Origin of the sequence: Streptomyces sp. NPDC051105 (genome assembly GCF_040682795.1) — a bacterium.
GTDB lineage: Bacteria > Actinomycetota > Actinomycetes > Streptomycetales > Streptomycetaceae > Streptomyces.
In genome coordinates, this window is the sequence record NZ_JBFBBR010000006.1 from 411,822 (window position 1) to 467,383 (window position 55,562).

At 71.1% G+C, this 55,562-nt stretch carries 54 protein-coding genes, 1 tRNA gene and 1 pseudogene (1 of these 56 only partly in view); 25 read left to right on the plus strand and 31 right to left on the minus strand.

Annotation, left to right across the window (positions count from 1 at the left end; genetic code table 11):
- The 9 genes from AB0N16_RS18160 to AB0N16_RS18200 form a co-directional block, all read left to right on the plus strand.
- Positions 1–589, plus strand: a 589-nt coding sequence (locus tag AB0N16_RS18160) for a hypothetical protein (protein WP_365797735.1), incomplete at its 5' end; no start/stop codon positions are given.
- Positions 590–628: 39 nt separating this feature from the next.
- On the plus strand, positions 629–1,051 hold the full coding sequence (locus AB0N16_RS18165) for a phage tail protein (protein ID WP_093500599.1): 423 nt from the start codon (positions 629–631) through the stop codon (positions 1,049–1,051).
- Positions 1,052–1,196: 145 nt separating this feature from the next.
- The gene (locus AB0N16_RS18170; RefSeq protein ID WP_351696172.1) at positions 1,197–1,919 is read left to right on the plus strand and encodes a LysM peptidoglycan-binding domain-containing protein; all 723 of its coding nucleotides are present in this window, start codon (positions 1,197–1,199) and stop codon (positions 1,917–1,919) included.
- Complete coding sequence (locus AB0N16_RS18175; protein WP_365797737.1) at positions 1,919–3,829, plus strand: VgrG-related protein; 1,911 nt, start codon at positions 1,919–1,921, stop codon at positions 3,827–3,829. The genes AB0N16_RS18170 and AB0N16_RS18175 overlap by 1 nt, the downstream gene beginning before the upstream one ends.
- A gap of 40 nt (positions 3,830–3,869) precedes the next feature.
- On the plus strand, positions 3,870–4,313 hold the full coding sequence (locus tag AB0N16_RS18180; RefSeq protein ID WP_365797739.1) for a GPW/gp25 family protein: 444 nt from the start codon (positions 3,870–3,872) through the stop codon (positions 4,311–4,313).
- A 5-nt stretch (positions 4,314–4,318) separates the two neighbouring features.
- Complete coding sequence (locus AB0N16_RS18185) at positions 4,319–6,280, plus strand: putative baseplate assembly protein (RefSeq protein ID WP_365797741.1); 1,962 nt, start codon at positions 4,319–4,321, stop codon at positions 6,278–6,280.
- Positions 6,281–6,308: 28 nt separating this feature from the next.
- Positions 6,309–6,878 carry a phage tail protein gene (locus AB0N16_RS18190; protein WP_365797743.1) on the plus strand — a complete coding sequence of 190 codons (570 nt, stop codon included), beginning with the start codon at positions 6,309–6,311 and terminating at the stop codon, positions 6,876–6,878.
- A complete protein-coding gene (locus tag AB0N16_RS18195) occupies positions 6,875–8,311 on the plus strand; it encodes a zinc ribbon domain-containing protein (protein ID WP_365797745.1) in 1,437 nt (478 codons plus the stop codon). The genes AB0N16_RS18190 and AB0N16_RS18195 overlap by 4 nt, the downstream gene beginning before the upstream one ends.
- A 26-nt stretch (positions 8,312–8,337) precedes the next feature.
- Positions 8,338–8,619, plus strand: a complete 282-nt coding sequence (locus AB0N16_RS18200) for a hypothetical protein (protein ID WP_365797747.1) — start codon at positions 8,338–8,340, stop codon at positions 8,617–8,619.
- A gap of 6 nt (positions 8,620–8,625) precedes the next feature.
- Here the strand turns inward: AB0N16_RS18200 and AB0N16_RS18205 are convergent, their stop codons facing one another.
- Together AB0N16_RS18205 and AB0N16_RS18210 are read right to left on the minus strand one after the other, a co-directional pair.
- Entirely contained in the window at positions 8,626–9,576 is a 951-nt protein-coding gene (locus AB0N16_RS18205) for a glycosyl hydrolase (RefSeq protein ID WP_365797749.1), read from the minus strand.
- 180 nt (positions 9,577–9,756) lie between these two features.
- Complete coding sequence (locus AB0N16_RS18210) at positions 9,757–10,071, minus strand: MarR family winged helix-turn-helix transcriptional regulator (RefSeq protein WP_365797751.1); 315 nt, start codon at positions 10,069–10,071, stop codon at positions 9,757–9,759.
- A 152-nt stretch (positions 10,072–10,223) separates the two neighbouring features.
- Here AB0N16_RS18210 and gndA point away from each other — a divergent pair, with 152 nt between their 5' ends.
- On the plus strand, positions 10,224–11,663 hold the full coding sequence (gndA, locus tag AB0N16_RS18215; protein WP_365797753.1) for an NADP-dependent phosphogluconate dehydrogenase: 1,440 nt from the start codon (positions 10,224–10,226) through the stop codon (positions 11,661–11,663).
- A gap of 191 nt (positions 11,664–11,854) precedes the next feature.
- On the opposite strand, the gene AB0N16_RS18220 is transcribed toward gndA, so the two are convergent.
- On the minus strand, positions 11,855–12,895 hold the full coding sequence (locus AB0N16_RS18220; RefSeq protein WP_365797755.1) for an NlpC/P60 family protein: 1,041 nt from the start codon (positions 12,893–12,895) through the stop codon (positions 11,855–11,857).
- 245 nt (positions 12,896–13,140) lie between these two features.
- On the opposite strand from AB0N16_RS18220, the gene AB0N16_RS18225 reads away from it, so the two are divergent.
- Entirely contained in the window at positions 13,141–14,202 is a 1,062-nt protein-coding gene (locus tag AB0N16_RS18225; protein WP_365797756.1) for a chitinase, read from the plus strand.
- 99 nt (positions 14,203–14,301) lie between these two features.
- On the opposite strand, the gene AB0N16_RS18230 is transcribed toward AB0N16_RS18225, so the two are convergent.
- Positions 14,302–15,474 carry a right-handed parallel beta-helix repeat-containing protein gene (locus AB0N16_RS18230; protein ID WP_365797758.1) on the minus strand — a complete coding sequence of 391 codons (1,173 nt, stop codon included), beginning with the start codon at positions 15,472–15,474 and terminating at the stop codon, positions 14,302–14,304.
- Positions 15,475–15,709: 235 nt separating this feature from the next.
- Here AB0N16_RS18230 and AB0N16_RS18235 point away from each other — a divergent pair, with 235 nt between their 5' ends.
- On the plus strand, positions 15,710–16,576 hold the full coding sequence (locus AB0N16_RS18235) for an LLM class F420-dependent oxidoreductase (RefSeq protein ID WP_365797760.1): 867 nt from the start codon (positions 15,710–15,712) through the stop codon (positions 16,574–16,576).
- Between the two features lie 359 nt (positions 16,577–16,935).
- On the opposite strand, the gene AB0N16_RS18240 is transcribed toward AB0N16_RS18235, so the two are convergent.
- The 3 genes from AB0N16_RS18240 to AB0N16_RS18250 all read right to left on the minus strand — a co-directional run bounded on the left by AB0N16_RS18240 (position 16,936) and on the right by AB0N16_RS18250 (position 19,788).
- Entirely contained in the window at positions 16,936–17,706 is a 771-nt protein-coding gene (locus tag AB0N16_RS18240; protein WP_365797762.1) for an SDR family oxidoreductase, read from the minus strand.
- A 92-nt stretch (positions 17,707–17,798) separates the two neighbouring features.
- A complete protein-coding gene (locus AB0N16_RS18245; protein WP_365797764.1) occupies positions 17,799–19,202 on the minus strand; it encodes an RNA polymerase subunit sigma-70 in 1,404 nt (467 codons plus the stop codon).
- A gap of 10 nt (positions 19,203–19,212) precedes the next feature.
- Entirely contained in the window at positions 19,213–19,788 is a 576-nt protein-coding gene (locus AB0N16_RS18250; RefSeq protein ID WP_365797766.1) for a TetR/AcrR family transcriptional regulator, read from the minus strand.
- A 147-nt stretch (positions 19,789–19,935) separates the two neighbouring features.
- Between AB0N16_RS18250 and AB0N16_RS18255 the strand changes: the two genes are divergently transcribed.
- The gene (locus AB0N16_RS18255; protein ID WP_365797768.1) at positions 19,936–20,955 is read left to right on the plus strand and encodes an aldo/keto reductase; all 1,020 of its coding nucleotides are present in this window, start codon (positions 19,936–19,938) and stop codon (positions 20,953–20,955) included.
- A 19-nt stretch (positions 20,956–20,974) separates the two neighbouring features.
- Entirely contained in the window at positions 20,975–21,844 is an 870-nt protein-coding gene (locus AB0N16_RS18260; RefSeq protein WP_365797770.1) for an LLM class flavin-dependent oxidoreductase, read from the plus strand.
- A gap of 30 nt (positions 21,845–21,874) precedes the next feature.
- Here the strand turns inward: AB0N16_RS18260 and pip are convergent, their stop codons facing one another.
- The 6 genes from pip to AB0N16_RS18290 all read right to left on the minus strand — a co-directional run bounded on the left by pip (position 21,875) and on the right by AB0N16_RS18290 (position 27,680).
- A complete protein-coding gene (gene pip, locus AB0N16_RS18265; protein WP_365797772.1) occupies positions 21,875–22,840 on the minus strand; it encodes a prolyl aminopeptidase in 966 nt (321 codons plus the stop codon).
- Between the two features lie 341 nt (positions 22,841–23,181).
- Positions 23,182–23,469: an SCO5918 family protein gene (locus tag AB0N16_RS18270; RefSeq protein WP_362577292.1), complete on the minus strand. Its 288-nt coding sequence runs from the start codon at positions 23,467–23,469 to the stop codon at positions 23,182–23,184.
- Positions 23,470–23,690: 221 nt separating this feature from the next.
- Positions 23,691–25,220, minus strand: coding sequence for a DEAD/DEAH box helicase (locus tag AB0N16_RS18275; protein ID WP_365797774.1), 1,530 nt, complete (start codon positions 25,218–25,220; stop codon positions 23,691–23,693).
- A gap of 180 nt (positions 25,221–25,400) precedes the next feature.
- Positions 25,401–25,604, minus strand: coding sequence for a cold-shock protein (locus tag AB0N16_RS18280; RefSeq protein ID WP_031482971.1), 204 nt, complete (start codon positions 25,602–25,604; stop codon positions 25,401–25,403).
- Between the two features lie 232 nt (positions 25,605–25,836).
- The gene (locus tag AB0N16_RS18285; RefSeq protein WP_365797776.1) at positions 25,837–26,175 is read right to left on the minus strand and encodes a helix-turn-helix domain-containing protein; all 339 of its coding nucleotides are present in this window, start codon (positions 26,173–26,175) and stop codon (positions 25,837–25,839) included.
- 452 nt (positions 26,176–26,627) lie between these two features.
- Positions 26,628–27,680 carry a 2-dehydropantoate 2-reductase gene (locus AB0N16_RS18290; RefSeq protein WP_365797778.1) on the minus strand — a complete coding sequence of 351 codons (1,053 nt, stop codon included), beginning with the start codon at positions 27,678–27,680 and terminating at the stop codon, positions 26,628–26,630.
- A 162-nt stretch (positions 27,681–27,842) separates the two neighbouring features.
- Here AB0N16_RS18290 and AB0N16_RS18295 point away from each other — a divergent pair, with 162 nt between their 5' ends.
- Entirely contained in the window at positions 27,843–28,241 is a 399-nt protein-coding gene (locus AB0N16_RS18295) for a hypothetical protein (protein WP_365797780.1), read from the plus strand.
- A gap of 81 nt (positions 28,242–28,322) precedes the next feature.
- On the opposite strand, the gene AB0N16_RS18300 is transcribed toward AB0N16_RS18295, so the two are convergent.
- From AB0N16_RS18300 to AB0N16_RS18315, 4 genes are all read right to left on the minus strand, one after another.
- Positions 28,323–30,737, minus strand: coding sequence for a SpoIIE family protein phosphatase (locus AB0N16_RS18300; protein WP_365797782.1), 2,415 nt, complete (start codon positions 30,735–30,737; stop codon positions 28,323–28,325).
- Between the two features lie 179 nt (positions 30,738–30,916).
- Complete coding sequence (locus tag AB0N16_RS18305; RefSeq protein WP_365797784.1) at positions 30,917–32,119, minus strand: sugar ABC transporter permease; 1,203 nt, start codon at positions 32,117–32,119, stop codon at positions 30,917–30,919.
- Positions 32,116–32,895 (minus strand): ATP-binding cassette domain-containing protein, encoded by a 780-nt coding sequence (locus AB0N16_RS18310; RefSeq protein WP_365797786.1) that lies wholly within the window; start codon positions 32,893–32,895, stop codon positions 32,116–32,118. The genes AB0N16_RS18305 and AB0N16_RS18310 overlap by 4 nt, the downstream gene beginning before the upstream one ends.
- A gap of 36 nt (positions 32,896–32,931) precedes the next feature.
- Positions 32,932–33,972, minus strand: coding sequence for a substrate-binding domain-containing protein (locus AB0N16_RS18315; protein WP_365797788.1), 1,041 nt, complete (start codon positions 33,970–33,972; stop codon positions 32,932–32,934).
- A 284-nt stretch (positions 33,973–34,256) separates the two neighbouring features.
- On the opposite strand from AB0N16_RS18315, the gene AB0N16_RS18320 reads away from it, so the two are divergent.
- Positions 34,257–36,635: a tetratricopeptide repeat protein gene (locus AB0N16_RS18320; RefSeq protein ID WP_365797790.1), complete on the plus strand. Its 2,379-nt coding sequence runs from the start codon at positions 34,257–34,259 to the stop codon at positions 36,633–36,635.
- Here AB0N16_RS18320 and AB0N16_RS18325 read toward each other — a convergent pair.
- Both AB0N16_RS18325 and AB0N16_RS18330 read right to left on the minus strand, forming a co-directional pair.
- Positions 36,610–38,802, minus strand: coding sequence for a SpoIIE family protein phosphatase (locus AB0N16_RS18325; protein WP_365797792.1), 2,193 nt, complete (start codon positions 38,800–38,802; stop codon positions 36,610–36,612). The genes AB0N16_RS18320 and AB0N16_RS18325 overlap by 26 nt on opposite strands.
- A 267-nt stretch (positions 38,803–39,069) precedes the next feature.
- Positions 39,070–39,393: an antibiotic biosynthesis monooxygenase gene (locus tag AB0N16_RS18330; RefSeq protein WP_362577268.1), complete on the minus strand. Its 324-nt coding sequence runs from the start codon at positions 39,391–39,393 to the stop codon at positions 39,070–39,072.
- Between the two features lie 157 nt (positions 39,394–39,550).
- Here AB0N16_RS18330 and AB0N16_RS18335 point away from each other — a divergent pair, with 157 nt between their 5' ends.
- The 6 genes from AB0N16_RS18335 (at position 39,551) to AB0N16_RS18360 (ending at position 42,478) form a co-directional block, all read left to right on the plus strand.
- Positions 39,551–40,129, plus strand: coding sequence for a TIGR03086 family metal-binding protein (locus tag AB0N16_RS18335; RefSeq protein ID WP_365797794.1), 579 nt, complete (start codon positions 39,551–39,553; stop codon positions 40,127–40,129).
- 21 nt (positions 40,130–40,150) lie between these two features.
- Complete coding sequence (locus AB0N16_RS18340) at positions 40,151–40,462, plus strand: FG-GAP repeat protein (protein ID WP_365797796.1); 312 nt, start codon at positions 40,151–40,153, stop codon at positions 40,460–40,462.
- Positions 40,463–40,464: 2 nt separating this feature from the next.
- A complete protein-coding gene (locus AB0N16_RS18345) occupies positions 40,465–40,875 on the plus strand; it encodes an FG-GAP repeat protein (RefSeq protein WP_365797798.1) in 411 nt (136 codons plus the stop codon).
- Positions 40,876–40,928: 53 nt separating this feature from the next.
- A complete protein-coding gene (locus tag AB0N16_RS18350; protein ID WP_365797800.1) occupies positions 40,929–41,153 on the plus strand; it encodes a hypothetical protein in 225 nt (74 codons plus the stop codon).
- A 35-nt stretch (positions 41,154–41,188) separates the two neighbouring features.
- Positions 41,189–41,296 carry an FG-GAP repeat protein gene (locus tag AB0N16_RS18355; protein WP_365797907.1) on the plus strand — a complete coding sequence of 36 codons (108 nt, stop codon included), beginning with the start codon at positions 41,189–41,191 and terminating at the stop codon, positions 41,294–41,296.
- Between the two features lie 147 nt (positions 41,297–41,443).
- Positions 41,444–42,478 (plus strand): Yip1 family protein, encoded by a 1,035-nt coding sequence (locus AB0N16_RS18360; protein ID WP_365797802.1) that lies wholly within the window; start codon positions 41,444–41,446, stop codon positions 42,476–42,478.
- Between the two features lie 244 nt (positions 42,479–42,722).
- Here AB0N16_RS18360 and AB0N16_RS18365 read toward each other — a convergent pair whose 3' ends face one another.
- From AB0N16_RS18365 to AB0N16_RS18380, 4 genes are all read right to left on the minus strand, one after another.
- Positions 42,723–43,355 (minus strand): GNAT family N-acetyltransferase, encoded by a 633-nt coding sequence (locus tag AB0N16_RS18365; protein ID WP_365797804.1) that lies wholly within the window; start codon positions 43,353–43,355, stop codon positions 42,723–42,725.
- A gap of 299 nt (positions 43,356–43,654) precedes the next feature.
- Positions 43,655–44,167, minus strand: coding sequence for a phosphoribosyltransferase (locus tag AB0N16_RS18370; RefSeq protein WP_365797806.1), 513 nt, complete (start codon positions 44,165–44,167; stop codon positions 43,655–43,657).
- Positions 44,168–44,177: 10 nt separating this feature from the next.
- Entirely contained in the window at positions 44,178–44,753 is a 576-nt protein-coding gene (dcd, locus tag AB0N16_RS18375; RefSeq protein WP_362577245.1) for a dCTP deaminase, read from the minus strand.
- A gap of 91 nt (positions 44,754–44,844) precedes the next feature.
- Entirely contained in the window at positions 44,845–45,003 is a 159-nt protein-coding gene (locus AB0N16_RS18380; RefSeq protein ID WP_362577243.1) for a hypothetical protein, read from the minus strand.
- Positions 45,004–45,275: 272 nt separating this feature from the next.
- Here AB0N16_RS18380 and AB0N16_RS18385 point away from each other — a divergent pair.
- A tRNA-Gly gene (locus tag AB0N16_RS18385) sits at positions 45,276–45,349 on the plus strand.
- 276 nt (positions 45,350–45,625) lie between these two features.
- Here AB0N16_RS18385 and AB0N16_RS18390 read toward each other — a convergent pair.
- The 6 genes and pseudogenes from AB0N16_RS18390 to AB0N16_RS18415 form a co-directional block, all read right to left on the minus strand.
- Positions 45,626–45,976 carry a helix-turn-helix transcriptional regulator gene (locus tag AB0N16_RS18390; RefSeq protein WP_365797809.1) on the minus strand — a complete coding sequence of 117 codons (351 nt, stop codon included), beginning with the start codon at positions 45,974–45,976 and terminating at the stop codon, positions 45,626–45,628.
- Positions 45,977–45,985: 9 nt separating this feature from the next.
- Entirely contained in the window at positions 45,986–46,375 is a 390-nt protein-coding gene (locus AB0N16_RS18395; protein WP_365797811.1) for a type II toxin-antitoxin system RelE/ParE family toxin, read from the minus strand.
- 66 nt (positions 46,376–46,441) lie between these two features.
- The gene (locus tag AB0N16_RS18400) at positions 46,442–46,615 is read right to left on the minus strand and encodes a hypothetical protein (RefSeq protein WP_365797813.1); all 174 of its coding nucleotides are present in this window, start codon (positions 46,613–46,615) and stop codon (positions 46,442–46,444) included.
- A gap of 600 nt (positions 46,616–47,215) precedes the next feature.
- Complete coding sequence (locus AB0N16_RS18405; RefSeq protein WP_365797815.1) at positions 47,216–47,923, minus strand: hypothetical protein; 708 nt, start codon at positions 47,921–47,923, stop codon at positions 47,216–47,218.
- Between the two features lie 11 nt (positions 47,924–47,934).
- Positions 47,935–48,558, minus strand: coding sequence for a hypothetical protein (locus AB0N16_RS18410; protein WP_365797817.1), 624 nt, complete (start codon positions 48,556–48,558; stop codon positions 47,935–47,937).
- A 674-nt stretch (positions 48,559–49,232) separates the two neighbouring features.
- Positions 49,233–49,513: pseudogene (locus tag AB0N16_RS18415) on the minus strand (site-specific integrase); the annotation flags it as partial.
- Positions 49,514–49,714: 201 nt separating this feature from the next.
- On the opposite strand from AB0N16_RS18415, the gene AB0N16_RS18420 reads away from it, so the two are divergent.
- Together AB0N16_RS18420 and AB0N16_RS18425 are read left to right on the plus strand one after the other, a co-directional pair.
- The gene (locus AB0N16_RS18420; RefSeq protein WP_365797819.1) at positions 49,715–52,366 is read left to right on the plus strand and encodes an RICIN domain-containing protein; all 2,652 of its coding nucleotides are present in this window, start codon (positions 49,715–49,717) and stop codon (positions 52,364–52,366) included.
- 477 nt (positions 52,367–52,843) lie between these two features.
- Entirely contained in the window at positions 52,844–54,541 is a 1,698-nt protein-coding gene (locus tag AB0N16_RS18425; RefSeq protein WP_365797909.1) for an RICIN domain-containing protein, read from the plus strand.
- Positions 54,542–54,747: 206 nt separating this feature from the next.
- Here AB0N16_RS18425 and AB0N16_RS18430 read toward each other — a convergent pair whose 3' ends face one another.
- Both AB0N16_RS18430 and AB0N16_RS18435 read right to left on the minus strand, forming a co-directional pair.
- A complete protein-coding gene (locus AB0N16_RS18430; RefSeq protein WP_365797821.1) occupies positions 54,748–55,533 on the minus strand; it encodes a hypothetical protein in 786 nt (261 codons plus the stop codon).
- Positions 55,530–55,562: the final stretch of a SigE family RNA polymerase sigma factor gene (locus AB0N16_RS18435; RefSeq protein WP_365797823.1), read on the minus strand. Its footprint extends 498 nt past the window's final position; the window shows 33 of its 531 coding nt (coding positions 499–531); its start codon lies beyond the right edge, outside the window — the gene reads right to left on this strand; its stop codon occupies positions 55,530–55,532. Before AB0N16_RS18435 ends, AB0N16_RS18430 begins: the two co-directional genes overlap by 4 nt.

Here is a 55,562-nt window from a genome sequence, read left to right on the forward strand (position 1 = left end):
TGCCGCCGCTTCCGGCCCCGGCGGTCCCCCGGCGGCCGGTCGGCAGCGGCCGCCGTCTCCCCTGCCCGCGGCCCTCACCCCATCTCCCACCGGACCGGCGGCGCCCCGGCCCCCCTTCGTGCAGCGAGCGGCAACTCCCGCCGCCCTGCCCGTCGAACCGAGCACCACCGCCGTCCCCCTGCGCCCCACCACCCCGATCTTCGCCGCCACCCCTCTCCCCGTGGCGCCCCTCCACCGTCCCACCGTGCAGCGCGACGCTCTCCCCACGAGCACCGTGAAGGAGACGCCGGTCACCAGCACTCGCCCCGACGCCTCCACGACCCGGGCCGAGAGGCGGTCGCCGCCTCCCGACGACCCGCCACCCTCGTACTCCGGCTCCGGCTCGGGCTCTGGTTCCGGTTCGTCCTCCGACGACCCACCGCCCGGGTACAAGGCGGTCGAGGAGGGCGGCTTCGACCCCCGCGCGCTCACCGAGTTCCAGGTGGACGCCCTGGTCCACCGGATCATCGACCGGATCACCCGCCACGTCCGCACCGAACTCCGCCGCGACCGCGAACGCGTGGGAAAGCTCCGCGACTTCCGCTCCTGACCACGACGACCGCGCACCGACCCACAGAAAGGCCCCCCGATGGATCGCCAGGACCCGGGAACCACAGTCTGGTTCAGCCTCTCCATCGACGGCGAGGACCTCGGTTACTTCAACGGGTGCGAGGGGCTGTCGTCGCAGGTGGAGATCGAGCAGCGGCAGGAGGGCGGCAACAACGGGTTCGTGTGGCAGCTGCCGACCCGTGTCACCTTCTCCCACATCCGGCTGACCCGCCCGCTCACCCCGGACACCTCGAAGGTCGCGAAGTGGATCTCGTCCGTGCAGACGGGGATCGAGCGGCCCACCGGGCAGATCACGGCGCTGCGCGCGGACGGTTCGGAGGTGGCCCGGTGGGGGCTGCTTGACGTGCTGCCGGTGAGCTGGCAGGGGCCCTCCCTGGACGCGGGCAATCCGTCCGTGGCCACGGAGGTGCTGGAGATCGCCCACCACGGCTTCACCGACTGAGCGAACAGAGCGGCACACGGCGAACAGAGCGGCACACGGCGAACAGCGCGGCACACGGCGAACAGAGCGGCACACAGCGAACAGCGCGGGCAGAGCGAACAGCGCGGGCAGAGCGAGCAGAGCGGACTGAGAGGCAGATCAGATCATGGCCAGGAGCAGCCGGGGCGCCGGCAAGAGCCTCGTGCGGGCCACCCTCGCGATTCACGAGCCGCCCGTGGGCACCAGTACCAGCCCGGGCGGCATCATCAAGACGTTCGGCTTCGAGTTCAACCCGGCGGAGCTGTCGATCGCCCGCCGGGCGGACTGGAAGTCGTCGGCGGCGCCGATCGAACGGGACGGCGCGCTGCCGGAGTTCCTCGGCACCCACCCGCGCGAGATGAGCGTGGAGATCTTCCTGGACCGGTCCGACGACCCGGACAGCAACGACGTGATGAAGAAGGTGGAGTCGTTGCTGGCCTGCTGCGAGGTGACCAGCAAGAGCATCGCGGCCAAGCAGCCGTCGCCGCCCTGGGTGGTGTTCCAGTGGGGCTCGTTCTCGACGGCCCATTTCACGGCGTACGTCGCCTCCGTCGACGTCTCCTACTCCCTGTTCGGGACCAGCGGGATGCCGATCCGGGCCAGCTGCCGGCTCCAGCTGCACGAGATCCCGAGCAAGACCGCGGGACAGAACCCGACGTCCGGCGCGCTCACCGCGCAGCGCGTGCACCGGGTCGTGGCCGGCGACTCGCTGCAGTCGCTGGCCTGGCGGGAGTACGGCAACGCGGCCGCCTGGCGGGCGATCGCGGACGCCAACGGGATCGACGACCCGGGGTGGCTGCCCGCGGGGACGGAACTGGTGTTGCCGGCCGCCGAGGAGGTGCGGTCCTGATGGTGAAGCACGCTTTCTCGAACGTCGTCAAGGTCGTCATCGGCGGCAAGGAACTGACCGCCACCTCGGAGTACGGGCGGTATCTCGTCGACGCCCACGTGGACCAGGGCGTCGGGGTGCCGGCCGCCTTCCAGCTGACCTTCCGCGACCCGTCCCGCAAGCTGCTGGGCAAGCTGGGCGTCCAGTTCGGCACCCCGGTGGTGATCACGCCGGTCTCCGACGGCCAGGGCACCGGCGACCCGCTGCTCACCGGTGAGGTCACGGGGATGGAGGCCGAGTACGACGGCACCGGCAGCTATGCGGTGGTCCGGGGCTACGACTACGGGTTCCGGCTGATGCGGCAGCGCCGCGTCGTCGCCTACCGCAACCAGACCGCCTCCGACATCGCCCGCAAGCTGGCCGCGCAGGACGGCGTGCCGATCGGGCGGATCCAGGCCACCAGGACCGTCTACGAGTTCATCAGCCAGTCGAACGTCAGCGACTGGGACTTCCTGGCCCGGCTCGCCGACGAGAACGAGATGGTCATGTCGGTGGACGCGGACGGCAAGTTCCAGTTCGTGAAGCAGAAGAGCGCCTCCGGGGCGCCGTCGCCGCAGACCGACGGCGACAAGAGCCCGTTCGTGCTGGAGGCCGGGCACGACATCCTGCGGCTGCGCACCGCGGTCACCGCCTCCGACCAGGTGAACAAGGTCGAGTCGCGCGGCTGGGACGTGCGGACGAAGAAGACGCTCACGGCGACCGTCACGCCCGCCAGTAACACCGGCTACAGCATCGGCACCACCCCGGGCGCCGCGGCCGGCGAGTTCAAGACGTCGAAGCTGGTCGAGACGCGTACGCCCTACGACAAGCAGTCCGAGGTGAAGTACGCGGCCGACGCCCTCTCCGACGACGTCACCTCGACGTTCGCCGAGGTGGAGGTGGTCGTGCGGGGCAACCCGAAGCTGCGGCCGGGGGTTCCGGTGGCGCTCGCGGACGTCGGGGACCCCTTCGAGGGCAAGTACACGGTCACCTCGGTACGGCATGTCTTCGGCGACGCCAAGCACTACGAGACCTGGGTGACGGTCAGCGGCCGGCAGTGGCGGTCCCTCTACGGCGTGGCCTCGGGCGGTGCCGCGGACGCCGCCGTCGACCGGCAGCTCAGTGTGGCGCAGGCCCTGGTGACCGACGTACAGGATCCGCTGCAGCAGGGGCGGGTGAAGATCAAGTTCCCGTGGCTGGACGACACCTACGTCAGCGACTGGACCCGGACCGTGCAGTGGGGCGGGGTGCGCGGCGGCGGGGTCTTCCCGATGGACGTCGGGGACGAGGTGCTCGTCGCCTTCGACCGGGGCGCCCTCGACCACGCGTACGTCATCGGCGGCCTCTACAACGGCAAGGACAAGCCGACCAGGGTCAAGGACGTACCGCTGCACGACGGCATGCGCGGCCGGGCCACCCGGCACACCGTCTCCGACCGGGTCGGCAACCGGATGGACCTGCTCGATCAGCGGGGCCGCAAACAGGGCGTCCGGCTGGCCAGCGGCGACGGCAAACTCACCGTCTTCCTGGACCGGCAGCAGACCGAGATCACCGTGGACAGCAAGGGCAGCGTCTCCATCAAGGGCAGCAGGTCGGTCTCGGTCGAGGCCGGCGCCAACCTGTCCCTGAAGGCGGGCGGCGCGCTCAGCATCAGGAGCGGGGGGCCGCTGTCCCTGCAGAGCGCGGAACTCGTCGACATCAAGTCCCCCGCGGGCGCGGTCTCGGTGAACGCCGCCGCCGTGAACGTGATGGCGAACGCCGCCCTGTCGTTGCGCGGCAACGCGGCCGTCGCGATCAGCTCCCTCACCACGGTGGGTATCCAGGCCCCCGAGGTGCCGGTCCTGGGCAACCTGATGATGGGCGGCCTGACGGTGATGGTGATCCCGGCATGAGCGGCCGGCAGGTGTTCCCGGAGGGGCGGGTGCGGGGCTGATGGCAGAGCAGTTCGTCGGCTCCGGCTGGTCGTTCCCGTTGCGGATCGGGCCCACCGGCGGCATCGCCCTCGTCAGCGGCGAGAAAGAGGTCGAGGAGGCCATCCGGCTCATCCTCTCCACGGCCCCGGGCGAACGCCCGATGCGGCCGGAGTTCGGCTGCGCCATCCACGACCTCGTCTTCGCCCCCGTCAACGAGCAGACCGCCGGCCGTATCCAGCACGAGGTGCACGTCAGCCTCGACCGTTGGGAGCCGCGGATCGAGGTCGAGGACGTCGAGGTGACCACCGGTGCCGACCCGAGCGTGCTGATGATCGACGTCCGCTATTCGATCCGCGGCACCAACAACCCGCGCAGCCTGGTGTTCCCCTTCTACGTCATCCCCTCCCACGACGAGCCGGACCTGCCTCCCGCCTCCTCGGACTCCTCCGAAAGCGACCGCTGATCCCGATGGCCCTGCCCTCCCCGAACCTCGACGACCGACGCTTCCAGCAGTTCGTGGACGACGCCAAGCGTTACATCCAGCAGCGCGCCCCGGAGTGGACCGACCACAACGTCTCCGACCCCGGCATCACGCTGGTGGAGACGGTCGCGCACATGGCCGACCAGATCGTGTACCGCCTCAACCGGGTCCCGGAGAAGAACCATCTCGCCTTCCTGGACCTGGTCGGCATCACGCTGTTCCCGCCGTCCGCCGCCCGTACGGACGTGACGTTCTGGCTGTCGGCGGCCCAGGAGGAGCCGGTTCCGGTGCCGGTCGGCACGGAGGTGGCGACCCGTCGCACCGAGACGCAGGAGGCGGTGGTCTTCGCGACCGAGCGCGAACTGACCATCGTGCCGAGCGAGTTGCGGCACCTGCTGCGGCAGCAGCACGGCTCGGCCGTCGTCGACCTCACCCACGAACTCGCCGAGGGCAAGGACCTGCTGTGCTTCACCGAGTCGCCGAACCCCGGTGACTGCATGCTGCTCGGCCTGTCCGCCGCCGTCCCGCACTGCGCGGTCGCCCTCGATCTGGACAGCCGGGTCGACGGTGTCGGTGTGGACCCGCGGCAGCCCCCGCTGGTGTGGGAGGCGTGGACGGAGGACGGCTGGCGGGAGTGCGAGGTCGACCGGGACGGCACGGGTGGCCTCAACCGCCCCGGCGAGGTCGTGCTGCACGTCCCCGGCGGTCACGTCCTGTCCCGCAACGGCGGCCTGGAGGCCAGCTGGCTGCGCTGCCGGGTCACCGAGCCGCGCGCCGACCAGCCCTTCTACACCACCTCCCCGACGGTCCGGTTCGTCGAGGCCTGCACGGTGGGCGGCACGACCGGCGCCGTGCACGCGGAGACCGTGGAGGACGAGGCGCTCGGCGAGTCGACGGGCCTGCCCGGCCAGCGCCTGCGGCTCGCCCACGCCCCCGTCGTCGGCGACAGCCCGCCGCTCCTCCTCCAGACCGCCGAGCACGACGGCGACGGCGGCTGGGTGGACTGGCAGGTCGTCCCGCACTTCGCGGCGTCGGGACCGTACGACCGGCACCTCACCCTCGATGCGACCACCGGCGAGATCGCCTTCGGCCCGGCGGTCCGCGAACCCGACGGCTCGCTGCGCCAGTACGGCACGGTGGCCCCGAAGGGCGCGGTCATCCGGGCCCGCCGCTACCGCACGGGCGGCGGCCGGGACGGCAACGTGGCCCGGGGGGCCGTTCAGATCCTGCGCTCCTCCATCCCGTACGTCGCGGAGGTCGTCAACCGGGAGGCCGCGCGCGGCGGAGTGGACGGCGAGACGGTCGCCGAGGCGAAGGTCCGCGCCCCGATCACGCTCCGCGCCCAGGAGCGGGCGGTGACCCTGCGCGACTACGAGGAGCTGGCCCGCCGCGCCGCCCCCGAGACGGCCCGGATCACCTGCCTGGAGGGCGAGGAGGGCGAGCACGGGTCGTACGCGGTACGGGTGCTGGTGGTGCCGCAGGCCGTGCCCGACCCGGGCGGCCGGCTCCGCTTCGAGCAACTCGTCCCCGGCGACGCCCTGCTGGACCGCATCACCCGCTACCTGGACGAACGCCGCCTGATCGGGACCCGGTTGGCGGTCGGCCCGCCCTTCTACCAGGGCGTCACGGTCGTCGCCACCGTGCACGCCTTCCGCGGTGTGGACGTCGACCGGGTCCGCCGCCAGGCCCACGACGCCCTCTACCGGCACCTGGACCCGCTCACCGGCGGCGCGGACGGCAAGGGCTGGCCGTTCGGGCGCCCGGTGCAGTCGGGCGAGGTCTTCGCGGTGCTGCAACGCGTCCCCGGCGTCGAGCTGGTCGACGAGGTCGTGCTGCACCCCGCCGACCCGCTGACAGGCAAGCGCGGCGACCCGACCGACCGTATCGACCTGGACGCTCCGTCCCTGGTCTTCTCCTACGACCACCGGGTCCGGGTGATCGGCGAATGACCGTCAACGACTCGACAGGAGGCGTCCGTTGAGAGGTTCCATCGACGGCCTCGGTTCCTCCGTCCCCATCGGGGCGATGCTGCCCGCGGTCTTCGCCGACGACGACCTGGCGCTGCGCTTCGTCGCCGGCCTGGACGACGTGATCGCCCCGATCCCGAACGTGCTCGACTGTCTGCCCAGCTACTTCGACCCGGCCCTGGCCCCGCTGGACTTCGCGGAATGGCTCGGCACCTGGGTCGGCGCGGAGACGGACGGCACGGAAGCGGAACCCCTGCTCCGTGCGGCCGTGGCGGCGGCCGCCTATCTGCACCGCATCCGGGGCACGCGCCTCGGCCTGTCCGAGGCGGTCCGGCTGGCCTTCGGCGTGACACCGGAGATCACGGAGAGCGGCGGCGCCGACTGGAACGCCCGCCCGCTGGGCCCCTTCCCCGGCGAAGCCCGCCCCCGCCTGCACGTCCACCTCGCGCTGCCCTCCCCCACCCCGGCCGACGAGGTCCGCCTGGAACACCTCGTGGCGGCCGCCCGTCCCGCTCACATGCCCTACACGGTGCAGGTGACCGCTTCTTCTTCGTCCGCCGAAAGGACCCCGCAGCGATGACGACCAACCGGAACTGCACGGAGTGCGGCACGGTCGCCGACCCGGGCCAGTCCTTCTGCGACGCCTGCGGCTCGGTACTGAGCTGGGCGGCCACCGGGAGCGAGGCCCGACAGCAGCAGGCTCCCGCCCCCGAGCCGGCCCCGGCCCCGGCCACTCCCGAACCGACACCGGCCGCCGCATCGAACTCCGGCGCAGCCGCGCCCGGCTGGGACGCCTTCACCCGCAGAGACGGCGGCTCGGGCCTGCCGCACACCCAACGCGGGGACCTCCTGGGAACGACCACGGCAGCGCCCCCTCAGGGGCGCGGGGCTGCCTCGGATGTGCGGCTACCGCCGCGTGAGGGCGACCAGCCCCCACCCTCCGTCACCACACCCACGGCCGACACCACCCCCATCCCCGCTCCCGCCCCTATCCCCGCTCCCGCCCCCATACCCGCTCCCGCCCCCATCCCCGCTCCCGCTCCCATCCCCGCTCCACAAGCCGACGCCGACACCGCCCCCCAGCACCCGCAGGGACCCGCCGAAGGCGACCACGACCGGGCCCGTCGCCTGCTCATCCCCGTGGCGGACCCCAACCCCCCCACCCCGCCGCCCCCTTCCGTCTCCCCCGTCCTCCCCGGCCGCCCGACCCCTCCACGCCCCCAGTCCGTCCGCGCCCCCGGCGAGGACCTCGGCGCCCACGGCGGCACCCCCTGCCCCTGGTGTGCCACCCCCAACGGCCCCGACCGTCACTTCTGCACCCGCTGCGCGATGCCCATGGCCGGCCACGGCCACACCGCGCCCTCGGCCACCCGCCCCTGGTGGCGCCGTATCTTCGACTTCCGCAACCGGGAGACCCCCTGGGCCGGCGACCGTCCCCGGCTGCGCCGTGCCTTCGACCGCGTGCTGACCTGGATCGGTGCGGCCGTCGTCATCGCGCTCGTCACGGTCCTGGCGTTCCACATCCCGAACGCGGTGAGTGCCACCCGCGACCACTTCGCCAAACGCTCGCTGGTCCCCCCGGACCGGGTCAGCGCGTCCCGCTCGTACGCCGGCCACAAGCCGGAGCTCCTCTTCGACGAACTGAACAACACCTGGTGGGGCCCCGGCGTGGTCCAGGGCGGCGTGGGCGAGTGGGTCGAGGCGCGCTTCGACGAACCGGCCTCCCTGCTGAACGTCGTCATCTCCTCCGGCGAGTCGAAACGCTTCGACCAGCTGAAGAAGTCGGCCCTGCCGCACCGGATGAAGGCGACCATCAAGACGTCGGACGGCAAGACGGAGACCCGGGAGATCACCCTCGACCAGACGGCCGGCGGCCAGACCCGCACCTTCCGCGCGAAGAACGTCGTCTCGGTCCGCTTCACGATCGAGTCGTCGTACCAGGCCTCGGGGAGCACCCAGGTGGCCATCGCCGAAATAGAGTTCTTCGGCCCGTCGAGCGCGAACTCCTCCTGACAAAATGGTGATGTCATAATCCGGCCATGGCCGAAAAGGGTGCGGGGGAGCGGCGCGGCGCGCGCAGGAGCTGGCGGGACGTCCCGCTGGGCCATGCGGCCCTCATGGTCGTGGGCAACATGGTGCTGAAGTTCCTCGGCACACTGCTCCTCCTCGCCTTCGCGCTCGTCTCCGGTTCCGGATTCTCCGTCGGCACGTTGCTGCACGCCGTGCTCAACCTGGTCGCGGGCCTGGTGGTCGTCTGCCTGCTCCTCTGGCTCTTCGACCGCCTCCGGTCGAGGAGGGGCCGGCCGAGCCCGGAGAGCTGAGGTCCCCTATTTCCGCATCAGGGACCGGTAGACGGCCGTGGACCTGGGGTTGCCCCGGCAGCCCCACACCCCGTGCGGGCAGTAGTCGGTGATGCTCTGGTACAGCGCGTGGTTGTCCGCGAACCACTTCACCATGCCCTTTATGTACGCCGGGTCGTCGCCGTTCTCGTACAGCCCCCACTCGGGATAGGAGACCGGCTTCCCGTGCGCGCGGGCGAACGTGACCTGGGCCCGCAGCCCGTACGGCTCCGTGACCTGTTCCGCGAAGGACATCCCGCGCGGGGAGTCGTAGGCGTCCATGCCGATGATGTCCACGAACCGGTCCCCCGGATAGCACCGGGTCCAGGGGACCGCGTCCCGCCCCCGGTTGGGCGTGAAGTCGAACCGGAACCGCCGGCCCGGCACCGACCGCATCGCGGTGACGATCCGCACCCAGTACGCCTTCCAGGCGGCCGGGTCCGGTCCGCAGCGATGGGTGTACGTCACCCCGTTCATCTCCCAGCCGAGCACCACCACGGTGTCCGGCGCGCCGACCGCCACCAGCCGCCGGGCCAGCGCCCGGAAGTGCCCGTCGTACCGTCCCTGTGCCCCGAACCGGAGCTGCCGGCGCACCTCGGCGTCGGGCAGATGGGCCTCCGTCCCCTCCAGCATCGGCACGTTGAGCACGAGAAGCCGGTCCGGCTCGGCCCGCCGCCAGTTCGCCCACAGCCGTACGAAGTCGGGGGCGCCCTCGATGTTCCGCCACACGTCACCGGGGAGGTAGGTGTGCCCGACCCGGGGTTGGTCGTCCCCCAGCCAGCTGCCGAGCGCGCTCACCCGGCGCACGCCTTCGGCGCCGTAGCCGACGTACGCCCCGAAGGGGCCGGGGTCGGCGGGCCGTGCGGTCTCGGGGCGGGAGACGGGGAGGAGGAGGAGGGCGACCAGCGTGGCGACCAGGAGGAACCTCAGACGTGCCATGGGGTGCAGTCTGGCCGTTCCGGGAGGGCGAGTTGCCCGTTATGGGCATCTTGGACTGCTGTGCGAGGACCCGGCCGTCGACACCCGGCGCGATGACGGCGGTACGAGCACCCGTGCCGGCGCGGCCAGGGCGGCGGGGGGACGCCGGGTGCCCGGCTTTCGCCCGTCCGGGGCCGGCGCTCAGATCGGGGTGTGATGGCTGACCAGGGCGCTAGCGAGCAGGGAGAGCCGGCTGCGCTGCTCGTCGGTGAGGTGTGCGGTGAGGTGTGTGGTGAGGTCGCGGATCTGCTGCTCGGCCTCGGTCGCGCAGCGCCGGGCCGGGTTCTGCCCCTCGGGGGTGATCGACACCAGGAGGCTCCGCTTGTCGTGCGGCGAGGGGGACCGGCGGACCAGGTCCCGGCGTTCGGCGCGGCCGACCAGGCCGGTCGTGCCCGACTTGTCCAGGCCCAGGTGACGGGCGAGTTCCCGCACACCGGGCGTGCGGTCGCGCAGCACGCCGAGCAGCCGCAGCTGGCGACCGACAGACCGTGTTCCGCCGCGACCTTCCCGAGCGCGGCCTGCACCAGCCCCGTCCGGAGACTGAACGCGCGGCCGTCGTCCGCCCGTACTTGCGGGGACAGCGTTCGTCCGCAGATCGGAGTCCCCCCGTGCACGCATCCGCAGCCATCGGCGTGACCGGCCTCGGAGTGATGGGCCGCAACCTGGCCCGGAACTTCGCCCGGCACGGCTACCCGGTCGCCGTCCACAACCGCACACCCGCCCGCACCCGCGCCCTGGTCGAGGAGTACGGACACGAGGGCACGTTCGTCGGCGCCGAGACCGCCGCGGAGTTCGTCGCAGCCCTCGAACGCCCCCGGCGTCTCATGATCATGGTGCAGGCCGGTGCCGCCACCGACGCCGTCATCGACGAGTTCGTACCGCTCCTCGAACCCGGTGACATCGTCATCGACGGCGGCAACGCCCACTTCGCCGACACCCGCCGCCGCGAGGCCGCCCTGCGCGAGCGCGGACTGCACTTCGTCGGGGTCGGGGTGTCCGGCGGCGAGGAGGGCGCGCTCAACGGGCCGTCCGTCATGCCGGGCGGCTCCGCGGAGTCCTACGCCGTCCTCGGGCCGATGTTCGAGGACATCAGCGCGAAGGTCGGCGGCGAGCCGTGCGCCACGCACGTCGGCGCGGACGGCGCCGGGCACTTCGTGAAGATGGTCCACAACGGCATCGAGTACGCCGACATGCAGCTCATCGCCGAGGCCTACGACCTGCTCCGCCAGGTCGGCGGGTACGCGCCGGCCGAGATCGCGGACATCTTCCGGGAGTGGAACGGCGGCCGGCTCGGGTCGTATCTCATCGAGATCACCGCCGACGTGCTCGCGCACGTGGACGCCGCCACCGGCGCGCCCTTCGTCGACATCGTCGCCGACGCGGCCGGCCAGAAGGGCACCGGGCGCTGGACCGTCCAGACGGCGCTGGACCTGGCCTCGCCGGTCACCGCGATCGCCCAGGCGACCTTCGCCCGGGCCGCGTCCGGCCGCCGCGAACTGCGCTCCTCGTACGCCGGGTTGCCCGGCGGCACCACGCCCCCGCTGAGCGCCACCGAGGCCGACCGCTTCGCCTCCCGCGTCGAACACGCCCTGTACGCGTCGAAGGTCATCGCCTACGACCAGGGCTGGACGATGATCCAGGACGCGGCCGCCGAGTACGGCTGGAAGATCGACCTGGGCGCGGTGGCCCGGATCTGGCGGGGCGGCTGCATCATCCGGGCGTCCTTCCTGGACCGGATCCGCGCGGCCTACCGGGCCGACCCGGACCTCGTCAGCCTGCTGGCGGAGCGGGAGTTCGCGAACGAGATCGCCGACGCGCAGGTGCCGTGGCGGGAGACGGTCGCGTCCGCGGCCCGCCGGGGCATTCCCGTCCCGGCGTTCTCGGCGGCCCTGTCCCACTACGACACGCTGCGGGCCGACCGACTCCCCGCGGCCCTCCTCCAAGGCCAGCGCGACTACTTCGGCGCGCACACGTACGGCAGGGTCGACCGGGAGGGGGCGTTCCACACCCACTGGGCGACGGAGGGCCGCCCTGAAACCCAGGGCTGAGCAACCGCCCCGCAAGGGGCGCGGGGGCGGTATTCGGTTGCGGCTACCGTCGCGTGGGCGCGACGAGCCACGACGATGCCGCACACGGCCGACGACAGATCGCGGCACTCTCGAACCGCCATTCCGCCGAGTGGCCGACTGCGCGTCCGATGTGGCTGGTCGCGCAGTTCCCCGCGCCCCTTGAAACCAGGTCAGACGCGGACGCCGAACATGAACGGCCCGCCGATGGTGCTCATCGACTCGTAGCGGACGACCGTGCCGGTGCGCGGGGCGTGCAGGATCTGCCCGTTGCCCGCGTACAGGCCCACGTGGTGCAGGTCGTTGAAGAAGAAGACCAGGTCGCCGACCTGGAGGCCGGACGTCGAGTAGATCCTGGTGCCGATGCCCGTCTGGGACTCGGAGGTGCGCGGGATGGAGACCCCGGCCTGCGCGTAGGCCCAGGAGGTCAGGCCCGAGCAGTCGAAGGAGGACGGGCCGGTGGCGCCGTAGACGTACGGCGTGCCGAGCTTGGTCTTGGCGGCGGCGAAGGCGGCCGCGGCCCGGCCGGTGGCGGAGGTGTCGTTGCCGAGGTCCACCCGCTCGCTGGAGGAGCGGCTGGCGCGGTCCTGTTCGGCGGCGAGCGCGGCCTTCTCGGCGGCGGTGAGGCTGTTGAGCAGCTTCTGCGCCTCGGCCAGCTTGGCCTGGACTTCCTTCTTCTTGGTGCCGAGTTCGGTGCGGGTGGCGGCCAGGTCCTTGAGCTTGCCGGTGGCCTCCGCCCGCTCCTGCGCCAGTTCGCGCTGCTTGGCCTGGATCTTCTTCAGCGTCTCGACCTGCTGGCCGCTCAGCTGGTCAAGCGTGGAGGCCTTGTCCAGATAGTCCTCCGGGTCGGCGGAGAGGAACAGCTGGAGGGACGGGTCCAGGCCGCCGCTGCGGTACTGGGCGGTGGCCATGGAGCCGATGCCGTCCCGGAGTTCGTTCAGCTCGTCCTGGCCGCGCGCGACCGAGTCCTGCAGCGCGGAGATCTGCTTCTGGAGCTTCTCCTGCTTCTCCTTGGCCCCGTTGAACTTCTCGGTGGCCTGCTCGGCCTCCTCGTACAGCTTGTCGACCCTGGACTTGACCTCGCCCTTGCTCGGCTTCGCTCCGGGCGCGGCGTCGGCAGCCTGTGAGGAGAGGACCACGGCGGCAGCGGCGGCGGTGGTGAGCACGGTGACCCGAGCACGGCTCGGCTGCTTGGGACGACGGTGGAACGCCACGGAGGCGATCTCCTTCCGAGCGAAGAGTCGAGCAACGGATCAAGTAAGGAGCAAGCGGTGGATCAACTAGTAGTACGAGTCCCAGACATTAATGACTCTCTTATGTTCAGTTCAAATCTCCGCATGGAAAAAATCCGGCCAGCGGTCGTCAACTGGCCTTCTCCGCCGGACGGGTCACGGGGCGTCGGTCCGTTGACTGTAAAGAACCTTGACAGTTAATTGGTCTAGTCCAAATATGGGCGCCCATGAGACGCACTCGTGCCCTGCGGGCCGCCCTGACCGCAACCGCCCTGTCGACCGCCCTCGTTGCCCTCGGCTCAGGCGCCGCCCACGCCTCCCCGCACCACGCCGCGAAGCCCATGCCCGCGCGGGTCGCGGCGCCCTACTTCGAGGCCTGGACCGGCCAGAGTCCCGCCGCGCTCGCCGCCGAGTCCGGCAACAAGTACCTCACCCTGGCCTTCCTCCAGACGCCCGCCGCGGGCTCCTGCACCGCCGACTGGAACGGCGACGCCACCCAGCCGATCTCCCCGTCGTCCTTCGGCGCCGACATCGCCACCCTCCAGGCTCGCGGCGGCAACGCCATCCCCTCCTTCGGCGGCTACAGCGCCGACACCACCGGCACCGAACTCGCCGACAGCTGCACCGACGTGGACGCCATCGCCGGGGTGTACGAGAAGCTCGTCACGACGTACGGCATCTCCCGCATCGACCTCGACATCGAGGCCGACTCCCTCGCCGACACCGCGGGAATCGACCGCCGCAACCAGGCGATCGCCAAGGCGGAGCGCTGGGCCGACCGCACCGGCCACCCGCTCCAGTTCTCCTACACCCTGCCGACCACCACCAAGGGCCTGGAGGCCAACGGTCTGGCCGTCCTCCAGAACGCCGTCGCCCACCACGCGCGCGTGGACGTCGTCAACATCATGACCTTCGACTACTACGACGGCGCCACCCACGACATGGCCGCCGACACCCGGACCGCAGCCGACGGCCTGCACACCCAACTCGCCGCCCTCTACCCGCACAAGAGCCCCAGGGAGCTGTGGGGCATGGTCGGCGTCACCGAGATGCCCGGCATCGACGACTACGGCCCCGAGGAGACCTTCACCACCCAGAACGCCGTGGAGGTCGAGCGCTGGGCCGCCGCCCGGGGCATCGACACCCTCTCCTTCTGGGCCCTCCAGCGCGACAACGGCGGCTGCGTCGGCACCGGCGGCTCGAACTCCTGCTCCGGGACCGCCCAGGACACCTGGCAGTTCAGCCACACCTTCGCCCGCTTCGCCCGTTTCGCCGGTCTGGGGCGGTAAGGCCCCGGCCACCCCGGAGTTCACCGGACTCCCGTACGGCCCAGGCGCGTCGCGAAGGGCGTCCACACCCTGTGGACGCCCGGTCCGTCGCGGTCGGGCCTACGGGTTGACGACGCTGCCGCCGAAGGTGACGTTCAGCTTGCCGCTCGACGCGAAGGACCAGCCGAGGGCGCCCGCGTAGGAGGAGCACCGGGAGCCGTTCGTGCCGGTCCAGAACTGGTTGGAGCTGTCGGAGTTGCCGACGGTCTTGTCGTTCGAGCCGTCGACGGCGAACCGGCACGAGGTGTTCGTCCGGAACACCGAAGTGCCGGTGTCGAAGGAGAAGTTGCGCTCGGCGTTGTCGATGCCGACGTTGTTCGAGACGGTCATGGTGCCGGGGTTGCTGTTGTAGGTGAACCCGTGGTGCCCGTTGCCGTAGGCGATGTTGTGCTGCACCACGTGGTTGACGGCGATGTCGTCGCCGCCGAGCTTGTAGCCGTTGCGGTCGCCGTCCCCGCTCTGACTGCCGTCGCTGAGCGTGCCGTTGCCGTAGGAGAGCGAGTACTCGATGGTGACCGGCCCGATCGCCCCGGTATCGGTCTTGGTGTAGAGGTCCCAGCCGTCGTCGATGTTGTGGTGCGAGACGTCGTACCGGAAGACGTTCCCGGTCCCGGTGGTCAGCTTGCTGGCGAACCCGTCCGCGTCCTCCCCGTCGCTGTCGGCGTTGTCGTGCGACTCCGAGCTGACGACGAGGTTGTTGGCCGGCCACTGGCTGCTGGGCGTGCTGGAGGAGATCCGGCCGAGCTGCAGCCCGGTGTCGCGGTTGTAGGCGGTCACGGCACGTTCGATGACGTTGTTGCTGCCTCCGACGTAGATGCCGTTGTCACCGGCGTGCTGGACGGTGAGGCCGTACAGGTGCCAGTAGTTGGCGTACAGCTGGATGCCCCGGTTGGAGGAACTCTCGCTCTGGGCCGAGAAGTTGAGCACCGGTGTCTCGCCCGGGTAGGCGGAGAGGGTGGTGAGGGCGCCGGAGGTGCCGTTGGAACCGGCCGGGATGGTCACGGTCGAGGAGTAGGCGTAGGTCCCGCCGCGCAGGTAGATCGTGCCGCCGGAGGCGATACGGCTGATCGCCGAGGTGAGCGTGGTCGGCGCCGACTGGGTGCCGGCCGCGCCGTCGGTGCCGCTCGGCGACACGTACAGCACGGTGGACGCGGCCTGCGCCGGGGTGCCGGACAGGGCGACGAGGGTGCCGGCGATCAGGCCGACGGACGCGATGACTGGTCTCACATGCATCGTTCGTCTCCGTTCGGGTTCAGAGGTGTGACCGGACGTGCGGGGGGAGAGACGAAAAGGAAAGCGCTTTCTCGTTCGTTCTCTGCGAAGCTAGGGATGGTTTCGCGGCTGCGTCAATAGTCATGTATGTAAAGGGTGTTCAGGAATGTGATCTTCGGGCGTGGATGGCGTTTATTTCGATGGCGATCGGAATGGCGGTCACCGCCCGCCGGTTGTGCCTGGTATGAACGAGACCGTGGACAAGACAGACAGGGCAGATGAGATGGACAAGCTCCAGCTCGGTGCGATCGGCGTGTGGCGCCACGAGGACACCGGGCCCGGCCTCGCCGGCGAGCTGGAACGCCTCGGCTACGGCACGCTGTGGCTGGGCAACGTCACCGACCCGGACCTGACCGAGGTCGAGCGGCTGCTCGATGCCACCGAGACGCTGGTCGTCGCCACCGGCATCGTGAACATCTGGTCCAACCCGGCCGACCGGGTGGCCCGTTCGTACCGCCGTATCGCCGAGCGCCACGCGGACCGGTTCCTGCTGGGCATCGGCGCGGGCCACCCGGAGGCGACCAAGGAGTTCGTACGGCCCTACCAGGCCCTGAACGACTATCTGGACGCCCTCGACGAGGTCGGCGTCCCGGTGACGCGCCGCGCCCTGGCGGCCCTCGGCCCCCGGGTACTGCGCCTGGCCGCCGACCGCACGGCGGCCGCGCACCCGTACCTCGTCACCCCGGACCACACCCGCCAGGCACGCGAGATCCTCGGTACCGGACCGATCCTGGCCCCCGAGCAGAAGGTGGTCCTGGAGACGGACCGCACCCGGGCCCGAGCCGTCGGCGACGGCACCCTCGGCATGTACCTGACCCTGTCCAACTACCTGGCCAACCTCCGCCGCCTGGGTTTCGACGACACCGACTTCGCGGACGGCGGCAGCGACCGCCTCTTCGACGCTCTGATCCTGCACGGCGACGCGGCCCGGGTGGCGGAGGGCGTCCGCGCCCACCAGCAGGCGGGCGCCGACCATGTGACGCTCCAGCTGCTGCACCCCGCGGACACCGACCCGTTGCCGGGGTACCGGGCACTGGCGCAGGCGCTGGGGCTGGCACGCTGAGGGACGAGGAAGCGGCGGCTCCGCCGCTTCCCGGCACGGATGAGTACCGTGACCCGGTGCGGCACGGATCCGCTCGGGGGTGCGGGGCGGTGCGGCACGGACCCGCTCGGGGGTGCGGGGCGGTGGGGCACGGATCCGCTCGGGGGCGCGGGGCGGTGCCGCACGGATCCGCTCGGGGGTGCGGGGCGGTGCGGCACGGGCTGCGTTCCGTTCGGGCCGCCGTACCGCAGGCAGGTGATCGTCCGCACCTCGCCCTCCGGGCAGGACCGGGGCTGGTCCAGGAGGATCGTGCGGTGGAAGACGCGCCACACTCCGCCGACCCGCCCCGACCTGCTGGTGGACGACCCTGACCGGGGACGTCAGCTGGGGAACATCCCGGCGGTCGCGTTGACCCAGGTGCCCGTGAGGGCGACCCCGGCGTCCGAGGCGAGGAACGTCGCCAGCGCCGCGATGTCCGCGATCCGCGGGGAACGCCTCGTCATTCGCAGCGTGTCCAGATGGGCGCGGATACCGGCCACCGCCGCCTCGTCCAGCGCCGGGGCGCCGGCCGCGTTCAGCTTCTCAGCGGTGAGGGTGTCGGTGACGCCGGCGGCCCAGATCCCGCAGACCCGGACGCCGGACGGGCCGACCTCCTGGGCGAGCTGCCGGATCAGCGCGTCGATCGCGCCGTCGGCCGCGCCGGTGCCGCCGAGCATCGGGGTGCCGTTGTGGGAACCGCTGTTCAGGGCGAGGATCACGCCCGATCCCTGCGCGGCCATCCGGCGGGCGGCCGCACGGGCGGTGATGAACTGGCAGGCGATGCCCCGCGTCACCGGCCGGGTGTAGTCCTCGACCGACATCTCGGTCAGCGGGACGCCCTGCAGGTCCCCGCGCGGTACGAGGTTGAGGGAGACGTCGATCCGGCCCGCCCGCTCGACCACGGCGGACGCGTGCGCCTCGACGGCGGCCTCGTCCTCGGCGTCGACCACGTCGAACCCGGCGCCGATCCCGCCCGCGACCTCCCGCAGCGTGGCCTCCGTGCGCCCGGCCAGGAACACCCGCGCCCCGGCCCGCGCGTACTCCCGCGCCACCCCGGCCCCGAGAGCACCGGCTCCGCCGTACACGACCGCGACCTTGTCCTTCAGCAACATGACTGGTGAGCTCCGTTCGGCTGCGTGAATGTCCGTCGCTCATAGGACGCGGGGCGGGCGTGAACTCATCGGTCGCGTCGCCCGGAGGGGCATCAGAGAGTCATCGGCAGTCCGAAGGCCGGGAAGAGGTGGGGCTCGAAGGTGGTGATCTCGGCGATCCGGCCGTCCTCGATCCGCAGTACGTCGATGAGCTGGGCGCGGAAGACGCTGGTCCCGGGCCGTTGCAGGTAACCGGCCACGGCGGGCTGGCCGTTGGCGGGCACGGGCAGGTGGCGCCAGTGGCCGGCGAACATCGGGGACGCCGGGTCGAGGTGGGGACGGACGAAGCCGAAGAGCGCGTCGCGGGAGGTGAACCAGAACGGGTTGGGGGGCATGGTGAGCACCGCGTCCTCCCGTACGAGGTCGACCATGCCGTCGATGTCGGCGCGGGCGGCGGCTTCCATGTAGCGCTGGAGCAGGGCCAGGTCCGTGGCGCTGGGTGCGGTGGCCGGGGTCGACCAGTCCTCCCGGCGTCCGGGGAGCGCCGCCCGCAGGGCCGAACGTCCGCGCTGCACCGCGCTGTTGGCCGAGGCCACGGTCGCGCCGAGCAGGTCCGCGGTCTCCTGCGCCGACCAGCCGGCGACATCGCGCAGGATCACCGCGGCCCGCTGGCGGGGCGGAAGCCGCTGGATGGCGGTGAGGAAGACCAGTTCGAGGGTCTCACCGGCCACGGCCTGCTCGTCGGGCTCGTGCTGCGGCGCGGCCGGCTCGGGCAACTGGTCGTCGGGGAACGGTTGCAGCCAGGGCATACGGGGAGGCGGGGGACCGTCGCCCGAGTCCATGCCCGGCACGGGTTCGTAGGGGACCGGGCGCCGGTTCTGCCTGCGCAGGAAGTCCAGGCACAGGTTGGTGGCGATCCGGTACAGCCAGGCGCGGGTGTTGTCGACACCGTCCAGGGTCTCCTTGGCCCGCCAGGCCCGCAGGAACGTCTCCTGGGTGAGGTCCTCGGCCTCGTCGTAGGACCCGAGCAGCCGGTAGCAGTGCACGCGCAGTTCGCGCCGGTGACCTTCGACGAGGGCAGTGAAGGAGTCGTCAGCCGAGGCCGTCCCGGCCCCGGCCCTGGCTCCGGCTCCGGCTCCGGCTCCGGCTCCGGAAAGCGTCACGGCGACGGGCGTGACGTTTTCCGCGAGGGGTGTGGCGCCTTCCGCGAGGGGTGTGGCGTTTTCCGGTGCCGGGCCCGGCCGCTGTCCCGCCTCCCGGGCGAGTCGTCGTAGCTGTGTGAACCGGGTGGCGAGGCCCTCCACGTCCGCGTGGAACGCGGTGCCGGGTGTCAGCCGTACCCGCCCCAGCCGGTCGCCGAGGTCCGAGAGCAGCTCCCTGGCCGGGGGCACGCCGTCCGTCCGCCGGCGTGCCCGGTAGGCCCGCTGGCGACAGGCCTGGGAGCAGTACGACGCGGTACGGCCGGGGCCGCCGCCGCTCTCGATCGGCCGGCCGCAGACGCCGCAACCGCCTCTCATGCCCGGCAGCTCATGTCCGGCCCAGCCCCGTGACGAGAAGGGCGACGAGACGGCGGGCGTCGTAGCCGGGGTCGTTCTCCGCGCCGATGCAGAGGTTGCCGACGCCGCGCATCAGCTCGACGGCGGCCAGGTCGGTGTGGATCTCGCCGGACTCGGTCGCCGCGTCGAGAAGCCGGGTGCAGACCGGGACCAGGCGGTCCAGGAAGTAGGCGTGGAGGGCGTCGAAGCCCGCCTGGTCGGAGCGCAGGGCCGCGGCGAGGCCGTGCTTGGTGACCAGGAAGTCCACGAAGAGGTCGATCCACCGGCGCAGCGCGTCGTACGGGCTCGGCGCGCCGGCCAGCAGGGCCGGGCCGGCCTCGGCGCAGGCCTCCACCTGGTGCCGGTAGACGGCGATGATCAGGTCCGCGCGGGTCGGGAAGTGCCGGTAGATCGTCGCCGTGCCGACGCCCGCCCGGGCCGCGATGTCGCGTACCGGTGCCTCCACGCCCGACGCGACGAACGCCGCCGCGGCCGCTTCCAGCAGGGTCATCTCGTTGCGCCGGGCGTCCGCCCGGCGGGGCCGGACCGTCTGCTCCTCGTCCTTCATCCTGCGTTCCTCATCGTGTGCTCCTTCCGCCGTCACCCTATCGGGGCGTTGCTAAACGGGACAGCGTTCCGTATGGTCGAAGACGTGAAACGGGACATCGTCCCGCTTGTCTGTGCGTCATGTTGCGTCATGTGAGGAGACTCGGTCATGCAGTACCGCACCTTGGGCCGTACCGGTGTGCAGGTCAGCGCGCTCGCGCTCGGCGCGATGAACTTCGGCGCGATCGGGCGCACCACCCAGGAGGAGGCGACGGCGCTCGTCGACGCCGCCCTGGACGCCGGGATCAACCTGATCGACACCGCCGACATGTACGGGCAGGGGGAGTCGGAGGAGATGGTCGGCAAGGCGATCGCCGGCCGCCGTGACGACCTCGTGCTGGCCACGAAGGCCGGCATGCCGATGGGCGACGAGCGCAATCACCGCGGCGGTTCACGGCGGTGGCTGGTCACCGAGCTGGAGAACAGCCTGGTCCGGCTCGGCGTCGACCATGTGGACCTCTACCAGATACACCGCTGGGACCCGGCCACGAGTGACGAGGAGACCCTGTCGGCACTGACCGATCTGCAACGCGTGGGGAAGATCCGCTACTTCGGCTCCTCGACCTTCCCGGCCTACCGGATCGTGCAGGGCCAGTGGGCGGCGCGCGAGCACCACGTGAGCCGGTACGTCACCGAACAGCCCAGCTACTCCCTCCTCCAGCGCGGCATCGAGGCCCATGTGCTGCCGGTGACGGAGGAGTACGGGATGGGGGTGCTGGCGTGGAGCCCGCTGGCCTCGGGCTGGCTGTCGGGCGCCGTGCGCAGGGGCAGGGACATCACCACCAGCCGGTCCAGGATCCTTCCCGACCGCTTCGACCTCACCCTGCCCGCCAACCAGGCCCGGCTCGACGCCGTGGAGCGGCTCGCCGCCGTCGCCGAAGAGGCCGGACTGACCCTGGTCCAGCTCGCGCTCGGCTTCGTCACCGCGCACCCCGCCGTCACCAGCGCCCTCATCGGCCCCCGTACCCAGGACCACCTGAACTCCCAGCTCGCCGCCGCCGACACCGTGCTCTCCGCCGATGTCCTGGACGCGATCGACGCGATCGTCGCCCCCGGCACCGACCTGGCCGCCCACGAGAAGTACGACACCCCACCCGCCCTGCTCGACCCGGCACTGCGCCGCCGCTGACTCTTCCAGGAGCACCACGATGACCACGGAACCCCGCTTCGGGATCATGACCGCTCCCATGCAGGTGTCCTACGACGATGTCCTGCGGGTCTGGCGGGAGGCGGACGCGATCCCCGAGATCGAGCACGCCTGGCTGTTCGACCACCTCATGCCGATCGGCGGCGACCCCGACGGGCCGATCTACGAGGGCTGGACGCTGCTGTCCGCCCTGGCGGCCCAGACGCGACGCCTGCGTCTCGGTCTCCTGGTGACCAGCAACCGTTTCCGGCCGCCCGCGATACTCGCGAAGATCGCCACGACCGTCGACGTCGTCTCCGGCGGCCGGCTCGACTTCGGCATCGGTGTCGGCTCACGGCCGCATCCGCCCGAGGCCCGCCGCGAGTATCCGGCGTACGGCCTGCCCTTCACCCCTCCCGCGCAGGCCGTCGAGAGCCTCGCCGAGGCCTGCGCCCTGATCCGCCGTCTGTGGACGGCCGCCGAACCCTTCGACTTCCACGGCAGCCACCACCAGCTCAGCGGCGCGTTCGCCAACCCCAAACCCGTCCAGCGCCCCCATCCCCCGATCCTGATCGGCGGCCGTTCGGCGGCGACCCTCCGGGTGACCGCCGAACACGCCGATCTCTGGAACATCCCGGGCGGCGACATCGAGGACTGCGTCAGCCGCAGCGCCCTCCTCGACCGCTACTGCGCGGAGATCGGCCGCGACCCCGCCGAGATCACCCGCTCCATCCACCTCCCCGTCTCCTACGGTCACCCGGAGACGGCCCGCACCGCGATCGCCGAGGCCCTGGGCGCCGGCTTCCGGCACATCGTCCTGGGCCTGCCGGCCCCGTATCCGGAGGGGGTCGCGCGCTGGGTGGCGGACGAACTCATCAGCAAGGTGGCCTGACCTCCGCGGACGAGAGGAGCCCAGCCTCCGTCACCCTCTCCCCTCACCGAACCGCGCGATCGCCGTCAGGACCGCCTCGCGCATCGCGGGACTGCCCGTGTGGCCGGAGTCGTCGATCACCTTCAGTTCCGCGTCCGGCCAGGCCTTGGCCAGTTCCCACGCGGTCTTGAGCGGGCTGCCCAGGTCGAGCCGGCCGTGGATCAGCACCCCGGGGATCCCGGCCAACCGGTGGGCGTCCCGGAGTAGTTGGCCGTCCTCCAGCCAGGCGTCATGGGCGAAGTAGTGCGCGCAGATCCGGACGAAGGCCATCAGCGAGTCGTCGGGCCGGTCGCTGTAGGCGCCGGGACTGCCCAGTACCTCGTGGGCGATGACGGCGTCCTCCCAGGTGCACCAGTCATGGGCCGCCTTGACCCGGATCGCGTCGTCGGGACTGTTCAGCAGCCTGTTGTAGGCGGTGACGAGGTTACCGGCGCGGTCCGCGGCGGGCAGGGCGTCGCGGAAGGCCTCCCAGGGGCCGGGCAGCAGGCGGCCGACGCCGTGGTACAGCCAGTCGGTCTCCTCCGGGCGGGTCATGGTGACACCGGCGATGACGATCCCGGAGACCCGCTCCGGGTGGCGTTCGGCGTAGGCGAGGATGAGCGTGGAGCCCCAGGAGCCGCCGTAGAGGAGCCAGCGCTCGACGCCGAGGTGCTCGCGCAGCCGCTCCATGTCGGCGACGAGGTGGTCGGTGGTGTTGTGGGCGAGGCTGACGGCGGGGTCGGAGGCGTGCGGCCGGCTCTCACCGCAGCCGCGCTGATCGAAGAGGATGATCCGAAAGACCTCGGGGTCGAACAGCCTGCGACTGCGGCGGCCCCCGCCGCTGCCGGGACCGCCGTGCACGCACAGGGCGGCCTTCCCCTCCGGGTTGCCGCCGGTCTCCCAGTAGATCCGCTGGCCGTCACCGACATCGAGGAGCCCATGGGCATACGGCTCGATGGGCGGGAACTGCTCGGGCATGATGATCTCCCTTCCAAGGCTGCCTGGGAACAGCCCTATTCCACACCGGAGTTGGCCGGGGAACATGAGAAGAGGAGAGAGCGGGCCGCAGGCGCGAGGCTACGATCGGCGGCGCCCGCAAGGCGTTACCGGCCGGTCGCCGGGCGTGCCGTACCGGTTGCCGCCGGGCAGCCCCGCGGCGACAACCGGCTGAGCGGGCCGTGCCGGGCGTGCGCGGTGGGCGGCTCGCTGCTGAACCGTCGGCCGCTGTTACCGGAGTCCGTCCCGCTCAAGAGCCGGGTGCCACACCTGAGGTTTTCCAACCCGCGAACCGCGCAGTATTCGCGGTGGCCCGGCGGGTGTCACCAGCCGAGGGCGTCCTCGTCGGCTCGCGCCTCGCGGGGCGGCGTGACCGGGCGGGGGTCATGGCAGGTGAAGCCGAGGCGGGTCAGTGCGCGGCGCATTTCGAGCGTCGTGAAGTCACGGCGGTTCTGCCGGGTGATCACTTCACCGACCTGCATCACGGGGTAGACGCGGCCGTCGATGGTCACGCCGACGCCCGTGACGGGTTCGGGCGTGTGGCTGCTCATCGACTGCTCGACCTCGCTCTTCGTCAGGTCGAAGGGGAAACGGGCGATGACAACACGCATGGATGCCTCCTCAGGGGGCGACCGCGGGACGCGGCGGGACGGGGGTTCGGACGGCGGTCAGGGGTGAGGGCGAGAACGCCCGGGGTGTATCCGTGTGGGTCGATCACGGGGGACACGTCCGGGGTGCGGTCCAGCGTCGGGGCGGACGGGACGGGCGTCGGCGCGGCCTGTCCGCCGGGAGCGCAACCCCGTGCTCCGGCTGTGAGCTGGTCCTCCTTCGGCTACGAGTCGGCCCTTGAGGTGGTACGGCGGGTCCGGGCGGCGGACGACCGGCCGCCGCGGCCACGGCCCCGGCCGCGGCCGGCGGGTCGCGCGCCCTCGCGGGGTGTGTCGGTGGTCGGTGCGGCCACGGTGACGGGCACACCCGAGGGGGTGCGGGCGCCGGTGATGCGATGCAGTTCGGCCTCGCCGGGACGGACCTGGACGGCACGCGCGGTGACTCCGGCGTCGGTCATCAGGCGATCCACGGCGCGCCGTTGGTGCGGCAGGACGAGGGTGACGACGGTGCCGGTCTCCCCGGCACGGGCGGTACGGCCGCCGCGGTGCAGGTAGTCCTTGTGGTCGGCGGGCGGGTCCACGTTGACGACGAGGTCGAGGCCGTCGACGTGGATTCCGCGGGCGGCGACGTTGGTGGCGACGAGGACCGAGACATGGCCGTCCTTGAACTGGGCGAGCGTCCGGGTGCGCTGCGACTGGGACTTGCCGCCGTGCAGGGCCGAGGCCCGCACACCGACGGCGAGCAGCCGCTTGGCGAGCCGGTCCACCGCGTGCTTGGTGTCCAGGAACATCAGCACACGTCCGTCCCGGGCGGCGATCTCGGTGGCGGCGGTCTCCTTGTCGGCGTCACGCACATGCAGCAGGTGGTGCTCCATGGTGGTGACCGCACCTGCGGACGGGTCGACCGAGTGCACGACGGGGTCGTGGAGGTAGCGGCGCACCAGGAGGTCGATGTTCCGGTCCAGGGTGGCCGAGAACAGCAACCGCTGGCCGCGGGCCGGGACTTGGTCGAGCAGCGCCGTCACCTGCGGCATGAAGCCCATGTCGGCCATCTGGTCGGCCTCGTCGAGGACGGTGATGTTGACCTGGTCCACCCGGCAGGCGTCTCGCTCGATGAGGTCCCGGAGGCGGCCGGGCGTGGCGACGACGACTTCGGCGCCGGCTCGCAGGTTGCTGATCTGACGGCCGATCGACATGCCGCCGACCACGGTGGCGAGCCGCAGCCGCAGGGCTTGGGCGTAGGGGGTGAGCGCGTCGGTGACCTGCTGGGCCAGCTCGCGGGTGGGGACGAGGACGAGCGCGAGCGGCTGCTTGGGCTGGGCGCGCTGTCCGTCCAGGCGCGCCAGCAGCGGCAGGCCGAAGGCGAGCGTCTTGCCCGAGCCGGTGCGGCCCCGGCCCAGGACGTCCCGGCCGGCCAGCGCGTTCGGCAGGGTGGCGGCCTGGATCGGGAAGGGGACGGTCACGCCTTCGGTGCGGAGGGCGGCCAGCAGTCGTGCGGGCATGTCGAGTTCTGCGAACGTCTCGACGGCGGGCAGCGGCTCGGTGAGGGTGACCGGCAGAGCGAACTCCTGGCGGCCCGGGGCGGAGCGCTGGGCCTGGCCACCGCTCTTGCGACCGGTGCCCTGACGGGAACCCTGGTGGCCCGATCCCTGTGAACGGAAGCGGCTGCCGGGGGTGGAGCCTGTCGAGCGGGTGGTGGTTCGGTCCGTGCGGTGGCGGCCGGAACTGCCGCCCGTGCGGCGCGTGCGGTCCAAGAAGGAACCTTCCTCGATGCGGCGTATCGAGGAATTCCGGCCGGCGGACAGGTAACCGCGCGAGGAATCACAAGAATGAGCCGGAGTAAAAAAAGGGAAAAGCTGGGGCCCGCACCCCAAGAGCGCGGGCCCCAGCCTCAAAACGCGCGAGCTCGAGGCTCGCTGCGGTTCGCGTCAGCTTCAGGCAGGAACGATGTTCTCGGCCTGCGGGCCCTTCTGGCCCTGCGTGACGTCGAAGGTCACCTTCTGGCCTTCCTGAAGCTCGCGGAAGCCCTGGGTGGCGATGTTCGAGTAGTGGGCGAAGACGTCGGGGCCGCCACCCTCCTGCTCGATGAAGCCGAAGCCCTTTTCCGCGTTGAACCACTTCACGGTGCCAGATGCCATATTGAATCTCCCTTGAGGGGCAGTGCCGGACTCCGCACTTTACGAAGCCGAGTCGCCGCGATGATCACCCCTCCGGAATGATCCGGAAAGCTTTACAAAGAAAAAATTTCTCTGGCAACCAAAACTGCAACTGCTATCACGCTAACACAGATGGACTGTAAGCGGCCATGCGTTTCCGGGTCCGCACGGCAATTCTAGTGCCGTCGGTACCCTTATTTCTGTACTGGCGAGACTAGGTATCTGTGGCGCCTCCGCCGACCTCCCGGCTTGTTTCCCGGTTCAGCCGGAGGGCGTCCGCCAGCTGGTTCTCCAGGGAGATGATCCGGCACGCGGCCTCGACGGGGGTGCCCTGGTCGACCAGCTCCCGGGCGCGCGCCGCGATCCGCAGCTGACGGCGGGAGTACCTGCGGTGACCTCCTTCTGAACGCAGGGGAGCGATCAGCCCGGTCTCGCCCACGGACCGGAGGAAGGCGGGGGTGGTGCCGAGAACGGCGGCGGCCCGTCCCATGGTGTAGGCGGGGTAGTCGTCATCGTCGAGGTTGCCGGCGACGGGGGCGTTCTCAGCGGGCATGACACCTTCGTTTCGGGGACGCGGCGGGGTCCCGGGCGGGCCTGGCGCCGGTCTTCGAGGGATTCGGTACCATCCGTGTCGCACGGCAACCCTAACTCCGGCAGCCCTGGAGATGTGGCTCCGCCGTGACAGATTTCCGTTTGCCGCCGAGCCTTTGCAGCGCGTGGGTGGTCAGCCCCGCCCGACACATGATCAGTCCATTCGGCGTACCGCCGGGGTCGCGACGGCGGGTCAGCGCGGCGGTGGGTTCACGCGCGGCCACCAGACCCTCGGGATCCGGACTCCCAGGACGACCAGGCCGTGCGTCTGGCCCCAGACGCACATGAGCAGAGCGTTCGCGGCGGGTGGCAGATGACCCCATGGCGCCGACCGGCAGCCGGTCCAGGTGCGCGAGCAGCGCGGGCGACAGCTCCGGGGGTGAGCGATCCGGCGCCGTTGCCGTTCCCACCCGTTCAGCGTGGAGCGCGCAGTTCGGCGTACAGCTCCGGGCCCGGCCAGGTGCGCGGCTCGGACTCCGCCGCACGCACCAGGGCGACCAGCCGCGCGTTCGCGGGCGCGCTCCGTCCATGGGCGGCGGCGAGGGCGACGATCTCGCCCTGGAGGGAGTCGATCTCCGTGGGGCGGCCGCGTTGCAGGTCCTCCCACATCGAGGAGCGGGCCTGGGCGTCGATCCGCAGGGTCGCCCCGGCCAGCCGGCGGAAGAGGCCGTCGGGCAGCCCCAGGACGTACGGGGTGACGGCGGGTGAGGTGGGGCCGAGGCGGGCCGGGGTGACCCCGGCGGCGCGGTAGACGGCGAGGGCCTCGCGCTGGCACAGGGCGAGGCAGCGGCGGTAGTCCCGCCCGCCGAGCTGGTCGCGGAGCGGCAAGCCGGACAGGGCGTTGATCGCGTTGTTGAGGTTCAGCAGCAGCTTGGCGTGCTGCACCTCGGCCATGTCGGTACGGGCCTCGACGGCCAGCCGTGCCTCGCGGAAGGCGGCGACGAGCCGGTCGTCCGGTTCGGTCATGAGCCTGCCGGCCATGCCCTGGTGCACGGTGCCCGGCTCGGACTGCACCACGTTGTAGGGCACCATCCCGGCCAGCACGGTGTGACCGGGGAGCGCGGCGCGCAGGGTGGCGGGGTTGTGCAGCCCGTTCTGGAAGCTCACCACGACCGCGCCGGGGGTGAGATGCGCGGCGAGGCCCTCGGCGGCGGCCCCGGTACCGGCGCTCTTCACGGTGACGAGCACGTAGTCGGCGCCGGCCGCGGCCTGCGGGCCGGTGGCCAGCGTCAGCCGTGCCGGCGCGAGACGGACGGGCGGCCGGACGGAGTCGCTGAGGGTGAGCCCCCGCTCGCGCAGCACGTCCATGGCGGCGGGCCGGCCGATGAGTGTCACGTCGTACCCGGCGGCGCGGAGACGGCCACCGAGGTGACAGCCGATGGTGCCCGCCCCGAGAACGGCGAAGCGGGGCTTGGGCCTGGGTATGGGCACGGGGGCCACGGCGGGCATGGAGGACTCGGGGGGCATGGGGGCTCCTGCGGAAGGCTCGTGATCAACCGTACTCACGTTCGCGCCCCCTTGGCGACGGCCTCACCTGTACCCGGTCCCGGCCCGTTCCGGGCGCGTACTCGGGTCGATCTGAGTATCCGCACTCTGTCCGGTGCCCGGACCGGCCCCGACGCTGAGGGCATGAGACTTCACGAACCGGTTCTTCGGGTGGTGCTGCCGGCGCTCGCGCTGGCCGCGGTGTCGGCGGCGGCCTGGGCCGCCTGGCTGGGCTGGGACCAGCAGTACGACGCACGGGCCGACGGGTCGACGAGCGGGCCGTACGAGGCCTGGCAGGTCGGCGGGCTCGTGCTCACCCTGCTCGTGGCCGTCGGCTGGGCGGCCGCCCGGGGGCACAGCGCGGCCGCCGTGGGCGGTACCACCGCGGGGCTGACGCTCGCCGCCTACGTCGACTGGTCGGACGATGCCAGCGGGCTGTTCATGGTGGGGGTGGGGCTGGTCATGGTGGGGACCTTCGTCGCCTCCGCGGTCGTCTCCGCCGTGATCGACGTGCTGCGCCGGGACGTTCCGCTCGCCCACTGACTGAGCCCCTGAGCGAGCGCCTGAGCGGGGGTTTGGGCGGGGGCTTGGGCGGTGGCTCGGGTCGGGGGTCTGAGCGGGTGCCTATGCGAGCGCCGAGCTGGGCAGTGGCTGTTCCGCCCAGATCGTCTTGCCGGCCGGTGTCTGGCGGCTGCCCCAGCGTTCCGAGAGCTGGGCGACCAGGAGCAGACCCCGGCCGCCCTCGTCGTAGACCCGCGCCCGGCGCAGGTGCGGGGCCGTGCTGCTGCCGTCGGAGACCTCGCAGATCAGGGACGCGTCGCGGATCAGGCGGAGGGCGATCGGGCCCTCGCCGTAGCGGACGGCGTTCGTGACCAGTTCGCTGACGATCAGCTCCGTGGCGAAGGCCGCGTCCGTCAGACCCCACGCCTCCAGCTGCTGGCCCGCCATCTTGCGGGCCCCGGCGACCGCCGCCGGGCGCTGGGGGAGCTGCCAGGTGCGGACCTTGGTGGCGTCCAAAGCGTGGGTGCGGGCCAGGAGGAGCACGATGTCGTCGGCCGGGCGGTCGGTCAGCACGGTGTGCAGGACCCGGTCACAGGTCTCCTCCAGGGGTGCCGCCGGGGCGGCGAGGGCCCGGCGGAGGAGGCCCAGACCCACCTCGATGTCGTGATCGGCGGTCTCCACCAGGCCGTCGGTGTAGAGGGCGAGGAGACTGCCCTCCGCCAGTTCCGCCTCGGTGGACTCGAAGGGCAGGCCGCCGAGGCCCAGCGGCGGGCCGGCCGGCAGGTCCAGGAGGCGGGCCTCGCCGCCCGGGGTGACCAGGACGGGCGGCGGATGGCCGGCGCGGGCCATGGTGCAGCGGCGGGACACCGGGTCGTACACGGCGTACAGGCAGGTCGCGCCGACCTCGCCCGAGGTGGCCTCCGGGTCCTCCTCCCGGGCGAGCCTGATGACCAGGTCGTCCAGCTGGGTGAGGAGCTCGTCGGGGGCGAGGTCGACGTCCGCGAGCGTCCGTACCGCCGTCCGCAGCCGGCCCATCGTCGCCGAGGCGCGGATGCCGTGGCCGACGACGTCCCCGACGACCAGGGCGACCCGGGCACCGGACAGCGGGATCACGTCGAACCAGTCGCCGCCGACGTCCGCGCCGCCCCCCGTGGGGAGATAGCGGTAGGCCACGTCGGTCGCCTCGAGCCCGGGCGGCGGCCGGCCCGGGAGCAGGCTGCGCTGGAGGGCCAGGGCGGTGCGGCGCTCGCGGGTGTAGCGGCGGGCGTTGTCCACGCACACCGCGGCCCGGGCGACGATCTCCTCCGCGAGCCGCTGGTCGTCCTCGGTGAAGGACTCGGGGGTGCGGTGCCTGAGGAAGTGCACCAGGCCGAGGGTGACGCCGCGGGCGCGCAGCGGGACCATCAGCACCGAGTGGATCATGTGCAGGGCGACGGAGTCGGCGCGGGCCTGGGAGGCGCCGATCCACTCCGGCATGCCGGGGTCGCCGGGCCGGTGGCGGGTGCCGTGGCCGGCGAGCAGGGTCCACATCGGGGGCGTGTCCACCGGGTAGTGGATCGGGTCGCCCGGTTCGGCCACCTTCTCCGGGCAGCCGGCCAGGACCGAGCGCTGTGCGGTACGGCGTACGGTGATCGGCTCGCCCGGCCGCAGCGGTCCCGGCTCGTCGCCGAGGGCGATGGACTCCAGCAGGTCGACGGTGACGTAGTCGGCGAACCCGTCCACGGCCACCTCGGCCAGCTCCTCGGCGGTCCTGGTCACGTCCAGGGTGCTGCCGATGCGCAGGCTGGCGTCGTTGAGGACGGCCAGATGGCGGCGGGCCCAGTAGTGCTCGGTGGCGTCGAAGACGACCGCCGACAGCCCCTGCACTGTGCCGGTCTCGTCCTTCAGCGGGCAGAAGTACATCGACCAGGCGTGCTCGCGGGTCTCCCCGGGCGCCTGGCCGTGCTGCTCGTGGAAGACGGTCTGTCCGGTGCGCAGGACCTGCTGCTGGAGGCGGTCGTACTCGTCGAAGGGCGGGCCGGACTCGATCTCCGGCAGGGTCAGGCCGCGCATCTCCGCCACGGGCAGGCCCATGATCCCGGTCATGACCTCGTTGGCGGCGACCAGCCGGGCCTCGCGGTCGTAGATCGCCACCGGCATGGGCAGCTGGGCGAGCGTGAGGTCCCACAGGGCCGCCGCACCGGGCTGGTCGCGCCCGGACACCGGCGTCCGCGCGGCGCCGGTCACCAGCCAGAGCGGCCCGGCGCCCGCGTCGGCCAGCGGGATGCCCTGTAGACGTACGACGACCCGGTCGCCGTTGCGGTGCCGCAGGGCCACCTCGGTGGACCAGCGGGACGCGTCGGCGATGTGGCGGCGCGCGGACGCGGGCAGCTGGGTGGCGAGCAGGGTCCCGGCGGGGCGGCCGACGATCTCGGCGGGTTCGTACCCGAGCAGCCGCCGGGCACCGGCGCTCCATACCAGGACCGCTCCTTCGGCGTCGACGACGACCGCGAGATCGTCCGGGACGACCGCCAGGTCCGCCGGTACGCGTCCCTCCATGGTGCCTCCGGATGCCCGGGCGCCCGGCCGTCCGGGTGCCCGCACCCGCTCCCAGCATCCCGCCCCGCCGTGCGCCCTTCAACCGACGGCGGGGTCGTGCGGGGTCAGAGCCCTGTCAGGCCCGCACCGCGGCGGTCCCCTCAACCGACGGCGGGGTCGTGCGGGGTCAGGAGCCCTTGTCAGGCCCGCCCCGCGGCGGTCCCCGTGCGCCGGGCCAGCGAGTCGAAGACCACCGCGACGAGCAGCACCCCGCCGGTGATCATGAACTGGGCCGCGGGCTGGACTCCCAGCAGGGCCATGCCGGAGGCGATCGACTGGATAACGAGGACGCCCAGCAGCGCCGACCAGGTCGAGCCGCGGCCGCCGAAGAGGCTGGTGCCGCCGATGACGGCGGCCGCGATCGCGTTGACCAGCAGCATGCCGGAGCCCGGCACCTGGGTCGCCGAGGTGAGCCGGGAGGCGACGAACAGGCCGCCGACCGCGGCCAGCGCTCCCGACAGCAGGAACACCGAGACGCGTACCCGCGCCACCCCGACCCCGGCGCGCAGCGCGGCCTCGGTGCCGCCGCCGAGGGCGAGGACCTGCCGGCCGTAGGCGGTCCGGCGCAGCAGGAGGTCCGAGGTGACGAGGACGGCGAGGAAGAGCAGAAGCGCCAGCGGCAGGCCCTGGAACCGGTCGAGGACGTACGCGGCGGCGAGGGCGGCGACGGCGAGCAGGGCCGTACGGGCCCAGATCCCGGCCGCCGGCCGGTACGGCATCCCGGTGGCGACGCGGCGCCGGCGGTCGTGGAGGCACACGGCGAGATACCCGGCCGTACCGAGCACCGCCAGGCCGTAGGTGGCGACGGAGGCGCCGAAGTGGCGGCTGGTCAGCATGGCGACCAGCCCGTCCGCGCTGAATTCGATGGCGCTCTCCGGGCCCAGCAGGTAGAGCATCAGACCGTCCCAGGCCAGCAGCCCCGCCAGGGTGACGACGAACGCGGGCACCCCGGTCTTGGTGAACACGAACCCGTGGAAGGCCCCGGCGCCCGCACCCGCCGCCACCGCGACGAGCACGGCGAGCCACTCCGGCATCCCCTGGTTCACGTTCAGCGTCGCGAACAGGGCGCCCGACAGGCCGGCGAGCGAGCCCACCGACAGGTCGAGCTCGCCGATCAGCAGGACGAAGACCACCCCGACGGCGACCATCCCGGTCCCGACGATGTCCACGCTGAGCACGGAAAGGTTGCGCGGCGAGAGGAAGTTGGCGTTGAGGCTCTGGAAGACCACCCAGATCACGGCGAGGGCGAGCAGGACCGGAACCGGGCCGAGGCTGCCCCCGTGCAGTCGGCGGCGGGCCGCGCCCGCGTACTCCCTCAGCCGTCCGGCGAAGGCTCCCCTCACGACCATCTCTCCTCCGGGTCGGCCGCGGGGCGCTGCCGGCCGGAGTGCTCCGCGGCGCCCGTGACGGCGGCGATGATCTGTTCCTGGGAGGTGGTGCCCACGTTGAACAGGCCGTTGTTGCGGCCGAGGCGCAGCACGGCGACCCGGTCGGCGACGGCCTTGATGTCTCCCATGTTGTGGCTGATGAGAAGCACCCCGGTGCCCCGGTCGCGGAGTTCCTCGACGAGGTCGAGGAACTGGTTGGTCTGATCGAGGCCCAGGGAGGCGGTCGGTTCGTCGAGCAGCAGCAGCCGGGGCGCGCTGAGGAACGACCGGGTGATCGCGACGACCTGCCGCTGGCCGCCGGAGAGTGTGCCGAGCGGAGCCCGCACGTCCGGGATGCCGATCGGCAGGGTCCGCAGCAGTTCGCGGGCGCGGCGCTCCATCTCGACCTCGTCGAGGATGCCGTAGCGGTGGATCTCCCGGCCGAGGAAGAGATTGCCGACGACGTCGAGGTTCCCGCACATCGCGAGGTCCTGGTAGACGGTCGCGATGCCGAGGGCCCGGGCGTCATGGGGGCGTTTGATGTGGACGGGGCGGCCCTCCCACTCGATGACGCCCCGGTCCGGCGGGCCGACGCCCGAGATCACCTTGACCAGCGTGGACTTGCCGGCGGCGTTCCCGCCGACCAGGGCGACCACCTCCCCGGCCCGGATATCCAGCTCGACATCCACCAGCGCCTGGACGGCCGCGAAGCGCTTGGACACACCATGCAGCGCCAGCAGGGGCTGAACCACGGGGCCACCTCCTCCGTCCGCCGTCGTGGCAGGCGCTCATGGGGTGAGTCCGGCCTGGTCGCAGGCGGACCGGAGCTTGGGGGTGCATATCTGGTCGATCGTGTAGATACCGTCTTTTACCAGAGTGTCCTTGATCGTGCCGGTCGTCACCGGATACGACGGCAGCAGCACCGAGGGGATCTTCCGGGTGGTCGCGCTGTCGACGGTGGTGGTGGCGACGGACCCGGCCGGGTCGCCGCGTCCCAGGGCCAGCGCCATCTCGACGGCCGCCTCGGCCTCGGCCCGGTAGGACTTGTAGACGGTCATGTACTGCTGGCCCGCGAGGATGCGCTGCACGGCCACCAGGTCGGCGTCCTGGCCGGTCACCGGGGGCAGCGGACGGATCGAGGCCGCGTTGAGGGCGGAGATCACGGCACCGGCGAGGCTGTCGTTGGCGGCCAGGACACCGTCGATGGCGTCGGCGCCGAGGACGGCGACCGCGCCGGTCATCTCGGAGTAGGCGTTCTCCGGCCGCCAGTCGGGGGTGTCGTACGACGTGCCGATCCGCACCTTGCCGCGCAGCACCGAGAGCGCGCCCTGTTTGAACCAGGCCGTGTTCGGGTCGGCCGACGCGCCGTTCACCATGACGATCTGGCCGCCGTCCGCCTCGGGGCCCATGGCCTTCAGGAGCCCTTCGCCCTGGAGCCTGCCGATCGTCGCGCCGTCGAAGGTGACGTAACCGGAGACCGGGCCCAGCGCGAGCCGGTCGTAGGCGACGACGGGGATGCCCGCGCGGTGGGCGGCGTCGACGGAGGAGTGCAGCGACCTGGGGTCGATGGCGGAGAGGATCAGGACGTCCACACCCCGGGTGATCATGGCTTCGAGCTGCTGCTGCTGGACCTCCGGTTCGGCGGTGGCGGAGACGGTCGGTGCCGGGCAGTGCGGGCACACCTGCTTCAGTTTCCGCTCGATGAGCGGCTGGTCGAACCGCCCGAACCGGGAGGCCCCGCCGCCCGGCAGCAGCACACCGACGCTGGGACCGTCGCTCTGCCCGCTCTCGCCGCAGGCACCGCCCAGCGCCAGCCCGGCGCCGACCACGACCGCTGCCGCCGCACGGGACAGGGACCCGCGCTTCGGGAGGCCGGCACCGGTACCCCTCTTCTCTCCCGCGTGGCGTTTCGTCGCAACTCGCCTCTTATGACCGGTTCAGTCTCAGGGTAGCCAAGCAGTCACCCGGTCTCTCCGTGAACGAGGAGCCACGGGTCACCGGGCGGGGCGGGCGGGGTTGGGCGAAGCCGTCCCCCAGGCGGTGGGGATGCTCTACCGTGAAGCCCCTCAAAGCGGTCCGAGCCTGGCGGATGCCGGCCGAAGGGGAGCCACGGGTGCGCGCAGGTGACGACCGGACACCGAACTCCGGCAGCGACAATCCGGACCGGGACACCGACGAACCGGATCCGGACACCGAAGAACCGGATCCGGGCGGCGGCGGCGACGAACCGGATCCGGTGAACGGCGAATCCGGCCCCACCGGCAGCGCCTCCCACCCCGATGCCGTCGCCTCGCCGTCCGTCGGTGACAGGGACCGGGTCGATTTCGGGCGGAGCACCTTTCTGGGGCCCGTCGTCGGGAAGATGGTCGTACAGCACGGGGGGCGGCCCGACCGGGCCGGTCCGTGCACGTTGCCCATGGCGCAACCGGGCTTCACCGGGCGGGCGGCGGAGCTGGCCGCGCTGGAGGCCCGGCTGCGGGCGCCCGCCGACCCGGCCCCGGACGCGCCGGTCGTCTGCGTCGTCACAGGACTCGGCGGCATGGGCAAGACCGCCCTCGCTCTGAAGGCCGCGCACCGGGCGCGCAAAGCAGGCTGGTTCACCGGCGGAGCCCTCTTCGTCGACCTCGCGGGCTACGACGACAACCCGGTCACCCCCACCCAGGCGGTGACCTCGCTGCTGCACGCCCTCGCCGCGGCGGACCTCGACCCCGGCGCCGACCGGGTCGGCCACTTCGGCGAGGAGGGCCGCCAACTCGACGTGTACCGCAGCCACCTCGCGGCGCTCGCCGACGCCGGCCGGCGGGTTCTGCTGGTGCTCGACAACGTCTCGGACTCGGCCCAGATCTCACCGCTGCTGCCCGCCAGCGGCCTGCACTGCGTCCTGATCACCTCGCGGGAGTGCCACGAGTCGCTGACGGCCGACGAGTTACCCCTCGGGCCGCTCAGCCGGGACGAATCCGTCCGCCTGATCGCCCCGGCACTGCGCCGGCCCACCGACGCCGGGGACGAGTGGACGCCCGAGGAGACCGAGGCCGTACGCGAGTTGACGCGGCTGTGCTGCCGGATGCCGCTCGCCCTGCGGATAGCCACCGCCCTGCTGCACCGGCGCCGGGTCCGGGACGACCCGCTCGGATCCCTGGTGGAGGAGCTGAGAGCCGCCGCCGACCGCAGCCGGGTCCTGCGCAGCCGGGGCGTCGACGAATACGGCAGGGTCCTCGCGCTGGCCCCGGTGTTCGACATGTCGTTCCGCCGGCTGCCCCCGGACCGGCGACGCGCGCTGTGCGGGCTGGCCCAGGTGCCCTTCCCGGACTTCAGCACCGAGACGGCGGTGGTGGCCACCGGCCAGGACCGGCCCCTGGCCCTGGAACTCCTCGACGACCTGGTGGGCACCCATCTGATCACCGGTGAGGGGCGCGGCGGTGCGCTCCCCGAGCGCTGGCGCATACACGACCTGGTCCGCGGCTACGCGAGCGCGCTGGCCGCCGACGACCCCGCGCTCGTCGAGGAGGGACGCGAGGCACGCCGGCGGATACGCCACCACTACCGGACCAAGGCGGAGGCGGCCGCCCGCCATCTGCGGGCGCCCGGCGACGGCCCGCTGCCCGACCTGTTCAAGGGCCGGGCGGAGGCGCTCGGCTGGCTGGACGCCGAGCGGGTCAACCTCGTCGCCGCCGCCCAGTGGCCCGACGAACACGACGGACACGGCGGACGCGACGAACACGACGGGCACGACGGGCACGACGCGGCCCACATGGTGGAGCTCGCGCTGCACCTCGCCGATTTCCTCCGCGAGCGGCGGTTCTTCGAGGACTGGGTCGCCGTCGGCCGGGCCGCCCGGGACCGGGCGGCCCGCTCGCGGGACCGGCACATGGAGGCGTCCGTCTGCAACAACCTCGGCAACGCGCTGCTGCGGGCCGACCGGTCCGCCGAGGCCATCGAACCCCTCGTCCACGCCGCGGATCTCTTCCGCGCTCTCGGCGATCCGAACGGCGAGGGCATGGCGTGGAACAACCTAGGTCTCGCGCAGCGCAGGTCCGGCCGTCTCCACGAGTCCCTCGTCACCCACCGGCAGGCCTGCGAGCGCTTCCGCGCCACCGGTGACCGCTCCCACGAGGGCCGGGCCTGGCACAACTTCGGTCTGGCGCTGGAGAGCCTGGGCCGGTACGGCGAGGCGGCGGCCGCGTTCCGGCGGGCCTGCGCCCTGCACCACCGGACCGACAACCGCTTCCTGCACGGCGACTCCCTGAACAGCCTCGGCTGCGTGCTGTACGCGGCGGGCCGGATCGAGCCGGCCGTCGCCGCCCTGCGGGAGTCCCTCCGGATCCGCCAGGACTCCGACAACTGGTACGCCATGACTCTGACCTGGAACAACCTGGCCCGGGTGCTGGACACCGCCGGCCAGGCCGACGAGGCCCGCCAGGCCAGGAACCGCGCCGCCGAAGCGGCCGCCCGCGCCGGGACGGCCACTACGTCGTACGGCCACCACCACTGAGACCCGAACTCCGGTCGGTCCTCTCCGCCGAGGCCGCCGCGGCCGTCGGTGCTGTCGGTGCCGTCGCCCCCGGCCGCAGCAGGAGCACCGCCACGTCGTCGGTGTGGCCGCCGGCCGGCCAGGTGTGGTGGACGAGGCTGTCGATGAGGCGTTCCAGGTCGTGGGCGTCGGCGCCGGCGAGGTGGGCGGCGAGGTCGGCGGTGGCGTGCAGCAGGTCGGTGCCGGGGCGTTCGATCAGACCGTCGGTGTAGAGGGCGAGGACGGCGCCGGCCGGGAGCGCGGTGCGGGTGACGGGGTACCGGGCGTCCGCGTCGACGCCCAGGGGCGGCCCGGGGTCGACGTCGAGGGGGTGGGCCCGGCCGGGCGCGGGACGCAGCAGAGGCGGTGCGTGTCCGGCGCTGGCCAGGGTCAGTTCCTGGCGGACGAGGTCCAGGTGGGCGTAGAGGCAGGTCACCAGGAGATCGGAGGAGAGATCGGCGAGCAGCCGGTTGGTGCGGACGATGACCTGGTCCGGGGCGGCTCCGGAGGTGGCGTGGGCGTGGATGGCGGTGCGGACCTGCCCCATCAGGGCCGCCGCGGCCATGCTGTGGCCCTCCACGTCCCCGATGACCGCCGCCGCGTGGGTGGCGTCGAGGCGCAGCAGGTCGTAGAAGTCGCCGCCGACGTCGATGCCGTGCCCGGCCGGCAGATAGCGGGCGGCGACGTCGAGACCGGGCAGGCTGGGCAGGCTCCGGGGCAGCAGCGCCTGCTGGAGCTGGTGGACGAGGTGGTGCTGGGTGTCGTACAGCCGGGCCCGGTCCAGGGCCTGGGCCAGCAGACCGGCCAGTGGGGTGAGGACGGCGCGTTCGTCGGCGGTGAAGGTGTGCGGGCGGTCGTAGGAGATGACGCAGCAGCCCACCGGACGCCCCGAGATGACCAGGGGCAGCACGGCCCACGCCTGTTTTCCGCTGATCAGCGGGGCGCGCGGATAGCTGTGGGCCAGTTCGGCGATGCTGCCGAAGTAGGCCGGGACGCCGCTGGCCAGGGCCTGGCCGGCGGGGGTGAGGTCGGTGTCGAGGGGAAGGGCGTCGAGGCCTTCGGCGACGGCGCCGGTGTAGCCGTGCTGCCCGGCGATCCGGAGGCGGCCCGCCTCGGCGATGCTCAGCACCAGGCCCTGGGCGCCGAACGCCGGCAGGATCTGGTCCGCGATCAACGCCACGAGGTCCTGGGTGGTCACCGTCTCGGTGAGCGCGACGGCCTGGTGGATCAGCTGGTAGAGGCGGCCGGGCGCGGTCGGGGCGGGTTCCGTGCCGGCGGACGGCGCGGTCGCCGTCTCCGCGCCGGGGGTGATGCGCACGCTGATACCGCTGTGGTCCGGGTGCAGCTGGAAGGTCAGCCCCCGGTTCGGCGGGCGAAGCGCGTTGAACGACACGGGTGCCCGGCTGACAACCGCCATCCGGTACCGCTCCTCGTACCGCAGGTCGTCCAGCCACGGCAGGGACTGCCAGGGCCGGGTGCCCAGCAGCAGGTCCGGCTCCCGGCCGAGCAGCCGGGCGGCCGCGGCGGACACGAAGGTGATCCGGCCCTCCAGGTCGAGGGCGAGGGCGCCCTCAGGGAGACGGTCCAGGTAGGCGGCGGCGGCCAGCCCGGTCCGGACGGGGTGGCACGGACAGTCCACGGGGACCACCCGCGGCTGCTCGGGGAGGGCCGGCGGCGCCGGCGAGTCGTCCAGGAGCCGGGTGAGCCGGCGGGCGCTCGCGATGATGTGGTGCCGTTCGCGGGCGGTGGCCCGGGGCGGATGGCCGGCGGGCCACATCAGCACCACCCCGCCCCAGCAACGGCGTACCCCGTCCAGCGGCGCAGCGACAAGCGTGAAGGGGTACGGCAGGACGGCCGCCGTACGCGGATAGCGGCGCGCCATCTCGTCCTGGCCGCCGACCCAGACGAGGCGGTGCTCGCGGATCGCGTCGGCCACCGGGACGGGGGCGGTCACCGCCAGCCGCTGCCACGGCGCGGTGAAGTCGACGGGCAGTCCGCACACCGCCACCAGGCGCAGCAGCGCGGCCGGCTCATCGATGAGATACACCCCGCCGATCGCCGCCCCCGTCCGGCACACCATGTCGGCCAGCGCCCCGCCCAGGGCATCGTCGACAGGGAGGTCACCGCTGGGCCGGGCACGGTGCCGCATGACGTCGTCCTCCGGTCGAGTACCGCGGGCGGCACACGCCGTACCGTCTCGCACCGTCCCCTCGCAGTGGGTGACGCGTACCACACATTCACGACAATATGCGTATACCTCCTTACGGCGACAGCGACCCGGGTCGCCGGACGGACGCAGCTGGACGCGGGCGGACGTGGGCGAACGCGGGCGGGGCGGAGGCGGGCGGCCGTGTCCACAGGCCCCGGCGACAAGCCGCTGCGGAGCCGCCCCGCGGCCGCCGGCCAGGACCGGCCGTCACTCGCCCTTCGGCCCCGCCGACTGCACCACCTCGAAGGACCACAGCGTCGACCCGGAGGCCGCCGGCTTGGGACGCTCGCCCTCGGCGCCGCCCTGGTGAGCCGTCTTCATCGGCCCCTCCATCCACGCCTGGAACGACTCCTCGTCCCGCCACCGCGTGTACACCAGGTACTGGTCGGTCCCCTCGACCGGCCGCAGCAGCTCGAACCACTCGAACCCGTCCGAGTTCTCCACGGCATGCGCCCGCGAGGCGAACCGCTTCTCCAGCGTCTCCCGCTGTTCCGCCGGCACGGTCAGTACGTTGATCTTGACTACGCTCATGTCCCCATCCTGCCGCAGGGGTGATCAGGAGAGCGTGAGCGACGAGGACTTGTGTCCGGGCGCATCTCGCAGAGGGGCTCCCCTGGACGTCGGGACAGGCCGCGGCGCCCCGAAAACGAGTGGCCCGCAAACGAGAGGCACGGCTAGCGTCGCGGCCGTGGATATCAGGGAACTGGACCGCCGTGCCCTCGCCACCCTGGGAGCGGTGATCGCGCGGATCGACCCGGACCAGCTTCGTCTTCCGACGCCGTGTGCCGACTGGACGCTGCACGGCCTGCTCCGCCACCAAGTGAGCGAGAACCTCGGCTTCGCAGCCGCCGCGGCAGGCGTCACCGGTGACCTCCGGGCCTGGGACCAGGGCGACCTGGGTGGGGATCCCCACCAGGCGTACCTCGACTCGGCCGACGCCATGACGAGGGCATTCGCCGAGGATGTCCTGGAACGTCCGCTCCAGATCAGGGAGTTCGGCCTCTTTCCCGGCCGGGTGGCGCTCGGCATGCACGTCCTCGACTGCGTGGTCCACGGTTGGGACGTCGCTCGGACCATCGGCGTCGCCTACGATCCGGACGCCGACCTCGTCGGCCACTCACTCAAGGTCGCGGCGCTGATCCCGACCGCAGCACCGTCCGACGACCGGCCGAGGACTCCGTTCGCCCCGGCGGTAGAGATCTCCGCGGGCGCTCCCGCCCTGGAGCGGCTGCTCGGACTCGTCGGCCGTCGGCCGGCGGCAAGCTGAGCGACGGTCAGCAACTTCACCGTGCTGCGCGGTTCGGCCTCCGGCCTGACCGGCAGCGGCGCCAAGCTCTTCTCCCAGGACACGACGGCCGTCCCCGGCACCGCCCAGTCCCAGGACTTCTTCGGCTCCGCGGTCCGCCTCACCGACACCAACGGCGACGGCCGCGCGGAGCTGGTCGCGAGCGCCTACGGCGAGAGCCGCGGCGCCGGCGCCGTCTGGCTGTTCAGGTCCACGGCCTCCGGCGTCCAGGCCGGCGGCTCCAGGACCTTCACCAGCACCACCCTGGGCGGCCCGGCGGGGACCGCCTACTTCGGCGACGTACTGGAGGGCTGATCATGCGTATGCGCACGGCGGCGGCCCTCGCCGCACTCCTCACCGCGGGCCTCGTCCCGCTGGCCGGCACCGCCTCGGCCGCGCCCGCCAGGTACGCCGACGACTTCAACGGCGACGGCTCACACGACCTCGCCACCGCCGCCCCGGGCGCCACGGTCGGCGGCAAGGCGCGGGCGGGCGCGGTGGTCGTCACCTACGGCTCCCAGTCCGGCGTCAGGGCGTCCAGGCGTACCGTCGTCACCCAGAACTCGGCGGGCGTCCCGGGCACGGCCGAGAAGGACGACGCGTTCGGCTCGGCGCTCGCCTTCGGGGACCTCAACCGGGACGGGTACGCCGACCTGGTCGTGGGCGCCGAGGGCGAGGACGGCGAAGCCGGGTCGGTGACGATCGTCTGGGGAGCAAGAAGGGCCTGACCGGCGGTCGCATCGTCGCCGACCCGGCCCGTACCTCCCACACCCGCTTCGGCATGTCCCTGGCGGTCGGCGACTTCACCGCGGACGGCCGGGCGGACCTGGCCGTCGGCAGCACCGGCGCCGACGTGCAGATCTTCCGGGGCGCCTTCACCAAGGCCAGCGAAGGGATCGGCGCGGCCTGGCAGACCGGCACGGTCACGCTGCTGCGCGGCTCCGCCGCCGGTCTGACGGGCGCGGGCTCCACCCGCTGGACCCAGCGCCCGGGGTACCGGACCTGAACGAGGACAACGACTTCTGGGGCTCCACCGTCCACCTGGCCGACCTCAACAGCGACGGGAAATCCGACCTGGCGGTCGGCGCCCGGCACGAGAACGGCGGCCAGGGCGCCGTATGGACCCTGCGCGGCTCGTCCAGGGGCTGACGACGACGGGCGCGGTCAGCTTCGGGGCGACGTCGGTGGGCCTGCCCGGACCGTGGTCGCAGCTGGGGATGGTGTTCGGGCAGTGAGGGCATGAGATCCGGCCCCCCTGGACAGCTCCCGGGGGCCTCTTGGGGGATCCCTTAGGGGATGTCACAGCTCTGCGGCAAAGGCGGGCTCGGGGTGCCGAGCCCGCCCCAAGGTTCTCCCGGACCAGGTACGTTCGATGACGTGGCTGGATTCAGGATCGGACGCGGTGGCCGGGACGCCCGTGCCCCGCAAACGCGACCGCAACAACCCGCGTACGGGCAGCAGGCGCCGCCCCAGAGCTTCGGCGGGCAGCCGGCGGGACCGTCGTACGGGTACCCGTCGGCTCCGCAGCCGTACCCGCAGAACGGCGGGGGCGGCGGCTGGCCGCAGGGCCGCGGCGGCTACCCGGGGCAGGGACAGGGGCAGCCCGGCGGCGACGGCCCGGAGTACTTCGGCGACGACCACGGCTACGGCGGCCAGGGCGCCGGCACCCCCGACCCGTACGCGGCGAACAACCCGGGCCACACCCAGGCGTTCTCGGTCGACGAGGCCGACGGCTACACACGGGGCGCGACCTACCACGCCGGTTCGGCGGCGCCGTCCGGCCCGATCGGCCCGCGCCTGCACTGGAAGGACCTGCTGAAGGGGATCGTGCTCGCCCCGAACCAGACGTTCCTCCAGATGCGGGACTACACGATGTGGGGGCCCGCCCTCATCGTGACCTTCCTCTACGGCCTGCTCGCGGTCTTCGGCTTCGACGGCGCCCGCGCGGACGCGATAAGCGCGACCCTCACCAACGCGATCCCGATCGTCCTGACGACGGCGGTCGCGATGGTGCTCTCCTCCTTCGTGCTGGGCGTGGTGACCCACACCCTGGCCCGCCAGCTGGGCGGCGACGGCGCCTGGCAGCCGACCGTCGGCCTGTCGATGCTGATCATGTCGATCACCGATGCCCCCCGTCTCCTGTTCGCCATGTTCTTCGGCGGCGACGCGGGCTTCGTGCAGATTCTCGGCTGGGCGACCTGGATCGCGGCCGGCGCCCTCCTCACGCTCATGGTGAGCAAGTCCCATGACCTGCCGTGGCCGAAGGCGCTGGGCGCGTCGGCGATCCAGCTGATCGCACTGCTGTCGATCGTGAAGCTGGGCACGTTCTAGCCCCCGCCCGCATCCGAGAAGGCCCCCGGCTGCCGTGCCGGGGCCCTTCCCGTGCGCTTCGGGATGTCGGCCGCTGGTTCACCGACCGCCGGTGATACTGCAACCCGCGTCGCCGTCGCCGCACAGCTCCCGCTTGCGGGACAGCCTCTCCACCGCTGTGTATGCAAGTCGGACGATCTGTTGAGCACCTCGCCGCAACTCGCGGCCCCGGCGTATGGCACCGTTCGGGGATCCTGGTTGCGTGTCAGGGAGCGACAGGCTGGTAGATGAAGCCGGTCAGCGGCGCGAGGACCTTCCAGTCGAGTGTTTCGTAGAGCGCTCGGCCCTGGACGGTCGCGCCCAGGATGCCGGTAGCCGCGCCGTTCTCGATGGCCGCGTTGGCGAGTGTGCCCATCACGACCGTCCCGAGACCGAGGCGCTGGTGAGCCTCCTCGGTGACGATCTGGTCGAACACGCACGCATCGGCTGTCAGACCGATTTGACCGCGGGCGGCGAGCTTCCCGTCGGCGGCCAGAATGCGTACGCGTGTGACATCGTCGGCGGTCTCGGCGGTGGCTGTGTACCCGTCGGGCGCGCGCACGACGGACGGACGCAGGTCGACGGCCATCAGAAAGCCGGGATCGGTCGGCTCCCACGCGGGCGAGAACCACGGCTCCATGACGTCCGGTGCCAGAAAGGCCTTGATCCAGGTGGCTGGCTCGGTGATCGCGCCGACGAGCCCGCGGGCGGTCTCGACATCGGGGCCGAGCAGGACGTGACGGACCGCCTGGGCCGGCAGCCCGACCTGGATGGTCAGCCCCCACGGCATGTCTACCGGCTTCGGTGCCCGACGCGAGACGGTCCACCCGTCGACCCACGAGCGCGCGAGCTCCAACATCCAGACACCCCTCGAGTAATAACCGAAGCCTGGCTTTGGATGTTACACAAACGAGGTGACAGGCATCGATGGATCAGCACCTGAGTCCAAGGGAGATCTGCGGACACGAGGGGAGGGCGCAACAACCTCGCGGGCGCCTACCAGACGGCCGGGGACCTGGGCCGGGCGATTTCGCTGTACGAACGGACCCGCACCGACCGGATGCACCGGATGCACCGGATGCGGGTCTCGGGTGAGGACCGCCACCGCCCGTACGGTGAGCGCCAACCTGCCACGATCGACGGACGTCGCCTCATGACCTAGAGCGCTTCTTTGGACGGGGTGACCGGCTCACCCGACTTACGTACCACGGGCAGAACACTCCACGGGAAGTTGATCCAGTCGTCGGTCCGCTTCCACACGTACTCGCACTTCACGAGGGAGTGGGACTTCTCGTAGATCACCGCGGACCGGACCTCGGCGACGGTGTCGAGGCAGAAGTCGCGGACCAGCTTCAGCGTCTTGCCGGTGTCGGCGACGTCGTCGGTGATCAGCACCTTCTTGTCGCTGAAGTCGATGACGTTGGGGACGGGCGCGAGCATGACCGGCATCTCGAGAGTCGTCCCCACCCCGGTGTAGAACTCCACGTTGACCAGGTGCAGGTTCTTGCAGTCGAGGGCGTAGGCGAGGCCGCCGGCGACGAAGACGCCACCGCGGGCGATGCTCAGCACTATGTCGGGTTCGAACCCGTCGTCGGCGATGGTCTGCGCGAGCTCGCGCACGGCGACGCCGAACCGCTCGTAGGTGAGGTTCTCCCGTACGTCATTGCTCATGGCCGGCTCCTCACACCTGCGTCCGATGGAAATTGAGGTAGGAGCGGGAGGCGGTGGGTCCGCGCTGCCCCTGGTAACGGGAGCCGTAGCGCTCACTGCCGTAGGGGTGCTCGGTGGGGGAGGAGAGCCGGAACATGCACAGCTGCCCGATCTTCATGCCCGGCCACAGCTTGATGGGGAGGGTCGCGAGATTGGACAGCTCCAGGGTCACGTGCCCGCTGAATCCGGGGTCGATGAACCCGGCGGTGGAGTGCGTGACCAGCCCGAGCCGCCCGAGCGAGGACTTCCCCTCCAGCCGTGAGGCGAGGTCGTCGGGCAGCGAGATGACCTCGTACGTCGACGCGAGGACGAACTCCCCGGGGTGGAGGATGAAGGGCTCGTCGCCCTCGGGTTCCACCAGCCGGGTCAGGTCCGGCTGCTCGACGGAGGGGTCGATGTGCGGGTACCGGTGGTTCTCGAACACCCGGAAGAAGCGGTCCAGCCGCACATCGATGCTCGACGGCTGCACCATGGATTCGTCGTAGGGATCGATCCGTACCCGCCCGGCGTCGATCTCGGCCCGGATGTCCTTGTCTGAGAGAAGCACGCCCCGAGGATACGCAAGGCGCGCGGACCCACGACAATCGTGACAGTCCACGCGCCTCTGTTACTGGTGTCCTCTTCTGCTTCTTCCGCCGCTAGTGCTTCTCAAGGGCGACCGGCACGACGCTGCGCAGCCGGGCGCACTTGGGACACCGGACGAGCCGACCGGGGCCGAGCCGCTCGGCCTGCTGCATCGGGAACGAAGTGGTGCTGAACACGTGCCCTTCGGCACAGCGGACGACGGTGCGTTCCATCAAGTCCCTTAAGTCCCTTCCCCAGGAGCCGCGTCGGGCTTACTGCCGTGACGACGGAAAGCCACATTACGGGATCAAAGGGACGGCTCTCCAGGCGGCACTCCGGCCCACCGGACCCCTCTCCCGCACCCCCACCGTACGCCCCAACTCCGTTCCCCTGTAGCCCGATCCCACCCCCTGAAACGCGCACGAACCCCGCGGTCCGAGCACCGGGGGTCCGTCATGAGGTACAGTGAGCGGGCATTCGGACACCGACCCGGTCGGCGTCTTACGCGGGTGTAGTTTAATGGTAGAACATCAGCTTCCCAAGCTGAGAGCGCGAGTTCGATTCTCGTCACCCGCTCCAGAGTGAAACCCCAGGTCAGTGACCTGGGGTTTATTCTTTGGCGCTGACTCTTCAGCGCCTTTTGCACCCTCGGGCACTCGAAGATTGGGCACGCGGAGGGCACGGGCGCTTGGTTGAGACTGGCCAGTCACTGCTTCTCACGCCAGCGCGCGCCTCTGACCTGCGGTTTCGCGTCAAGTTCTGCAGGGACGAACAGGAAGAGCCCTCAGCCTGGCGTTCCCCGAGAAACGCGCCGGACGGTGCGTCGCATCACCGCACGGAAGACTTTCAGGCCAACTATGCTGCCGCGCTACCCTGATCACCACTTGCTGGCATCCGCAGCGTGTGATCACCGAAGTCGGCAACCAGGTCCAACCTGCCGCCGAGCGCCTCGACGTAACGTGCGATGACATCGAGAGTGGCGACCTCGCCGTGCTCGATCTGGGATACGCGAGCGATGCTTACACCCATATGGGCAGCCACATCCCTCTGAGTCAACCCGTACTGTTTGCGCGCCTCGGCAAGTTGATGCCCTCGGGCTTCCGCCAGCAGTCGACGCGAACCGGCTTCCACCTCGGCGGGATCCACGCCGGCCGAGTACAGCTCCTGCTCCAGGGTCTCCCAGTCCTGCGGGATCTTCTTGGGCATGCTCACTCCTCAGTCCTCCGTGTCGCCGGTGTAGTCGCGGTAGAGCTGTTCAGCCAGAGGAATGTTGTCGCGATACCAACGATCCCAGTTTCCCGCCTTGTCACCGCCGAGGAGCAGGAGGGCCGAACGAGTCGGATCGAAAGCGAAGATGATCCGGATCTCGGACCGGCCACCCGATCCCGGCCTCAGCTCCTTGAGGTGATGCAGTTCCGATCCTTTCAGCCGGTCCACAAGAGGACGGCCCAGAGTGGGACCAGCGTCACGCAGTGCGGCAACGGCCTGGGCAACCTGGGAGGCAGAATCGAGATCCTCCTTGATCAGCTGCCGGAACCACTCCGCGTACTCATCGGTGACCTTGATCGCCCAGCTCAAGACGGCTCCCCTCGACACCAACACCATGAGTTTAAGGCTTTCCTTAAACAGTGCAAGCTGACCATGTCGGCGCTGACCTCACTGACGGGGCCCTCATGAACCACCACTCCTGGTGGGAGGTCCTGAATTCCTCACCACACTCAGCAGCTCACGCCATGCTCGAACGATGGCGCCGACTTCCATCAGGATGGCTCGCACCTGGTAGAGCAGCACACGGATGACCAGCAGTCCCATGACGGCGCCGCTCCCCGCGGTGATCCACTCCATCGGACTGCTCCTCACCTCGAGCAGCAGGATCCTCACCCCGAGGGCTGAGGTCTTTACCCGCAGAGGTAAATCTCTCCATCTTGAGTCGCGGTCTCGCACTGCGCCCACCGCTTGGGAGACCAGGCTGCCCGTCATGGAGATCAAAGTCTGCAGGGTAAAAGCGGCATTTTGTGATCTTGCAAACCAGGGCAGGAAAGCAGCATTCATGTGCAGTCGCTACGACTCCCCGCTGTGAGGCTACGTGTCAACGAGCCCCGAGCACGGACGGGGCGGTGTAGACCCAACACTCGTCCACCCCGCTGCCCATAGCGTGCCCTTCAGAGCGGAGAACCACGGTCGACAGTGGTGCGATCCCGAGCTCTCGGACGCCGACCTGAAGCACAAACGCGCAGGTGAGAAGCAATCCGGCTCCCCAAGCGCCGTCGCTTCCCAAGCCGAGAGCGCGAGTTCGATTCTCGTCACCCGCTCCATGGAGAAGGCCCAGGTCACAGACCCGGGCCTTTTTGCTGTCCATCGTGTGGCGGGCCCGTCCGCTCCGGGACTCGATGGGCTCCCGGAGCGGGGGCCGATACGCGCAAAGTGGTACCCGGCACCGTGCAGTCAGCTGCCCGAGAGCCAGTCCGCCAAGTCGTAGACGGCATGACAGTAGGGGTCGTGGACGTCCTTGCGCATGCGTTCCAGCTCACCCAGCAGAAGGACCGGGAGTGCGGTATGCACCGCGGTTACGCCGACCGTGACGGAGCCTTTCTCGTCCTGGATGGGGAGGTCGATGCCGAACGGTGGTGCGTCCTGTGATTCGGGGGTGTCCAGGTAGAGGCGGCACGTCGTCTGGTCGAGAAGGAGGAAACCGCGCAGGCGCAGCTCCGGGGGCTCTTCAGATTCCGGTGGGAGGGAGAACGCAGCCGCTGCGGCGTGCAGTGCGTCCGACACCTTGAAGTGCGGCTCGGCTACGAAGGCGTGAACGGGGGCGGATGCGTCGATCACGGGGATCCCGAAGGGGTCGCGCGGTGCCTCCTGGATCTCGCGTTCCGAGCATTCCGTCGCCACGACGCGCAGGGCGGCTGCGAGGTCCCCGGAGGGGATGTTCCCGCCCTGGGTGTCCGTGAGTGGCACGTCGAAAGCGACGGAGCTGTCGAGCCGCTGTCCGTCCCAGAGGACGATGCGGCCGGCGCCGGGTCGTTCTGGGGAGGTCACCACACCTCTGACGAGCCGGACTTCCGGTCCGAACGTGAAGGCCGTGACACGGCTCAGCATTTCGTGCGCCAGCTGCGCCTGTAGACCGGACAGGCTCGTCTCGTCCCAGGTCATTGAGTGCTCCGTCATACTCGGTTCAACGCGTCCGGGCATTTGTTGACACCCTGGCAGAACGCCGTGATCACGCCGATCTTGTCGGAGTTGTCGGCGAGCTTGTACTTGTGGTCGCTGGTCTCCCAGTGGTACTGCGCAATGACCTTGACCTTGGCGAGAATGATCCCAAGGGTGTCGTACAGCACCGCGCCGTATACCTTGCGAGTCTTGGTGCTCCCTCGCTCGGGATGCTCGTTCACCGCGGCCTTGATGACCTTCTCGCTGTGGATGTTGTGCGGTCCGGAGAAGTGGACCCAGCCGAATGACCGGTTTCCTTGACGGGTTGGGATGTAGCGCCCGTCCTTGTCATGAGCCACGAACTTCACCACGCTCCAGTGGCTGCTCGCGGCGTCATCGTCTGCCGTCGCGGCACTCTCCCCGAGACCGGAGTCGGCCGCGGCGATGGCCTTGTCCGTGTCGTCCGCCGCGGCGGAGTCTGCTACGGCGTCCGAATCGGCTACGGCCTCGTAAGTGAGCCCCTGCTGGGTTGCTTTGAGGGCTCCGAAGGTCTGGACGTATTGTTCATTGGAAGCGAGGAAAAGCTGCCCCGCCTCTCCACTGGCCTCCGTTGAGTTGTCAACAGCACTGGCCTGCAATCAGGTTGCGGGCTCGTCGGCGACGCCGGACGTGCCAGCGTAGGCAGGGGCCGCTCCGAAAGTCACAGATCCGAGCAGCACAAACGAAGCCAGTTTGGCTTTCACGCATTCCCCCACGTTCCTGTGTTCTGATACGGGGCACCTTGGTGCCGAGGGACGCCGTGGTCAGCGGCATCACGCTGGATCAACCTAGCTCTTGGACATCAGGTCGATCCATACATTTGAGCGACTGTTGATCGTTCGGAGCTAGTCTCCCTGGCGTATGCTTCCGCAACGGCAGCTGCTGACCGGCGCTCGCACGCGACCCCTGGCTGCCTCTCGGCCGCCGCACGGGGGGCTCCCTCGCTGCTGGCCGGGCGGCGTGCCCATAGCGTGCCCATAAGAACGGTCAGTCACGGTCAACAAAGGTGCGATCCTGCGCTCCCGGGCCTCACACCAGAGTCCATATGACCAGGTCGGAAGCGGTCCTGCTCGCCAAGCGCCGCAGCTTCCCAAGCTGAGAGCGCGAGTTCGATTCTCGTCACCCGCTCCATGGAGAAGGCCCAGGTCATCGACCCGGGCCTCTTTGCTGTGCGCGGTGATCTATTGCCACGTGCCGGGTTCGTGTCAGAACGGTGATCGTCGGGGACGACCGTCTGCTGTTCTGGCACGGCCGCAGCATCCTGGCATGCCTTTCGTACTGTGGCGTCGAGGCCGGCTGCGGCTTCCTGCTCTCCGTCGTCCTGGGGGTGCTGATAGATCAGCGCGGCTTTCTCCGAGGACTGGCCGGCGCGGGCCATCGTGCCTTGAGGGTGGCACCGGATCGGGTGGCCAGGGTGTGTCCGGTGTGGCGGAGGTGGTCGTAGAACCGAAAGCCCTCAGGCATGCCGACGATCTCACGGGCCTTTCGCCGCTTCCGGCCGAAGGTGCTGCGCCGGAAGGGCGCCCCCTTCGCGGGAAGATTCACGCCATTCGGCGAGACGAACCCGGATCAAGGGCGCCAAATCCACCCTGGACGCTGATCAACGCCTACCGCCCCACGAGGTGAACGGAAAAAGTTCCCGGCTCGCGGCAACCCTGTGCGGAGTCTGTGACCACCAGGAGTCGGATCCGGTCATCCCCCGTGCCTGGATTCACTCCTCTTCTGGTGAACGGCATGCAAGGAGAACACCTCCCCATGAACAACCCCACGACCGGCGGACGCCGCGGGCGCCACCGCCGTCGCTGGACCGCCACCGCTCTGCTGCTCGGCGTGCCCGCCATCGTCGTGCCGTATCTCCTGTTCGCGCAGGAGGACTCGCAGGCCGCGACGATCGACGGCAATGCCTACTACCGGCTGGTTTCCGTACGCAGTGGCAAGGTGATGGACGTCAACGCCTTCTCCACCGCCGACGGCACCCGCATCCAGCAGTGGACCGACCAGAACACCGCCAACCAGCAGTGGAAGCTGAGACCCACCGGGGACGGCTACTACGAGCTGGTGAACCGCAACAGCGGCAAGGTGCTGGGCATAGCGGGCGGTTCGACCGCCCAGGCGGCCGCCGCCGAGCAGCAGACCGACAGCTCCGCCACTTCACAGGAGTGGCGGATCGACGATGTGAGCGGCTCCGACGCGGTCACTTTCACCTCCCGCAGGAGCGGCCAGGTCCTGGACGTCTCCGGAGGCTCCACGGCCGAGGGCGCGCCGATCATCCAGTATCCGGGCCATGGCGGCACCAACCAGCAGTGGAAGCTGGTGCAAACGGCCGAGACCCAGGCGTCCGGGACCGGCAGCACTCAGACCACGGCCGCGGCCGGACCGTATGTGTGGAAGAACGCCCAGGTGGTGGGCGGCGGTTACGTCACCGGGCTGGTGTTCAACCAGAAGGAGAAGGGCCTCCTGTACGCGCGCACCGACATGGGCGGCGCCTACCGCTGGGACACCGCGGCCGAGCAGTGGATCCCGCTGACCGACTGGCTCGGCGAGAAGGACTGGAACCTGCTGGGCATAGACGCGCTGGCCACCGACCCCGTCGACCCCAACCGGCTCTACCTCGCGACGGGCACCTACACCAACGAGTGGGCGGGCAACGGCGCGATCCTGCGTTCCACCGACCGGGGCCGTACCTTCCAGCGGACCGATCTGCCGTTCAAGGTGGGCGGCAACGAACCCGGCCGGGGGGCGGGCGAGCGGCTCGTGAGCGACCCCGCGGACCACGGCACCCTGCTGCTGGGCACCCGCAAGAACGGCTTGTGGCGCAGCACCGACTACGGCGCGACATGGAGTCAGGTCTCCTCGTTCCCCGTCAAGGACGGGGCGAGCAGCGGCGCGGGCATCTCCTTCGTGACGTACGGTCCGGCCGGCAGCAACACGGTCTACGTCGGCGTCAACGACAAGGACACCTCCCTGTACCGCTCCACCGACGGCGGCAACAGCTGGCAGGCCGTCTCCGGGCGGCCCACCGGCCAGATGCCGCAGCACGGTGTCGTCTCCGGTGACGGTTCGCTGTACCTGACGTACAGCGACAGCATCGGCCCCATGGACGCGACGGCGGGCTCGGTGTGGAAGTACACGCCGGCCGGCGGCGCGTGGAAGAACATCTCTCCCTCGCAGGGCGGTTACGGGTTCTCCGGTCTGGCCGTCGACCCGCAGAAGCCGTCCACGGTGATGGTCACCACCCTCGACCGCTGGTGGCCCGAGGACGAGATCTACCGGACCACCGACGGCGGCACGACCTGGAAGGCCCTGGCCGACAAGTCGCAGCGGGACGCCTCCGGCGCTCCGTACGTCGGCACCCACACCGGGCACTGGATGACCGCGCTGGCCATCGATCCCTTCGACTCCGGGCACGTGCTGTACGGCACCGGCAACGGCATCTGGCGAAGCAAGGACGCCAACGCCTCCGACAGCGGCGGCACCAGCCACTGGACCTCCGGGGCCCGCGGGCTGGAGGAGACCTCGCTGGCGGACGCGATCGCTCCTCCCGGCGGCGCCACCGTCATCACCTCCATGGGCGACCAAGGCGGCTTCCGCCACGACTCCCTGACCGAGGTGCCCGCCGGACGGCTGAAGAACCCGCTGATGAGCAGCAGCACCGACATTGATTTCGCCCAGTCGGCCCCCGCGGTGATGGTCCGCGTCGGCACTGGCGGCGCGCAGGACGGCGCCTATTCCACCGACGGCGGCAGCACCTGGAACGGCTTCACCGCAGAACCGGTCCCCAGCGCGAACAGCGGCCATGTCGCCCTCGCCGCGGACGGCTCCACGATCGTCTGGGCCGAAGCAGGCCAGGCCCCGTACCGCTCGACCGACAAGGGAGCGAGCTGGTCGAAGGTCAGCGGCCTGGGCACCGACGCCGTGGTCGTCGCCGACCGCTCCTCGGCCAACATCTTCTACTCACTCACGGGCGGCACGCTCCACGCCAGCACCGACGGCGGCGCGACCTTCACCCCCCGCGCCACCGGCCTGCCCTCCGGCAGGCTCACCGCCGTCCCCGGCATCAACGGGGACCTGTGGATCGCCGGCGGCGGCAACGGGTTGCTGCACTCCACCGACGGCGGCCGCACCTTCACCACACTCAAGACGGTGCAGTCCGCCTCCGCTCTCGGCTTCGGCAAGGCCGCACCCGGCGCCAACTACCAGGCCCTGTACCTGATCGGCACCGTCAACGACGTCACCGGAGTCTTCCGCTCCACCGACAAGGGCGCCACCTGGCTCCGCGTCAACGACAGCGCCCACCAGTGGGGCGCCATCGGCAGCCTCGGCATCATCACCGGCGACCCCGACACCTTCGGCCGCGTCTACATCGGCACCAACGGACGGGGCCTCCAGTACGGCGACCCGTCCTGACCCAGGCGCCCGAGCGGGGCCGCAGCCACAACGGCCTGCGGCCCCGCCGTGCGGCTGTGCACTCGCGACGGCGCCCTTCATCCGTTGATCCGGCTCATTTGCCGACGTGAACGGGATGCCGGATCTTCAATGGGTTGAGGTAGAGCCGTTGCCTCATGTCAACGGTGACCTTCGCCGCCGAGGCGGATGCGAGCGGGGCGTCCTTGCCAAAAAAATTCTGTGGCTCTTCGCGGCAACCTTTTCGACCTCTCGGACCACTCAGCGTTGTCCGGCCAAGTGGTCCGGTCAGAGCAGCAGCTGAAAGAGAGCACAGGCGTGTCCCTGGAACGAGAGCACAGACATGTCCCCGGCCCACCCACGGCATCGGTGGCGTCCGGCGTCGGCGGCCACCGTGCCGACGGCGGCGCGCGCGGTGGTCGCCCGAAGCATCGTGGCCGTCGGTTGCTCGCGCGTCGGGGTCTCTGGGCGGGTCTCACCATGGTGGTCGTGGCCGGCTCGGCTGTCGTGGTCAGCCAGGCTTCGGCGCAGCAAAAGACCCTGGATCTGAAGAAGTGGTACGTGCTGGTCAACCGCAACAGCGGCAAGGTGCTGGACGACCGCGCCTCCGCCAAGAACGACGGCGCGGCGGTGGTGCAGTGGAGCCGTCACGGCGGCGCCAACCAGCAGTGGCGGTTCATCGACGCGGGTGACGGGTACTACCGGCTGCAGAACCGGAACTCCGGCAAGGTGCTGGACGACCTCGGCTGGTCGAAGACCGCCGGCTCCGCCATCGTGCAGTGGAAAGACCTGAACGGCACCAACCAGCAGTTCGAACTGGCCAGGTCGACGAACGGCTACGTGCGCTTGGTCAATCGCTTCAGTGGCATGGCCGTCGATGTCCACAACGCCGCCAAAGCCAACGGGAGCGGTGTCGTCCAGAACCGCGACCAGGGCGGCGCCGATCAGCAGTGGAAACTCGTCCCGGTCGGGAGCGTCGGCAGCTCCGGTACGCCCACCGCGCCGAGCAGCAGCGTTCCCACCAGCCCGGCTCCGAGCAGCTCGCACCCGTCGTCCACGCCGTCGTCCACGCCGTCTCCCGTGGCCGGTGGCGGCGGCTCGACGACACGTTTCATGGGCAGCAGCACGGTGCTCATCGGCGGCTCGATGTCCGACGCCTCGGCGGCCGCCGCGCCGTTCGACGTGCGGTACGCCTATGTGCACAGCCAGCCCGCGCCCTCGTCGGACGACTACTCGGCAGCGCGCTGCCACGACGATTGGTCGGGTTGGTGGGGCTGCTGGAACGGCAGCACCACGGCGCCCGGCACTTACGTGACCTGGCGGGACAGCGTGGCGGCCGAGGCGACGTACAAGGGCAGCCCGCGTCCGCAGAAGATGCTGTGGACCTGGTACTCGTTGCGCGACCTCGGGGATGCGGCAGGCGAGGGCGACGGTCCGGGCGAGGTCAAGGCCATCAACCGGCTTGACCTGCTCACCCGGTACCTGAACGACTACCGGTTCTTCCTCCAGAAGATCGGCACGTCGCACGAAGCGATCGACCTCGAGCCCGACTTCTGGGGCTACGTCCGGTCGCTCGGCGATCCGCACAAGGTTGCCGCGCAGGTCACGGCCTCGAATCCGACGGACTGCGGATCGCAGGAGAACAGCGCCGCCGGACTCGCCCAGTGCCTGATCTCGATGGCGCACAAGTACGCGCCGAACACCGCCGTGGGGATGCACCTTTCCTGCTTCGACTGGCAGACCAACACTCAGGCTTGCGTCAAGGACTACGCGAGCCTCGGGGCGAAGAACGCCGACTTCCTGGCCACCGACGTGTCGGACCGCGACGCAGGCTGGTACGCACAGCCGGCCCACGGCGGCAGTGACCACTTCTGGACCGACCAGAAGGCCGCCGCCGCGCTGCAGTTCTACAAGACGATGGCCGAGTCCGTGGGCAAGCCGGTGGTCCTGTGGCAGATCCCCGTGGGCAACATGGCGCAGGACAACACCCTCAACCATTACAAGGACGACAAGGTGGACTGGTTCTTCGCACACATGGACCAGGTGGCGAACGCCCATGTCGCCGGCCTGTTCTTCGGTCCGGGGCAGCAGGAACAGACCACGGTCGAGTCCGACGGCGGAAACCTGATCCACAAGACGATCGCCTACCACAACTCGGGCGGTACAGCACTCAAGTAGGCGAAGCTGACGAATGCGCCCCTATCTCTTCGATGGGGCGCATTTCGCGCATGACCAGTGGGCGCTCGCCCGGCGCAGCCAGGCCGCGCACGCCAAGTCTCTCGGAGCCGGTGGGCACCCGGGGCGACCGGGAGCGCCTCACTGAGGTCTGCTCGACCACCGAGCTGTGCGGCAAGAGGGCTCGTCCCCTTGCCGCACACCGGCCTTCACCGGGTCGGGACGAACCCTCCCCGGACCGACGCGGAGCCGCCCGAACCCTGCGCGTCGACGCGGTAGCCGTCGCCCGCGGCACTGCGCCTGCCGGTGCCGTTGTTGAACTGCGCGGCGAACTCATGGCTCCCGGCCGGCACGGTCAGGCCCGGCTTGAGGACCCAGCGGTAGACCAGCGTGCCGCCGGCCTCCTGGGTGGTGACGGTGAAGTCATCACTCGGCAGGGTCTGCCAGGTGCCGGTGTTCTTCACCCCGCCGCTCTGCACGATCCGGATCTCGACCGTGAGCGAGGTGAGCGGCTGGGTCGTCTTGAGGACGAGGTTGCTCTGCGTCCAGTAGACGGTGCTCTGCGGATCCACCGAGCCGGTCGACCACAACGGTCCGTTCTGGCTCTCGCCGGCGGATGGTGATGGACTGGCGGTCGGCGGAGTCGGGCGTGAGCTGCCCGGGGTGGTGACCGGGGCCGGCGCGACAGGGGTGGGGCGGGCCGATGTCGGGTGCGGGGAGCTGACGGTCGGGGACGGGGTGGCAGGCGTGGTCACGGTGGGCGACGGTGACGAGGTGGCGACGATGGCGGCGACGGCGAGGCCGCCGGTCGCCAGGATGCCGGTGGCGGCGAGCCCGGCGAGCGCGACCCTGATCCAGGACCTCGCGAACGGCCGCGCGCGATGACGGACGGCGGGGCCGGCCATGCCGCGTTGCACCCGGGCCAGCATCCTCGCGCGGTCGGGCCGGTGGGCCTCGGCGGCCTCGCGCAGCTGACGGGCGATCTCCTCGTTCACCGGTTCCTCCTCCCTGCCACCAGGTCCCC

Bases quoted from the DNA above. Each gene is read 5' to 3' on its own strand.
- AB0N16_RS18180 (WP_365797739.1), top strand. From the start codon at position 3,870: ATGGCAGAGCAGTTCGTCGGCTCCGGCTGGTCGTTCCCGTTGCGGATC.
- AB0N16_RS18200 (WP_365797747.1), top strand. From the start codon at position 8,338: ATGGCCGAAAAGGGTGCGGGGGAGCGGCGCGGCGCGCGCAGGAGCTGG.
- pip (WP_365797772.1), bottom strand. From the start codon at position 22,840: ATGCCCGAGCAGTTCCCGCCCATCGAGCCGTATGCCCATGGGCTCCTC.
- AB0N16_RS18405 (WP_365797815.1), bottom strand. From the start codon at position 47,923: ATGACCTGGGACGAGACGAGCCTGTCCGGTCTACAGGCGCAGCTGGCG.
- AB0N16_RS18195 (WP_365797745.1), top strand. From the start codon at position 6,875: ATGACGACCAACCGGAACTGCACGGAGTGCGGCACGGTCGCCGACCCG.
- AB0N16_RS18250 (WP_365797766.1), bottom strand. From the start codon at position 19,788: ATGAAGGACGAGGAGCAGACGGTCCGGCCCCGCCGGGCGGACGCCCGG.
- AB0N16_RS18240 (WP_365797762.1), bottom strand. From the start codon at position 17,706: ATGTTGCTGAAGGACAAGGTCGCGGTCGTGTACGGCGGAGCCGGTGCT.
- AB0N16_RS18165 (WP_093500599.1), top strand. From the start codon at position 629: ATGGATCGCCAGGACCCGGGAACCACAGTCTGGTTCAGCCTCTCCATC.
- AB0N16_RS18395 (WP_365797811.1), bottom strand. From the start codon at position 46,375: ATGGTGTTGGTGTCGAGGGGAGCCGTCTTGAGCTGGGCGATCAAGGTC.
- AB0N16_RS18245 (WP_365797764.1), bottom strand. From the start codon at position 19,202: ATGAGAGGCGGTTGCGGCGTCTGCGGCCGGCCGATCGAGAGCGGCGGC.
- AB0N16_RS18425 (WP_365797909.1), top strand. From the start codon at position 52,844: ATGGTGGTCGTGGCCGGCTCGGCTGTCGTGGTCAGCCAGGCTTCGGCG.
- AB0N16_RS18350 (WP_365797800.1), top strand. From the start codon at position 40,929: ATGTCCCTGGCGGTCGGCGACTTCACCGCGGACGGCCGGGCGGACCTG.
- AB0N16_RS18225 (WP_365797756.1), top strand. From the start codon at position 13,141: ATGAGACGCACTCGTGCCCTGCGGGCCGCCCTGACCGCAACCGCCCTG.
- AB0N16_RS18400 (WP_365797813.1), bottom strand. From the start codon at position 46,615: ATGGAGTGGATCACCGCGGGGAGCGGCGCCGTCATGGGACTGCTGGTC.
- AB0N16_RS18360 (WP_365797802.1), top strand. From the start codon at position 41,444: ATGTCACAGCTCTGCGGCAAAGGCGGGCTCGGGGTGCCGAGCCCGCCC.
- AB0N16_RS18230 (WP_365797758.1), bottom strand. From the start codon at position 15,474: ATGCATGTGAGACCAGTCATCGCGTCCGTCGGCCTGATCGCCGGCACC.
- AB0N16_RS18205 (WP_365797749.1), bottom strand. From the start codon at position 9,576: ATGGCACGTCTGAGGTTCCTCCTGGTCGCCACGCTGGTCGCCCTCCTC.
- AB0N16_RS18290 (WP_365797778.1), bottom strand. From the start codon at position 27,680: ATGCCCCCCGAGTCCTCCATGCCCGCCGTGGCCCCCGTGCCCATACCC.
- AB0N16_RS18300 (WP_365797782.1), bottom strand. From the start codon at position 30,737: ATGGAGGGACGCGTACCGGCGGACCTGGCGGTCGTCCCGGACGATCTC.
- AB0N16_RS18365 (WP_365797804.1), bottom strand. From the start codon at position 43,355: ATGTTGGAGCTCGCGCGCTCGTGGGTCGACGGGTGGACCGTCTCGCGT.
- AB0N16_RS18325 (WP_365797792.1), bottom strand. From the start codon at position 38,802: ATGCGGCACCGTGCCCGGCCCAGCGGTGACCTCCCTGTCGACGATGCC.
- AB0N16_RS18175 (WP_365797737.1), top strand. From the start codon at position 1,919: ATGGTGAAGCACGCTTTCTCGAACGTCGTCAAGGTCGTCATCGGCGGC.
- AB0N16_RS18285 (WP_365797776.1), bottom strand. From the start codon at position 26,175: ATGCCCGCTGAGAACGCCCCCGTCGCCGGCAACCTCGACGATGACGAC.
- AB0N16_RS18280 (WP_031482971.1), bottom strand. From the start codon at position 25,604: ATGGCATCTGGCACCGTGAAGTGGTTCAACGCGGAAAAGGGCTTCGGC.
- AB0N16_RS18330 (WP_362577268.1), bottom strand. From the start codon at position 39,393: ATGAGCGTAGTCAAGATCAACGTACTGACCGTGCCGGCGGAACAGCGG.
- AB0N16_RS18170 (WP_351696172.1), top strand. From the start codon at position 1,197: ATGGCCAGGAGCAGCCGGGGCGCCGGCAAGAGCCTCGTGCGGGCCACC.
- AB0N16_RS18380 (WP_362577243.1), bottom strand. From the start codon at position 45,003: ATGGAACGCACCGTCGTCCGCTGTGCCGAAGGGCACGTGTTCAGCACC.
- AB0N16_RS18185 (WP_365797741.1), top strand. From the start codon at position 4,319: ATGGCCCTGCCCTCCCCGAACCTCGACGACCGACGCTTCCAGCAGTTC.
- AB0N16_RS18370 (WP_365797806.1), bottom strand. From the start codon at position 44,167: ATGAGCAATGACGTACGGGAGAACCTCACCTACGAGCGGTTCGGCGTC.
- AB0N16_RS18345 (WP_365797798.1), top strand. From the start codon at position 40,465: ATGCGTATGCGCACGGCGGCGGCCCTCGCCGCACTCCTCACCGCGGGC.
- AB0N16_RS18270 (WP_362577292.1), bottom strand. From the start codon at position 23,469: ATGCGTGTTGTCATCGCCCGTTTCCCCTTCGACCTGACGAAGAGCGAG.
- AB0N16_RS18420 (WP_365797819.1), top strand. From the start codon at position 49,715: ATGAACAACCCCACGACCGGCGGACGCCGCGGGCGCCACCGCCGTCGC.
- AB0N16_RS18390 (WP_365797809.1), bottom strand. From the start codon at position 45,976: ATGCCCAAGAAGATCCCGCAGGACTGGGAGACCCTGGAGCAGGAGCTG.
- AB0N16_RS18260 (WP_365797770.1), top strand. From the start codon at position 20,975: ATGACCACGGAACCCCGCTTCGGGATCATGACCGCTCCCATGCAGGTG.
- AB0N16_RS18255 (WP_365797768.1), top strand. From the start codon at position 19,936: ATGCAGTACCGCACCTTGGGCCGTACCGGTGTGCAGGTCAGCGCGCTC.
- AB0N16_RS18295 (WP_365797780.1), top strand. From the start codon at position 27,843: ATGAGACTTCACGAACCGGTTCTTCGGGTGGTGCTGCCGGCGCTCGCG.